Here is a 56,058-nt window from a genome sequence, read left to right on the forward strand (position 1 = left end):
AGCCCGATGGTGCCGTGGCCACACATGCCCAGGTAGCCGCTGTTGTTGAAGAAGATCACACCCGCCGCGTTGGCCGGATCTTGCGGTGCGCAGAGCAGGGCGCCCACCACCACGTCGCTGCCGCGTGGCTCCAGCACGGTGGCGGTGCGCCATTGGTCATGCTTGGCAGCCAGCAGCGCGCGGCGCTCGGCCATGTTGCCTGCACCCAGGTCGGGAAAGCCGCCGACGACAAGCCGCGTGGGCTCTCCGCCGGTGTGGGAGTCGATGATCTGGATGCGTTTCATGAGCCGGTTCTTCAAAAAGGGTCTGCGACTGCGCAGGCCGTGAGGGTCAGTAGCTGGCCAGAGGCACGGGCGCCGCGTTGCGGAAGGTGCTGACCGTGATGGGCGCTTGCTTGAGGTTGCCCTTGGCATCGTAGGCGTAGGTGCCTGCAACGCCCTTGTAGCTGTTGGCGTAGATGTATTCGCCGACCTTCTTGGGGTCGATCGAATCAGCCTTGGCCATGGCGTCTCCGATCAGCATGGTCTGGTCGTAGTACGAGGCGGCGTAGGCATCGGCATCGCGCTTGAAGCGCTCTTTGTATTTGGCCTTGAACGCGCTGCCGCCCTCGACCTTGTCGAGCATGGTGCCGCCCTGTGCGCAGAACACGACGTCGTTCACGGCCTCGCCGCCGAGCTTGCCCACTTCGGGGCTGCACAGCGTGTCGCCGCCGAGCAGCTTGCCCTTCAGGCCGAGCTGCTTCATCTGGCGGGCCATGGGCGCTGCCTGCGGGGCGTAGCCGCCAAAGAAGATGGCTTCTGGCTGCTTGGACTTGAGGTTGGTCAAGATCGCCAGGAAGTCGGTGGATTTGTCGGTGGTGAACTCCTGCCCGACGATGTTCAGGCCCAGCTTCTTGGCTTCCTTGGAGAACTCTTCCGCCACGCCCTGGCCGAACGCGGTGCGGTCGTCGATGACGGCGACGTTTTTCACCTTCATCACGTTGGCGGCATAGGTGGCCATGTTCGAGCCAATCTGCGTGTCGCTGGCGATGATGCGAAACAGGTTCTTGTGGCCGTTGTCGGTCACCTTGGGGTTGGTGCCCACGGTGGAGACCATGGTGCCGCCTTGGCTGTAAATGCGCGAGGCCGGAATGGCCACACCCGAGCAGTAGGGGCCCATGACGTACTTCACGCCGTCGTCCACGAATTTCTGGGCCAGGCTGACGCCGGAGCGTGCGTCGCACTGGTCGTCTTCGGAGGCGAGCTTGAACTCCAGAGTTTTGCCGCCGACCTTGATCTTCTTGGCGTTGAGTTCTTCAACTGCCATGCGCACGCCGTTCTCGTTGTCCTTGCCCGCGAAGGCGTTGGGGCCGGACAGCGGGCCGCTGTGGCCGATGGTGACAACCTGGTTTTGCGCTTGGGCAGAACCCGCGAAGGCGATGGCGACGAGAACCGCAGCACTGGAGAGGGAAAACTTCATGGTGACTCCTTTCGTTGAAAGCGTGCAGGATAGCCAAAACATTCAAAAAAAATGTCTTTTTAGGTTTTCATTAGAAAAGCTTCTAGTGCAGAAGCTTCGGTCTACCCACCTGCCTCAGGCAACAGACTGGTATTCCTTGGGCCGGGTCGCCAGCGCCTTGCCAACAACACGCTCCACGAAGGCGCGCTCTTCGCCCACCAGCGGCAGGCGGGGGCGGCGCATGTGTTCGGTGCCCACGCCCACCAGGGCGTCGATGAGCTTGAGGTTTTGCACCAGCTTGTTTGATACGTCCAGGTGCAGCATGGGCGTCATCCATTGGTACAGCGGCAGTGCCTCGGCAAATTTACCGGCCTTCATCAGGTCGTACAGCGCCACGGTCTCGCGCGGGAAGGCGCAGCCCACACCGGCCAGCAGGCCGTCGCAGCCTAAGGCCAGGCCTTCGTAGGCCAGGTCGTCCACGCCCAGGAAGAGCTGGTAGCGGTTGCCCACGGTGTTGCGCAGATCGGTGATGCGGCGGATGTCGCCCGTGCTTTCCTTGATGGCGGCGATCCACTGGCAGTCGGCCAACTCCAGCATGTGTTCGGGCTTCAGGTCCACACGGTAGGCCACGGGGTTGTTGTAGACCATGAGGGGACGTTGGGCCGCGTCTGCCATGGCGCGCACATTGGCCATGGCCTCGCGCGCATCGGCCACGTAGATCACCGAGGGCATGACCATGTAGCCCGTCACGCCGAGTTTGTTGGCGCCGTCGATGTAGCGCAGGGCTTCGCGGGTGCTGGTCTCCGACACGTTGGCCAGCACGGGTACGCGGCCGTCGGCGGCTTCTAGCGCGATCTGCGCAACCTGCAGTTTTTCTTCCAGGCTGAGCGTGCTGGCCTCGCCCAGCGAGCCGCAGGTGACCAGGCCGTGGATGCCGTTGCGAATCTGGAAGTCGATGTGGCGGGCGGTGCCCTCGGCGTCGATGGATTCGTCGGCGTGGAACTTGGTGGTGATGGCGGGAAAGATGCCTTGCCAGCGGGGTTGAGGGTTCACGGAGGCTCCTGGAGGGTGGAAATGGGTCGCGTCGATCGGTTGGATTTATTAATATATTAACAAGATATTTAAATTGCACAAGCAGGGAAAACTCCAGGGCTGGGGGGTAGAACTACAGGGCGCCGGGAGGGGATGGCGGATGCAAGAAGGGGCCGCGAGCGCCAAGCCATTGCTCTGCCTGCTGCACAAGGATGTTGTCAGGCCCCGGCCACGGTGGCGAAGCAGGCAAACCTATAATGAAAGGTTGGTCCCGATAGGCGGCCTGCGGGCATGTATCTGCCTGCCGGCCGACCTGCTGTGTGCAACCACTCCTACACACCATGAGCACTCCCACTTTTTCTGTCGCTGACATCCGCAAGTCTTTCCTGGACTTTTTCGCCTCCAAGGGCCACACCATCGTGCCTTCGAGCTCGCTGGTGCCGGGCAACGACCCCACGCTGATGTTCACCAACTCCGGCATGGTGCAGTTCAAGGACGTGTTCCTGGGCTCGGACAAACGTCCCTACAACCGGGCGGTGTCGGTGCAGGCCTGCCTGCGCGCGGGCGGCAAGCACAATGACTTGGAAAACGTGGGCTACACCGCGCGCCACCACACCTTTTTCGAGATGCTGGGCAACTGGAGCTTTGGCGACTATTTCAAGCGCGAATCGCTCCACTGGGCGTGGGAGCTGCTCACCACCGTGTACAAGCTGCCGCCAGAGCGCCTGCTGGCCACCGTCTATGAAGAAGACGACGAGGCCTACGACATCTGGACCAAGGAAATCGGCCTGCCACCCGAGCGCGTGATCCGTATCGGCGACAACAAGGGCGGCCGCTACAAGTCCGACAACTTCTGGATGATGGCTGACACAGGCCCTTGCGGCCCCTGCAGCGAGATCTTTTATGACCACGGCGACCACATCCCTGGCGGCCCCCCCGGCAGCCCCGATGAAGACGGTGACCGTTTCATCGAGATCTGGAACAACGTGTTCATGCAGTTCGACATGGCCGAAGACGGCTCCGTCACGCCGCTGCCCGCGCCTTGCGTGGACACCGGCATGGGCCTGGAGCGCCTGGCCGCCATCCTGCAGCACGTGCACAGCAACTACGAGATCGACCTGTTCGACGCACTGATTAAAGCGGCTTCGCGCGAGACCGGTGAGAAAGACCTGAACAACAAGAGCCTGCGCGTGATCGCAGACCACATCCGCGCCACTGCCTTCTTGGTGAGCGACGGCGTGATCCCCAGCAACGAAGGCCGTGGCTATGTGCAGCGCCGCATCGTGCGCCGCGCCATCCGCCATGGCTACAAGCTGGGCAAGAAGACGCCGTTCTTCCACAAGCTGGTGGCCGACCTGGTGCGTGTGATGGGCGACGCCTATCCCAAGCTGCGCGAGCAGGAGCAGCGCATCACCGACGTGCTCAAGACCGAGGAAGAGCGCTTCTTTGAAACGCTGGCCAACGGCATGGAGATTCTTGATGCCACCCTCGATGGCGGCGCCAAGGTGTTGCCTGGCGACGTGGCCTTCAAGCTGCACGACACCTACGGCTTTCCGCTCGATTTGACCAACGACGTGTGCCGCGAGCGTGACGTCGAGGTGGACGAGGCGGGCTTCAAGGTCGCCATGGAGAAGCAAAAGGCCCAGGCCCGCGCCGCAGGCAAGTTCAAGATGGACAAGGCGCTGGAATACACCGGCGCGGCCAACGAGTTCACTGGCTACGAGCACCTGGCAGAGACTGCAAAAATCATAGCAATCTATGTAGATGGAACAAGCGCTGTGGCCCTAAAAACAGGTCAAAACGGCGTGGTGGTGCTCGACAAGACCCCGTTCTACGCCGAAAGCGGCGGGCAGGTGGGTGACGAAGGCACCATCACCAGTGGCTCGGCACGTTTTGCGGTGGGCGATACGCTCAAGATCAAGGCGGAAGTGTTCGGCCACCACGGCACGCTCGAAGAGGGCACGCTCAACGTGGGCGACACGGTGCAGGCACAGGTCAACACGGCCGTGCGCGCAGCCACCATGCGCAACCACTCGGTCACGCACATCATGCACAAGGCGCTGCGCGAAGTGCTGGGCAGCCATGTGCAGCAAAAGGGCAGCCTGGTCAACGCCGAGCGCACGCGCTTCGACTTCACGCACAACGGTGCCGTGTCCGCTGAGGAAACCCGCGAGATCGAGCGCCGCGTCAATGAAGAGATCATGGCCAACACGCCCACGGGTGCGCGGGTGATGGACATTGAATCAGCCCAGAAGACAGGCGCGGTGATGCTGTTTGGTGAAAAATACGGCGACACCGTGCGCGTGCTGGACATCGGCACCAGCCGTGAACTGTGCGGCGGCACGCACGTGCAGCGCACGGGCGACATTGGCCTGTTCAAGGTGGTGGCCGAAGGTGGCGTGGCCGCAGGCGTGCGCCGCATCGAGGCCGTGACGGGCACCAACGCGCTGGCTTATTTACAGAACCTGGAAGAGACCGTGAACCAGGCTGCCAGCACCCTCAAGGCGCCGGTGGCAGAGCTCAACGGCCGCATCAGCCAGGCGCTGGACAATGCCCGATCACTGGAAAAGGAGGTGGCGGCCTTGAAGGGCAAGCTCGCCTCCAGCCAGGGCGACGAACTGGTGGGCCAGGCCGTGGATGTGAAGGGCCTCAAGGTGCTGGCCGCCGCGCTGCCGGGCGCCGACGCCAAGACCCTGCGCGACACCATGGACAAGCTCAAGGACAAGCTCAAGACCGCTGCCATCGTGTTGGCCGCCGTGGATGGCGACAAGGTCCAGATCGCCGCTGGCGTGACGGCAGACAGCGTGGGCAAGCTCAAGGCGGGCGAGTTGGTGAACTTCGTGGCCCAGCAAGTGGGCGGCAAGGGTGGCGGCAAGCCCGACATGGCCATGGCGGGCGGCACTGATGCCGCCAAGCTGCCTGCGGCGTTGGCCTCGGTGACCGGCTGGGTGACGCAGCAACTGGGTTGATGCCCAGCAGGCCCGGCCGCTGTGCCGGGCCGTTTTTGCCTGCCTGCCCGTCTGACTGACTGTCTGCCTGCGCCTGCAGGGCGCTTAGAACAGCTCGACGTCGTCGTTGGCGACCTTGGCCGTTAGATGGCCGTGGGCCACCAGGTCGTCGTAGAAGCAGACCTGGTTGCGGCCATGTTCCTTGGCGTAATACAGAGCCTGGTCTGCCTGGCCCAGGATTTCCACGGGCGCGCCTTTGGAGGTGCTGACAAAGCCCAGGCTCACGGTGACCCGGCCGACCTGCGGGAAATCGTATTCCTGCACCGCCAGCCGGAACCGGTTGAACACCTTATGGGCCGTGCTCAGCGTGGTGGAGCGCAGCAGCACCACGAACTCCTCGCCGCCAAAGCGGAAGACGCGGTCGTGGCTGCGAAACGAGTTGCGCAGGATGTTGGCCAGCAGGATCAGCACCTCGTCGCCATACAGGTGCCCGAAGCGGTCGTTGACCTGTTTGAAATGGTCGATGTCCACCACGGCCAACCACTGCTGAACGGGTTCCTTATCGTTGGCCGCCAGGTCCTCGTCGGCGCCAAAGGACTCGCTGCCCGCGCCGGAGCGGTTGGCCATCACGCTCATCGCGTGGCGCGAGAACTGCTCGTCAAAGGTCTTGCGGTTGAACAGCCCGGTGAGCGCGTCGCGCTCGCTGTAGTCCAGCAGGCTCTGGTAGTTTTGGTACACCTGAAAAATGCCCATGAGCACGTCCAGCTTGTGGGCCGAAAACGGGCGCGATTGGGTGATCTCCAGGCAGGTGCTGACCTTTTCGTGCATCCACACCGGCAGCCACAGCACATACCGGCCCTTGCGGGGCGATGCCAGGGCGCTTTCGCCGTGGGCGTCCACGCAGACGCGCAACTCGGGGTAGTTGGCCAGCGGCTCGCGGCGGGGGTCTGCGGCGGCTTCTGAGTCGGTAGAGATCAGCTGGCCGTTGTCCACCCAGGTGCGCGGGCGCACATGGGGCACGCCCCCGTCGGTGAACAGCTCCAGCGCCCGGACCTCGACGATGCTGCTGAGCTTTTGCAGCGTGGACAGCACCGACACCTCCAGCCGCAAGTGATCCCGGTGGCCGGTCATCTCGACCAGGTTTTGCAAAATGGGCTTCATGGGGGCGGTTTGGGTGGGGCGTGACATGGCGTCAGTCAGTCAATCAATTACGGCGTATGAACACAACGTCCCACACCCCATGTCCGAGCCGCAGGCCGCGGTTCTCGAACTTGGTCAATGGGCGGTAGTCGGGTTGGGGGGCAAAGCCGGTGGCGGTGTTTGTGAGCAAGGGCTCGGCGCCCAGCACCTGCAGCATCTGCTCTGCATAGGGTTGCCAGTCGGTGGCGCAGTGCAGGTAGCCACCGGGCTTGAGGCGGGCGGCCAGCTTGGCCACCAGCGGGGGCTGGATCAGGCGGCGCTTGTTGTGTTTGGTCTTGTGCCAGGGGTCGGGGAAGAAGATGTGCACCCCGTCCAGGCTGTCCTCGGGCAGCATGTGGTCGATGACCTCGACCGCATCGTGCTGCAGGATGCGGATATTGGTCAGGCCCTGTTCGCCAATGCGCTTGAGCAGCGCGCCCACGCCGGGTTCGTGCACTTCGCAGCACAGGAAGTTGTCGCCGGGGCGCACGTTGGCGATGTGGGCCGTGGCCTCACCCATGCCAAAGCCGATTTCCAGCACCAGCGGGGCGCTTCGGCCAAAGGCTTCGGCAGCGTTCAGCGGGGCCGGGGCATAGGGCAGTACAAAATGGGGGCCAAAATCTTCAAAGGCCTTGGCCTGGCCGGTGGTGGTGCGGCCTGCGCGGCGCACAAAACTCTTGATGGTTTTGGGATGGGTCACGCCAGCAGGCGCCATGCCCGGGGTGGATGGCGCGGACGCGGCGGCAGCGGGCGCTGCGCTGGAGGGGGCGGAAGCAAGGGTTGATTCAGTCACGGTGCGCCATTGTAGTTTCGTCGCCACGCTGTCACCCAGTGCGCCAGCACATCCGAGACACAACTGTTGCACGGAGATTTCAGTGCGGGCAAGCCCAGCACCTCGGCCGCTTGAGACAAGGCCTGTATCGGCTCGCCCAGGTCCAGTGCCTGGGCGCCGTTCTGCTTGGAGAGCTTTTCGCCGTTGGCACCGCACACCAGGGGGGTGTGCAGATAGCGCGGGGTGGGCACGCCCAGGGCGCGCTGCAGCAGGATCTGGCGTGGGGTGTTGTCGGCCAGGTCCTCGCCGCGCACCACGTCGGTGATGCCCTGGTCGGCATCGTCCACCACCACGGCGAGCTGGTAGGCCCAGAGCCCGTCGGCGCGGCGCAGCACGAAGTCGCCCACGGCTTCGGCCACGTTCTGCTGCTGCGGGCCCAGACGTCGGTCCTGCCACTGTAGCGTAGGCGAGATGTTTGCTATTAAAAAAGGAGCTGCCAGCGCTTGTTTATTAAGCGCTAGAGGCTGTTTTTGCTGATATCCCGTGGCATTGAAACGCCACGAGCGCCCGGTGCGGCCCCGCAGCCCGTGGCGGCAGGTGCCGGGGTAGGGCAGGGCCGCATGCCGCTCGCGGGCATGGCCGAGCGCGGCCTGGGCATCTTCGATGTCTTTGCGGGAGCAGGCGCAGGGGTAGGCATCGCCCTGTGCCACCAACTGGTCCAGAGCCCACTGGTAGAGCGCGTTGCGCGCTGACTGCCACTCTGGCGGCGCATCGGGCACCAGGCCGCAGGTGGCCAATTGCTGCAGGATGAACTGGTCGGCACCGGGCACGCAGCGCAGGGTGTCCACGTCCTCGATACGCACCAGCCACCGACCCCCGTGGGCCCGCGCGTCCAGCCAACTGGCCAACGCAGCCACCAGCGAGCCCGCATGCAGCGGGCCGGTGGGCGAGGGCGCAAAGCGGCCGATGTAAGGCCGTGTTTCGCGCTCCACCAGCCCTCCCGCGTCTGGTGTCATGCCACGGCGAGCGCCAGCTCCAGGCCCGAGACGAAGGCGTCTTCCACGCGGTGCCCCAGGCACCAGTCGCCACAGGCGCCCAGGCCCATGCGGGCGTCCCACAGGTGGCTTTTGCCCAGTGGGTGGGTGGTCTGGGCGTAGCGCCAGCGGCGGGTGTCGGCGTGGGCGGGCGTGGCGCGGATGCCGGTGACCTCGGCAAAGGCCTTGAGCAGCTTGGCCTGTACGCGGGCTTCGTCGTCTTCGAGGTGTTCGGCCGACCAGGCGGGGCTGGCCTGCACCGTCCAGCGCTCGACCACGTTGCGGCCGGGCTTGGACGACTCGCGCGCCAGCCAGGCGATGCGGTGGTGGGTGCTGCGCGCTGCATTCCATTGCGGGCCCAGTGTGGTCAGGCCGGGGCGCACGGCCTGAGGGTAGGCCAGCATCAGGGTCCAGCAGGGCGCGATGGCCACGGTGGAGAGGGCGTCGGACAGCGGGGTGTCCACCGCAGAGCTGGCCAGCAGCGCCTGCGCGGGCACGGCGGGCTGCGCCAGCAGCACGGCATCGAAGCCTGCATACACATGCTGGCTGCCGCCGGGCCCTTCGGTGCGCAATTGCCAGCCGGGGGTGTTCAGTGCGTCGGGTTCGATGCGTGTGACGCGGGTGTCGGTGATGAGCTGGCCGGCCTGGCGCAGCGGCTCGGCCCAGGTGCCCACCAGGGACTGCATGCCGGGGCTGGCCACCCAGTGCGCTTCGCGGTGGGGCAAACCGGCGGCGGCCACGCGGCCTGCAGCGTCGAGCACCTGCACGGAGTTGGCGCTCCAGCGCTTGCAGATGCCGGGCACGGTGTCGATGGCGCGGGCAAAACGCGGGTCGCGCACGGTGAAATACTGGGCTCCGGCATCAAAGTTGCCGAAAGGGGTGTCGATGGTGGCGGTGCGCCCGCCCGCTTGGCTGGACTTCTCGAACACCGTCACCCGGTGCCCGGCCTGCACCAGGGTGCGTGCGCAGGCGATGCCCGCCATGCCCGCGCCGATGATGGCGAAATGGCGCTGGGGCTTGCCGGAATAGGTGGTGGGCGCGGGGGCCGCGAGGGGGGCGGGTGCCGGGGCGTTGGTGCGTCGAAGCCGTTTGGCGGGGAGGGGATCAGGTTTGCTCATGGAAGGCCTTTCGGTGACGGTCGGCGGATGAAATGCAGTGCAGAACCAACGGTGACCACTCTACACGCGCTGCTGGGGGGGCGGCGCTTGATCCGCATCAGAAATGATGGTGGTTTTCCAGCAGAGCGCGGCGTGTGGCGGGGCTTTGTAGTTGGGTCAGCCACCATTGCAGCGCCCGGCCCGGCGCGGTGAAGCCGGGGCCGCCCCAGGCGTAGTGCACACGCACGTTGCGCTCGGGGCGGGCCACGCGGCGCGCTACCAGGCGGCCCGCCTCCAGATAGGGGCGCACCATGGGCTCGGGAAGAAAACCGCCGCCCAGGCCGCGCAGTTGCACTTGCAGCTTGGTTTGCATGCTGTCCACCGTGAGCACGTCTTGCCCGCCCAGCAGGCCCATGGTGGCGCCGCCGCGCAGGGCGGAGTCGGCCACGGCCACCGCGCGGTGCTCCAGCAGGGTGGCGTCGGAGATGGGCTCTGGCGCAGTGGCCAGCGGGTGGTGGGGTGCCACCACATAGATGAACAGCACGTCGCCCAGCGTGCCTTGCTGCAGGCCCGCCACATTGTTGCCCGCCACTGAGACGCCGATGGCCAGGTCGGCCCGGCCCGAGGTCAGGGCTTCCAGCGTGCCGGTCATGATGCCGTCGCGCAGCTTCAGGCGCGTGGGTGGCTGCATGGCATAAAACGCGTCCACCAGCTCCAGCAGGGTGTGGGGCGAGATGATGCCGTCGACGGAGAGCGTGAGCTGTGGTTCCCAGCCCGTGGCCACGCGGCGCACACGGTGGGCCACGGCGTCGATGTCCTGCAGCAGGCGCGTGCCTTCGCGCAGAAGCTCCACCCCCGCCTCGGTGGGGCGGGCCTGGCGCGCGCTGCGGTCGAACAGCAGCACATCGAGTGCGTCCTCGATCTGGCGCACGCGGTAGGTGAGGGCGCTGGGCACCAGCCCCAATTGCCGGGCGGCGGCGGCAAAGCTGCCCGCCTCGGCAATCACCTGCAGCATGGCCAGCGCATCGGGGGTGAGAACATCGCGGGCGTTTTGCATGGTGGCGCCATGTTAATTCAGATTATTTGAATATTGCCATCAATTCGCCTGCCCCCACAGCCTGGCCTGCAGTTCTACAGTGAAGTCTTGAAAGGAGCACTCATATGCTGACTGTTCGTAAATCGCAAGACCGGGGCCATGCAGACCATGGCTGGCTCAATTCATTCCACAGTTTCTCGTTTGCCGGGTACTACGACCCCGCCCACATGGGTTTCGGCAACCTGCGCGTCATCAATGAAGACCGCATCGCGCCGGGCACCGGGTTTGGCACCCATGGCCACCGCGACATGGAAATCATCAGCTACGTGTTGTCGGGCGAGCTCGCCCACAAGGACAGCATGGGCAACATCAAAGGCATTCCGCCCGGCGACGTGCAGCGCATGAGCGCTGGCACCGGCGTGCAGCACAGCGAGTTCAACCACGCGGCGGGCCAGACCACGCATTTTTTGCAGATCTGGATCGAGCCCAACGTGCGCGGCATCCCGCCCAGCTACGAGCAAAAGACCTTTGCCGATGCTGAAAAACGCGGCGCGCTGCGCCTGGTGGCTTCGTCCGACGGCGCCCAAGGCTCGGTGAAGATCCATGCCGATGCGGCGCTGTATGCGGGCCTGTTTGACGGTGAAGAGGCTGCCACGCTGGTTCTCGACCCGGCGCGCAAGACCTATGTGTACCTGGTGCGCGGCACGCTGCGGGTTAATGGCACTGCGCTGTCGGGCGGAGATGCCGCGTCGCTCGAACAAGAAGCCACCTTGTCGTTGACCGATGGCCACGATGCCGAGGTGCTGGTGTTTGACCTGGCCGCCTGACGTTTTTTTCCTTTTTTCAAATCAGTCTGTTCGAAAGCTATCGCCGTGTTCACCTTTATGCAAAACCCTTTGGCCCTGGCGTCGCGCCTGCTGCTGGCCGCACTGTTTCTGCCTGCGGGCATCAGCAAACTCACCGGTTTTGCCGGTACGGTGGGCTACATCAGCTCGGTGGGCCTGCCAATGCCCACGGTGGCGGCTGCCATTGCCGCCGCCGTCGAGGTACTGGGCAGCCTGGCGTTGATCTTTGGTGTGGGCACGCGTTTTGCGGCCCTGGCGCTGGCGTTTTTTACGCTGGTGGCCAGCTTCTTCTTTCACGCCTACTGGAGCCTGCCCGCCGACAAGCAAATGATGCAGCAGCTGCTGTTCTTCAAGAACGTGGGCGTGGCGGGTGGCCTGTTGGCCTTGGCGGCCTTTGGCGCGGGTGGTTGGAGCCTGGACGCGCGCCGGCCGGGTCGCTGAGCCGAGAATCCGTTCACGGCCGCCGAGACCAATGACCTGCAGGCGATAGGGCTGCTGCCGCAGTCGCCTCATTCATGCGGCCGATTCGCTTATTTTCTGAACCTCCATCACTTTCTCAAAAATCTTCGTATGGCACACATTGCAGTTGTTTACCACTCGGGCTACGGCCACACGCAGCGCCTGGCACAGGCCGTGGCTGAGGGCGCAGGCGCCCAGTTGATTGCCATTGATGCCGACGGCAATCTGCCCGACGGCGGTTGGGACACCCTGGCCGGGGCCAGCGCCATCATCTTTGGCTCGCCGACTTACATGGCGGGCCCGAGCTGGCAGTTCAAAAAGTTTGCCGATGCCTCGTCCAAGGCATGGTTCAGCCAGGCCTGGAAGAACAAGCTGTTTGCGGGCTTCACCAACAGCGCCAGCATCAATGGTGACAAGCAGATCACACTGGACTATCTGTTTCACCTTTCCATGCAGCATGGCGGGCTGTGGGTGGGCAACGGCATGATGCCCGCCAACTCCAAGGCCGCCGGGCGCAACGACGTGAACTGGATGGGATCGTTCAGCGGCGCCATGTCGCAGTCGCCCGCTGACGCATCGGCCGCCGAGATGTTCCCTGGTGATTTCGAAACCGGCAAATTGTTCGGTCAGCGTGTTGCTGAAATGGCCGCCAAGCTGGGCGGTTGAAGCAAGCGGGGCCACATGCGCGGACTGGCCCCGCAACGGTTCAGACCGGGTCGAAGGTGCCACATCCTCGCTGCAGCATGGGGATGAGTTCGGCTTCCGGTATGGGCCGGCTGAAGTGGTAGCCCTGGCCCTGGTCGCAGCCAAGGTCCTTGAGGATCTGCACGTGGCGGGCCTCTTCGACGCCCTCGGCGACGATGGCAAAGCCCAGGCTCTGGCCCAGCCTCACCACGGCCGAAACGATGGTCACGTCCTGCGCGCTGCGGTGCAGATCGCGGATGAAGGACTGGTCGATCTTGAGCGTATCGACCGGAAGGTTCTTCAGGTAGGACAGGGATGAATAGCCGGTGCCGAAGTCGTCGATGGCGATGTCGTAGCCCAGCTCTTTGATGGCAATGAATTTGCCCGTGACGTCTTCCAGCCCGCTGATCAGCGCGCTTTCTGTGACTTCGAGCTGTATCAGGCGCGGCATGTCGCGATCCTGGGCAGCGATGGCCCTGAGCGTTTGCAACAGGCGCGGGCTGCGGAACTGTGCTGCGGCCACGTTGACCGCCACGGGCATCTCCTGGTTCAGGGTGTCGCGCCAGCGCCGCGCCGCAGCCGTCGCTTCATGCAACACCCAGTCGCCGATGTCGATGATGAGACCGCTCTCCTCGGCGATGGGGATGAAGCTTGCGGGCGGTATGCGGCCGAGTTGCTGGCTCTCCCAGCGCAGCAGGGCTTCCACGCCCACCACGCGACCGCTGGCCAGGTCCACCTTGGGTTGGTAGGCCAGCCAGAACTCTTGTTGCGCCAGGGCAGTTCGCAGTCCGTTTTCCACACTCAGGCGGCGTGAGGACTCTTGCAGTTGCCGGTCGTCGAAGATGCAATAGGTGTTGCGCCCCAGCTTTTTGGCGGCATACATCCCCATGTCGGCACGGCTCACCAGCTCGGCGGGGGTGCTGCCGTGGTCGGGGAACAGGCTGATACCCACCGAGGGCGTCACATGCAATTGATAGTTGTCGAGGGTGTAGGGGCGGCGAATCTGGTCCATCAGATCCTGGGCCAGGGCGACGGCCTGTAGCTCCTCGTTCAACCGGGGCAGCACCACCAGGAACTCGTCGCCGCCGTGGCGCGTGATCCAGGCGGGCGGTAGGACGGCGGCCTGCAGGCGCAGCGCCAGTTGGCGCAGCAACTGGTCGCCCACCTGGTGGCCCAGGGTGTCGTTGATGTCCTTGAAGTTGTCGAGGTCGATGAACAGCAATGCGAGGCGGCTGCGCGTGGCGCGCGAGCGGTCCAGCTCCAGCGGCAGGTCGCGCGCGAGCTTGGAGCGGTTTCCGAGTCCCGTGAGCGGGTCGTGAAAGGCCTGAAAGACGATTTGCCGCTCTTTGCTGATCTCGTCGGAGATGTCGCGCAGGACGAGCAGGAGCACCACATCGCCAGGGTTGGGCAATGGCACGGCGTTGAGCTCGGCCACGAAAGCGCGTGCGTGGGTGGGGGCGAGCCGCAGTTCGCCGCGCAGCCGCTGGGGTTGGCCCGATGACCGGGCCTGGTCCAGCCAATCGCCACGTGGTGCGCCACTGGCCTCGTCAAGCAACTGAAAGAGCTGGCGCCACGGCTGCCCCTCCAAAGCTGGGCCCGCTACACCCAACAAATGCGCCGCAGCATCGTTGGCATAGACCACCTCGCCCGTGCCATTGAGGGCAAGAACGCCATCGCGGAGTGCGCCCAAGGTGGCCTCCATCTCGCGCATGCGGGCGCGCAGCACGGATTCGGCCTGGTTGCGCAAGCCAGCCTCGATGGCGCGCTCTGCGTGAAAGCGGTTGAGCGTGTCTACCAGCGCGTCAAGCTCGTCCGGCTGCGAGCCGCGTGTCTTGCGCTGCAGGCGAATGCGGTCCTGGCTGTCCAGGGGGTTGAGCCGCGTAACGGCCCGTGCCAGGGCCGACAAATGCCGGGTGATCATCCAGCCCACAATCACCACGAGCATCGCTGCGATGCTGGCGATCTGCAGCAACTGGGCGATGGCAATGCGCCATGCCGTTTCGGCTTGCTGCGCGCGCAGCTGGGCATAGGATTCATAGACACGGATTTCGCCCAACCTGGGCCGGTCCAGGGCTGGATCGTTCGGGGCCTCGATGGGGACCTTCCAGGTGGTGTCGATGGGCAGCACTTCGCCTGGGCGCATGACCGTCATCAGAGTGCGCTCGCCGTCCAGGATGTCGGCGCGCACGATGGCACCTTCGCCCACCATGCCGCTGAGCAGGGCCCGTATGCCTGCGTTGTTGAAGTTCCAGAGGCTCTCGCTCAGTGCTGGCAGGTTCTGCTGCACGCTGCGCTCGGCCTGTTCGTGGGCCCGCTCCAGCAGCCGGGTCCTTTCCTGCCAGACCGTGACGCTGGTGATGGCGCCAAACGCCACCAAGCTGGCCACCACCACCCAGACCAGGGTTTTTGCTGTCAGGGAGGACGGGTTGAAGAAACGCATTGAACAGGTTCTGAGAGTGCTTCAGGGGACCCGCACCATGACCGCGCGGCGGGGAAGATCGGCAATCGTCACGGCCTGCAGAGAATAAACCCATTATGGAGGCGCTCCGACATTGACACAACGCACGCAGATGGTTACGTTGCTCCCCTTAGTGGTCGGAAAAGGGAGCGCATCATGCGCCGCTATCTTTGCTTCCTGTGCTTCCTGCTTGCGACGCCTGTTTTCGGCTTTGGGGTGCATGCCGAAACCCTGCGCATCGCCACGGGAGAGCTCCCCCCCTATGCGAGCTCTGCCCGGCCTGACGACGGGATTTCATTGCACATCGTGCGCCAAGCGTTTGCCAAGGTGGGGGTGAAGGTGACCTATGTCTTCCTGCCCTGGACACGTGCACTGGTCGAGACGCGGGACGGCAAGTGGGATGCCACGGCCGCCTGGGGGCGCAGCGCCGAGCGCGATAAGGGCTTTCTCATCAGTGACAATGTGCTGACTGAGCAGTGGCAGATTCTTTATCGCAGCGACCGCAGCTTCAAGTGGAGCAACCTGCAAGACCTGAAGGGCCAGCGCATCGGCGTCGTGGCCGACTACACCTACACCCCCGAGTTCTGGCGCATGGCCAAGGATGGTCTTTTGCTAGCGGATGTGGCGCCCGATGATGTGAGCAACCTGAACAAGCTGCTTGCTGGCCGTGTGGACATTGTCCTGCTCGATCGCAATGTGGCCTGTGACTTGCTGGGCTCCAAGTTCACGGGCGAGCAAGCGCGCCGCGTCAGGGCACATCCCAAGCTTTTTGTGCCGAACTTCACGACCCACGTGATGATGAGCGAAAAGCTGCCCGAGAGTGCTCGGCGCATGAAAGCCTTCAATCAAGGGCTGGAGGCTTTGCGCCGATCGGGTGAGTACGGCGATATTTTGCAGCAGCAGCCCTGTGCGGCCGACCTCGCACAAGCCTTGCCATCAAGCTAGGGTGTTGAGTGAAATTGGCTGCCAGCGCTTATTCGGCGGCAGTTTTTAGCTATCATTTTTGCAATCGCCAGAAGAGGCAGTGCTCAGATCCGAGGCCAGCACCCGGCGTTCGTCGAACACGAAGCAGCCACCGTGGTAGTGGGCACCATCGGTGAGTTCGAAATATTTCAGAATGCCGCCCTCCAACTGATAGACATGGGAGAGCCCTTCTTCGCGCATGAGGATGGCTGCCTTCTCGCAGCGGATGCCTCCGGTGCAAAAGCTCACCACCGTTTTGTCCCGCAATTCATCCTTGTGCGCCCGCAGGGCGGGCGGAAATTCGGTGAATTTGTCGATGCGCCAGTCGATGGCGTTGTCGAAGGTGCCGCTGTCTACCTCGAAGGCGTTGCGGGTGTCCAGCGTGACCACCGCGCGGCCGTTGTCGTCATGCCCTTGCTCCAGCCAGCGGCGCAGCGTGGCGGGGTCCACCGACGGCGCGCGTCCCTGGGCGGGCTGGATGGCCGGGTGGTCCATGCGGATGATCTCGCGCTTGACCTTGACCAGTATCTTGCGAAACGGCACGGTGGCCGACCAGCTTTCCTTGGGCGCGAGGTCGGCAAACCGGGCGTCGGTGCGCAGTTGCTCGACGAAACCCCGCACCGCAGCGGCGGGGCCCGCCAAAAAGAAGTTGATGCCTTCTTCAGCCAGCAGGATGGTGCCTTTGAGCTCGGCTTCGACGGCGCGCGCATGCAGCGCATCGCGCAGCGTGGCGGCGTCGGGCAGGGGCACGAACTTGTAGCAAGAGATGTTGAGGACGGTGTGGGTGTTCACGACAGTAAAAAAGCACAAAGGCCCGGTAGCGGGCCTGTGGTGGGGTGCGCCAGGGCAATGCCTGGCACGCACCCGTTCATGCTGTGGGCGACAGCAGCGTGGTTTCTATCTTGTTGGCCAGTTGGGAAATGGCCAGGGCAGCCGGGCAGCCGGGGGTTTGCAGCAGCAGCAACTGGCGGCGCATCACGGCATCACGCACCGAGGAATCGGCGGGGATGTCGCCCATGTGGATGAGGCGCACGGGGCGGCCTGATTCGGTGCTCACAAAGCGGTCCAGCACCTGCTGCAGCTGACTGGCAATGGCGCGGCCATCGCCGGGGCGGGCCGCCTGGTTGATGACCATGCGCACGTGCTGGCGCTTTTGCTGCATGGCCAGCACCTTGATGGCAGCGTAGGCGTCGGTCAGCGAGGTGGGCTCTGGGGTCGCCACGATCAGCACCTCGGAGGCCAGGGAGATCGAGAACAACACCACGTCGGAGATCCCCGCGCCGGTGTCGAGCAGCACCACGTCATAGCGTGGGGTAAGCGCCTTGAGCACGCTCAAAAACTGGTTGCGCACCTCGGGTGTCAGGCGCGAATACTCCACCATGCCGGAGCCGGCCAGCAGTACGTCGAAACCACCGGGCGCGACGATCACGGCGTCATCGACAGCGGCTTTGCCCGTGAAGACGTCGTGCAGCGTGACCTGGGGGTGCAGGTTCAGCACCACGTCCAGGTTGGCGAGGCCCAGGTCGGCATCCAGCACCAGCACGCGTTGGCCGCGGCGGGTGAGGGCGGCTGCGAGATTCGCCGATACAAAGGTCTTGCCCACGCCGCCCTTGCCGCTGGTGACCGCAATGATGCAGGCACCGCCGCGCGAAGCCGAGGCGGTGGATGGGGCCGGGCCAGCGGGGGCTGCGGGTGTTGTGGGTTCGGGGGTCAGCGCGTCACTCATCATCTAACTTTCAGTAGGCGCTGCCTGTTGGTTTGGAGTCCAGCGGAGGCAAGTCGCCCCACCCGGAGGGAGTGTAGAGCGGGCCAAACAACAGGCTTTTCTCTTCAGCACTGACGGTGCTGTCGGGTTGCTCCTCGATGCTGACCCGGTTGCGGCCGGCCGATTTGGCTTTGTAAAGCTGGTGGTCGGCCCGATCGGTCCACAGCAGTGTGGTCGATCGGATCCACTGCATGGCAAAAGCGCCGCCGACGCTCACCGTGACATTCAACTCCACCGAAGGGGAGATCCGGATGGGGGTGCTGGCCACGGCCCGCCGGATGCGTTCGGCCACCGAATGGCCAAATGCAGCCTGGCAGGCGGGCAGGACCACGGCAAACTCCTCGCCACCGTAGCGCGCCAGGGTGTCCATGGGGCGCACACAGGCGTTGAGCGTGCGGGCCACCGACTGCAGCACCACGTCGCCCGCCAGGTGGCCGTGCGTGTCGTTCACCTTCTTGAAGTGGTCGATGTCCAGCATAAGCAGCAACGCGGCTTCACCCGAGCGCGTCACGCGGTCGATCTCGCGCTCCAGCACCGCACGGAAATGCCTGCGGTTGGCCAAACCGGTGAGGGGGTCTTTGAGGGACAGTTCGCACAGGCTGTCGATCAGGCCCTGCAGGTACTGCGAAGGGGCCTCGCGGTGCAGCAGTGCTTCGCTGCCGCCGGCCTGAGCCACCAGCGCGTGAGCGGTATCCAGGCGAAGTTCGCGCAGATCTACCAGATGAGAAGCCGCAGAATCAGACACAAATGAAGTAAGAAAGAGTTCTGTGAGTGTACCAGTGCACCAACTGAAACAGAGCGCGCCGGGAGCATAGGTCTAACCCTCAGTTTGCCTTCGCGGCAGGCTCTGAAAGTTGCTGCAACGCCAATAACGCCTCGGCGTCGGTGCGGTACATGGCCAAGCCAGCATGCGGCTCCAGCAGGCCCGCCTGCCGCAGGACCTTTTCGGCGGGCAGTTTCAGGCCGCTCAGGTGCAGCGTGCCGCCTTTGGATCGCATGGTGGATAACAATTGAGAAAATGTTTCAACCCCGGTCACGTCGATGCGGTTGATGGGCTGGGCCAGCAGGCAAAGGTGCATCACATCGGGGTTTTGTGCCAGGTGGTCTGCCACCCGCCGCTCCAGCGCGCTGGCAGAGGCAAAGTCCAGCTCGGCATCCATGCGCAGGGCCAGCAGCCGGGGCGCCAGCGGGGGCAGGTGCCACAGGTGGCGGTCGCGCAGGCTGCCGTCCGGGTGCAGGCCGACTTCGATGATGCGGGGATGCAGGCGCTGGTAGAGAAAGTGGCTCAGGTTGATGAGCAGCCCCACCAGCACCCCCCAGTACATGCGCGGTGCCGTGGCAAGTGTGAGCGCAAAGGTAATGCCGCTGATCACGGCCTCCACCCGCGACACGCGCCACAGCCGCACAATGGTGCCGGGCTTGATGAGGCTGGTCACCGCCGTGACGACCACGGCCGCCAGCACCGACTGCGGTACGTGGTACAGCGCCGGGGTGAGCCACAGCAGTACCACCAGCACCAGGCTCAAGGCAAACAGCGTGGCCCAGCCGCTTTTGGCGCCCGCATACAGATTGATGGCGGACCGCGAGAACGAGGCGCTGGTGGCAAAGCTGCCGCACAGCCCGCTGCTGATCTTGGCCAGGCCCTGGCCAATCAGGTCCTGGTTCTCGTTCCATTGTTCTTTGGAGCGCTGGCTTTCCACCTTGGCGCTGGAGGCTGTCTCCAGAAAACTCACCAGTGTGACCACCAGCACGGGCATCACCAGGGCGGTAAAGCCCGACCACGGCAGGGCACCCGGCCAGTAGGGCGCTGGCAGGCCCGAGGGCAGGGCGCCTACCACCGCGCCGCCCGCATCGGCATAGCCCAGCGCCCAGCTCAAGGCGCCTGCCGCGCCCACCACCACGATGGCTGCCGGGAAGTTGGGCCGCCAGCGGCGCGCCAGCATCAGCAATGCCAGGCTGCCCAGGCCGAAGGCTGCCGCCGTCAGGTCAAACAGCCCCGGCGAGGGGACGGACAGCAGAGTCCCCCAGTCGGCCGCCCGCAGGCCGGTAAGCGCACGCAACTGCGAGCCCAGGATCAGCAGCGCAGCAGCCTGCGTGAAGCCATTGAGCACGGGCGATGTGACCAAATTGAGCAGCCAGCCAAAACGCGCCAGCCCCATCACCAATTGCAACAGGCCCGAGAGAATGGCCATCCACGCCGCCATGGCCACCCACTGTGCGCTGCCCGGCTCGGCCAGGCCGGTGAGCGAGGCGCCAATCAACAGGCTGGTGAGCGCCGTGGGCCCCACGCCCAGGCGGGTGGAGGAACTGAACAGCACGGCAACCAGCGCCGGGATCAGCGAGGCGTAGATCCCCGTGATCAGCGGCATGCCCGCCAGTGCCGCGTAGGCCACGCCCTGGGGCACCAGCATCAGGCCCACGGTCATGCCGGCCCAAAACTCGCCTTTGAGCAGGTGGCGGTCGGGGCGGGGCCATTTCAAAAATGGGAACCAACGGGTCAGCGAGGGCGAAATCATGGCCTGATTGTCGCGTGTCACGAATAGGCTGTCCCCGCTGGCAGATAGGTTGGCGACACCGTCCGTCACCGTCCTACATGCACTTCGGCGGCGTCCGACCCACGGGCTGCCCGTTGCTGCCTACAGTAGGCCCCTGTTTCAACTGCACGGAGCCAACCTATGAACGCCTTGACAAGCATCGACCGCCCCACACACCGCGTTGCCAGCATTCTGGCTGTGAGTGCGCTCGCTTTGGGCCTGGCGGCCTGCGGCAAGACTGAAGAGCCCACTGTGGGCCAGAAGCTCGATTCCGCCATCGAAAAAACCGAGCAGACTGCCGCTGACGCCCGCGCCAAGGCCGAATCCGTGATGCAAAGCGCGGAAAAGAAGGTGGAGGACGGCGCCGCCACTGCCGAGGCCACGGCACAGCAGGCCGCCCAGCAGGCCAAGGGTGCGGTGGACGACACCGCCATCACCGCACAGATCGTTGCGGGCCTGGCCAAGGATGCCGACCTCAGCGCCATCAAAATCAGCGTGGACACCGTGGGCGGCAAGGTCACGCTGAAAGGGCCTGCGCCATCGGCTGCTGCCAAGGACCGGGCCGAAGCCCTTGTCAAGGCCATCAGCGGCGTCGTCTCGGTGGACAACCAACTGGTCGCTCCTGCGGGCTGAACGGCAATGGGCTGCGCGGGGCGGCTACCATGGCTGGCATGAACCACCACGACGCCGATCTCGCTACCCGCATCGTTCACCACGACTACCGCCCGCCCGCCGGGTTCGAGGCACCCCAGCCGGGGGTTTACAAGGCCTCGACCGTCATCTTCCCCAACGTGGCGGCGATGCGCTCGCGCGAGTGGAAGGACAAGAGCGGCTACACCTATGGCTTGCACGGCACGCCCACCACCTTCATCCTGGAAGAGCGCCTGTGCACGCTCGAAGGCGGCCTGCAGTGTGTGCTGGTACCCAGTGGCCTGGCCGCCATCGCCAACGTGGGGCTGGCCCTGCTCAAGCCAGGGGACGAGGTGCTGATCCCGGACAACGCCTATGGCCCCGGCAAGGACTTTGCCGATGGCGAACTGGCCCGCTTCGGCGTTACCCATGTGCCCTACGACCCGCTGGACCCGGCCGACCTGGCCGCCCGCATCACGCCCGCTACCCGGCTGGTGTGGCTGGAGGCGCCCGGCTCGGTGAGCATGGAGTTTCCGGACCTGTGCGAGCAGGTGCGCATCTGCCGTGCGCGCGGCGTGACCACGGCGCTGGACAACACCTGGGGCGCGGGCCTGGCGTTTGCGCCCTTCGATCTGCTGGGCGACGGTAGCCTGGGGGTGGACATCTCTGCCCAGGCGTTGACCAAGTACCCCAGCGGCGGGGGCGACGTGCTCATGGGCAGCGTCATCACGCGCGACCTGGGCCTGCACATGAAGATCAAGCTCACGCACATGCGGCTGGGCCTGGGCGTGGGGGCGAACGATGCCGAGGCGGTGCTGCGTGCGTTGCCCAGCATCGGCCTGCGCTACCGCGCCCATGACGAGGCCGCCCGCAGCCTGGCGCGGTGGCTGCAGCAGCAACCGGCCATCGCTCAGGTGCTGCACCCCGCGCTGGAGGGATCGCCTGGCCACGCGCACTGGAAGGCACTGTGCGGCGCCGCGCAAGGCGGGCAGGGCGCGGCGGCAGGCCTGTTCGGCGTGATGATCGATGCGCGTTATTCGCAGGACCGGGTGGACGCGTTTTGCGATGGCCTGCGCCTGTTCAAGCTGGGCTACAGCTGGGGCGGGCCGATGAGCCTGGTGGTGCCCTATGACATTGCCAGCATGCGCAACCGCTCCGCGCCGCACCTGAAGCCAGGCACGCTGGTGCGGTTTGCCGTGGGGCTGGAGGCGGCAGAGGACTTGCGGCAGGATCTGCAGCAGGCGATGGAGCGCGCGTTTCCGCTGGCGTAGATGGCGGCGGCTGTGCGGGGGTGGTAGTTTCCTCAGTGGCGCAGCACCGGGGGCTGGCTTAGTGTGAGGGTTTGCGGGTCTTCTCCCGCAGCCTTTTCAACACCTCGCCTGTTTGCATGACCGCTACGCCGTCCCCTTCCGCCAGCCCCGTCCCCGATGATTCCGCCAGCCCGGCGGTGCCTGCCGCGCCCGATGCGCAGGCTGCGCAACCCGTGGTTTTGCAACCGCTGGGGTTTGCAGATCCGTTTCGTTGGCTGGTGCGGGGTTTGCAGGATGTGCGCGCCGCCCCTGGCATCGCTGTGTTCTATGGAGTGTGTTTTTGGTGCATGGCGGTGGTGCTGGGCTGGGTGTTCCGCACCCGCCCCGAATACACCATGTCCCTGGCCAGCGGCTGCCTGTTGCTGGGCCCTTTTCTGGCCATGGGGCTGTACGACACCAGCCGCCGACGTGAAGCGGGTCTGAAACCCGAGCTGAGCGAGTCGCTCACCTGCTGGGACAGCCACATGGGTAGCATGGGCATGCTGGTGCTTGTGCTTGTAGTGCTGGAGCTGCTCTGGGGCCGCGCCTCGCTGGTGGTGTTTGCGGTGTTCTTCAACACCGGCATGCCGTCCACCACGGGCGTGCTGCAGGCAGTGTTTAATCCACAGAACTGGAGCTTCGTGGCGGTGTACGCCGTGGTGGGCGGCGTGTTTGCGGCGCTGGTGTTCTCCACGTCGGTGGTGTCCATCCCGATGATTCTCGACCGCGACACCGACGCTCTCACGGCGGGCATCACCAGCATGCGCGTGGTGCTGGAGAACCCCGCCGTCATGCTGCTGTGGGGCGCGCTCATCACCGCCATCGTCGCGGTCTCGCTCTGGTTTTGGGGCGTGGGGCTGCTGCTGGCGGGCCCTGTGCTGGGTTTTGCGAGCTGGCACGCCTACCGCGCATCCGTCGCGCCACTGAGGCCCGCCACGGCCTGACGGGCAGGTGCATGCTGTTACAGTGGGTCTCTACTTCAGGAAGCAATTACCTTGGCAACACCTAACTACGGATACGAAAAGCGCCAGCGCGAACTCGCAAAAAAACAGAAAAAAGAAGAGAAGCTGAGGGCCAAAGCGCACCGCAGGCCGGATGAACCGCAGGGGAGCCAATCCGCTGATGATCAGCCCGCCAGCGACGCTGCCGCCCCTGACCAGCCAGGCCCTGCAGGCGCCTGAGCTTCGCGTCAGCGCAGCAGTTTTTTGAGTTCCGGCCAGACATTGGCCAGCATCTGCGGATGCGCCTCTGCGCGCGGGTGGATGCGGTCGGGCTGGAACAGGCGGGTCGGGTCGGGCCCATCCGCCACCCCTTTCAGCAAAAAGGGCACCACCGCCGCTTTCTGGGCCTGCGCCACGGTGGTGAACAAGCCCGCGAACCTGTTGGCATAGTCAGTGCCATAGTTGGGCGGCACCTGCATCCCCACCAGCAAGACCTTGGCCCCGGCCTTCTGCGCCGTCTGTGTCATCCAGGTCAGGTTCTCCTCGGTATTCTTGAGCGGCAAGCCCCGCAAAGCGTCATTGCCGCCGAGCTCTATCACCAAGTGGCTGGGCCGGTGCTGGGCCAGCAGGGCTGTCAGGCGCGAGCGGCCGCCCGATGTCGTCTCGCCGCTCACGCTGGCGTTGACCACGCTGACGTTCATCTTGTCTTGTGCCAATTGCTTTTCCAGCAGCGCGACCCAGCCGGTGCCCCGCGCCAGGCCGTATTCGGCGCTGAGCGAGTCGCCCACCACCAGCAGCACGGGCGTGCGGGCGGTGGGGGCCGGTGCCTTGGCCTGGGCCAGGGCGGCAGGGGCAAAAAGCCCCACGCAAACCCCCACCAATGCGCCGGACGCGGCGCTCACGATAAAGTGGCGGCGTCGATACAGATTTCGAATCAAAGCAAAAGTCCTTTCATGTCCGAATCCACCGCACAACCCAAGACAGCGTCTGCAACACCCATCATCGCTGTGGAGCATGTCTTCAAGTCGGTGACCGATTCCACCGGAACCCTCGACATTCTGCGGGATATCGATTTCCGCCTGGCCGCGAGGGAAACCGCAGCCATCGTCGGCGCCTCGGGGTCGGGCAAAAGCACGCTGCTGTCCATCATCGCGGGGCTGGATACGCCCACGCGTGGCACCGTGCGGCTGGACGGCCACGACCTCTTCACCATCGACGAGGACGCGCGCGCGGCCTTGCGTGCGCAGAAGGTGGGCTTTGTGTTCCAGAGCTTCCAGCTCATGGGCAACCTCACTGCGCTCGAAAACGTGATGCTGCCGCTGGAACTGGCCGACCGCCGCGACGCCCGCAAGGCCGCCACCGAGATGCTGGCCCGCGTGGGCCTGGGGCAGCGCCTGTCGCACTACCCCAAGGTGCTGTCGGGCGGCGAGCAGCAGCGCGTGGCCCTGGCGCGGGCTTTTGTGGTGCAGCCCGCCGTGCTGCTGGCCGACGAGCCCACCGGCAGCCTGGACTTTGCGACCGGCGAAACCATCATGAAGCTGATGTTCGAGCTCAACCGCGAGCAGGGCACCACGCTGGTGCTGGTCACCCACGACCGTGCCATTGCCGCGCAGTGCGAGCGGCGCATCACCATCGACGCAGGGTGCGTGGTTTGAATTTTTAGTGTTTTTGGCCTCTAGCGCTTATTCAACAAGCGCAAGCAGCTATTAATTTGATAGTTATCCAAAGGGCTGCCTTGCCGCCAGCGGATAATCGCCCCATGTCCAGCCCCAAAGTTCTCTTCGGCTTTCACGCCGTGGGCGTGCGTCTGAAGACCGCGCCACAGTCCATCATCGAGATCTACTACGAAGCCACGCGGCGCGATGCCCGCATGCGCCAGTTTCTCGACCGCGCCCGCGAGGCCGGAGCCCGCCTCATCGAAGCCGACAGCGTGCGTATTGCCAAGCTCGCGGGCAGCCACGGCCACCAGGGCGTGGCTGCGCGGGTGGAGCCCGTGGCCCAGGTCACCTCGCTCGACGAGCTGCTGGAGAACCTCGAAGCCGCAGGCATCGAGCAGCCCCTGCTGCTGGTGCTTGACGGTGTGACCGACCCGCACAACCTGGGCGCCTGCCTGCGCGTGGCCGATGGTGCGGGCGCCCATGCCGTCATCGCCCCCAAGGACCACGCCGTGGGCATCAACGCCACCGTGGCCAAGGTGGCCAGCGGCGCGGCCGAAACCATGCCGTACTTCATGGTCACCAACCTCTCGCGCACCTTGAACGAACTCAAGGAGCGCAACATCTGGTGCATCGGCACCAGCGACGATGCGCCCAAGACCGTGTACCAGGTTGATCTGAAAGGCCCCGTGGCCCTGGTGCTGGGCGCCGAGGGTGACGGCATGCGCCAGCTCACGCGCAAAACCTGCGACGAGCTGGTCAGCATCCCCATGAAGGGCGCTGTCGAAAGCCTGAACGTATCGGTGGCCAGCGGCGTGTGCCTGTACGAAGCGCTGCGCCAGAGGACTTGATCCTCCGGCCTAATTTATCCATTGAGGAAAACGCCATGCTGGACACCGTGAGCGCCTGGGTCCAGCAGGCAGGGCACATCGCCGTGCTCACTGGCGCCGGGGTCAGCGCCAAATCGGGCGTGCCCACCTTCCGCGATGCGCAGACGGGCTACTGGGCGCAGTTTCGGCCCGAAGACATGGCGACAGAGGAGGGCTTTCGCGCCCACCCGCAGCGTGTATGGGACTGGTACCAGTATCGGCGCGAGCTGCTGGCCGGTGTGCAGCCCAACGCCGGGCACCATGCACTGGCCGCCTTTGCGCGGCAACATCCCGGCAGGCTCATGCTGATCACGCAAAACGTCGATGGCCTGCACCAGCGTGCGGGCAGCACCGGCGTGTTGTGCCTGCATGGCGACATCTTTGAAGACCGCTGGCTCGACACACCCCGGAACTGCTGCTGGGTAGAGCACGCCGTGGCAGGCCGCCCTCCGTATTGCGACCGTTGCGGCAACCTGTTGCGGCCCGGCGTGGTGTGGTTTGGCGAGCCCTTGCCATGGGCCACGCTCGACGCCGCCCAAAGCGCCGCCGCGCAGTGCGACCTGATGCTGGTGGTGGGCACAGCGGGTGCGGTGTACCCGGCGGCGGGCCTGGCGCACCAGGCCCGGGCTGCGGGCGCACGTGTGGTGGTGCTCAACCCTGCGCCCAGCGAGCTGGATAGCGTTGCGCACACGCTGCTGCGTGGCCCGGCGGCGACGCTTCTGCCGCAACTGCTGGGCGGCTGACACCGCTGGCCATGATGGGCTTGCGCGGGCCGTGGTGTGCTCCGTGGGCTCGGTGAAAACCCCAGATTTCAGGCCATTGCAGCGGCTTTTGTCGCGCAGTGGACTGCGGGGAAGTGTGTCAGCCAGTAGCCTGCGCCACCTTTGTTCTATTCGCCCTGCACACCATGAGCCGTCGTCAATTTCTCTTGCGCGCCACCCAAACTGCCGCTGCCGTTGGACTGCCCGCCTGGGCCTACAACTCCCTGGCGGCTGAAGAAGCGCTGACCTCCCGGTCCATCAACCTGGGTTGCTCGATTGCGCTGACCGGGCCGCTGGGCCAGGCCGGCATTGAACACATGGCAGGCATAAAAGCCGCGTTTGCCGAGGTGAACGCCGCAGGCGGCGTCTATGGCCGCGAGATCCGGCTGGAAGCGAAGGACGATGGCTATGTGGCCGCCCGCACGCTCAAGAACGTGACCGGAATGCTGGAAGCGCAGTCGGTGTTTGCGCTCATCTCGCCGCTGGGTACGGCCAACACCGCGTCCATCCTGCCGCTGGTCGAGTCAAAGGGCATTCCCACCGTGGGGCCGGTGACTGGCGCCACCTCGCTGCGCGCGCCCGAGAACCGCCATGTGTTCTTCCTGCGCCCCACCTACCGCGAAGAGACCGAGCGCCTGGTCCGGCAGATCGTGGACATGGGCCTCAAGCGCATTGCCGTGGTGTACCTGGACAACCCTTTCGGCAAGGAAGTGCTCAAGGACATGGTCCGTGCGCTGGATGAGATCAAGGTCGAGACGGCGGGCGAGTTTGTGCTGGCCGTGGACGGCAAGAACGGAGCCGAACTGGCCGACAAAGTGGCCGCCGAACGCCCAGGCGCCGTGCTGCTGGCCACCACCGGCACGGCCAATACGGCATTTGTGCAGGCCTTTCGCGCCAAGGCCCAGGGCGTGCCGTTGGCGGGTCTGTCGGTCACGGTGATCTCGTCCGAGATGCCCAAGCTCGCCGCATCCACGCGGGGCCTCGCGCTGGTGCAGGTGTTCCCCGATGCCAATTCGCAAAAATCGGTGGTGGTGCGCAAGTTCCAAAGCACCATGAAGGCAACGGGCGGCGACGCAGCCTACCTCCACAGCGGCAGTGCGCTGGAAGGCTGGCTCAACGCCCAGATCATGATCGAAGGCCTGAAGAACGCAGGCAAGGAGCCCACGCGCGAACGCCTGCGCGCAGGCCTGGCGGGCATCCGCTCGCTGTCATTCGGCGACTTCAGCGTGGGTTTTGGCAACAAGGCGCCCTACATCGGCTCGGACGCCATCTATCTGGCCGTGTACGCTGAAAACGGGCGCCGGATCAGTTGAGGATGGAGCCGGGGTGTTGAGGCCTCACCGGTCAGGTCGGCAGTCACCGCAAATGCGCTTGCAGCAAGGCCCGCAGGCGCAAGGGGCGTAGCGGCTTGCGCAGCACCAGGAAATCCGCCCCGGCGCTGGGCAGCATCTGCACGTCTTCGCCCGTGATGAGCAGTCCCAACTGCAACTGCGGCAGGCGGGCGCGCGCCTCGCGCAATACGGCCAGACCGTCTTGTTCGCCAGGCAGCCGCCAGTCGCTCAACACCACGTCAAATGCAGTGCCCGCCATGGCAACACTGGCCTCCTCACCTGTGCGGGCGCCCGTGGCCGTCAGCCCCCATTTCGCCAGAAGCTGCAGGAGCGCGTCGCGCACGGCGGTGTTGTCTTCGACCACCAGCACTTTGCCAGACAGTTGCGCGAGGGGCGTTGCAGATTTGTGGAGGGACGATGACCCCGCCTCGGGTTCGGCCCTGGGTAGTTCGACGGTGAATGTGGTGCCGCGTCCGACGGTGGAGCGCAGCGACAGCGGGTGCCCAAGCAATACTGTCACGCGCCGGACCGTGGAAAGCCCCAGCCCGGAGCCACGGGTCGGTTCGCGTTCAGGGTTGTTGAGTTGCACGAATTCTTCAAAGATGCTCTGGTGTGCGTGCTCCGGAATGCCGATGCCGGTGTCGATCACACAGACGCGGACGACATCCGCCTTGCACCTGCGCACCGCCAGCAGCACGCCACCAGAGGCGGTGTAGCGTATGGCATTGGCGATCAGATTGGACAGAACGCGCTCCAAAAGCGTGGCATCGCTGAGTGCCCAGGCCGATGTGGGATGCACACGCAACTGGAGTCCTTTCTGGCGTGCGCTGCCTTCATACATCCAGGCCAGCCGGGACAGGAGCGGTTGCAGGGCGAAGCTGCGCGGATGGGGCGTGATCTGGCCGCTTTCCAGCCGCGACAGGTCCATCACCACCTCCAGCAAACCATCCAATGAGGTCATGCATTCATTCAGGCGTGCCAAGGTGGTTGGGTCTGTGCGCCGTCCGCCTTCCAGCACGCTCAGATAGAGTCCCATGGCCTGCAATGGCTGGCGCAAGTCGTGGCTGGCCGCTGCAAAGAAGCGTGACTTGGCCTCGTTGGCCGCCTCGGCCTGGGCGCGCTTTTCGTCCAGTTCGCGCATCAGGTTCTCGTTGAGCAGACGGGTGGTCATGTCGTTGTGGAGCGTGCGCGCAAAGCGCAGTCCGGCCATGACGAGAGTGACCCATAACAGGCAAGCAAACACTGCACCAAACAACTGGTCACCACCGCCAAAAACAAACAACTGCAACCCCAGTCCCAACAGAATGGGCGTGAAGGAGGCCCACATAGCGGGCGGCCAGCAGCAAAACTGGGCCATGGAACTGGCCGAGACGATGGTGGCCAGCGCCAGAATCATGAAGATCAGCGTGTTGTTCCCCGTCTCGACAATGGGGTAGCCCCAGAACGCCACCACCAATGCCGACATGCCCGTGCGCCAGGTGAAGGCGCGTAGCCATTGACGGGTGTTGGCGGTTTTTTGCTGCAGCTCGCGGCTGGCACGCCGCACGACGATGAAGCGATCAATGCTGATGCAATAGAGCACCACTGCTGGCGCCAGGGCTGGCACAAGGCCAATATAGGGTGCGGAGAGCCAGGCGATCAAGGCCGGGCCGATCATGGCGGTGATCAGGGTGGTGCGCATCCCGGCGACCAGCAGGGTGAGTGCGCGCAACTCCAGTTGCCGACGTTGCGCCGCATCCGAGACCTGCACAAACATGCTGTCCGCTGTCAGCATGAGCTGCTGCGACAGCGGCGGTTTTTGCGTATCGTTTTCTTGTGCTGGGGCTTCAGAGTGCATCTTGTGGCGGCGTGGCATTGGCCATCATCACGGCTTGCAGCCGGTTGGTGGCCCCCATCTTTTCGAAGATCGCGTCCAGATGGTTTTTAACCGTGGCGGGTGATATGCCAAGGTTCTGTGCAATGACTTTGTTGGTGGCGCCCGTGGCAAGCAGTTGCAGTACTGACCACTGGCGAGCGGTCAGTCCGTATTGCTGTGTATTTGCATCCTGTAAGGCGCTGGCCTCGATGGATTCGCAAAACACAGTTTCACCAGTAGCAAGCAATTGCAGAGACTCGATAAGGGCATCTACTTCCAGCGCCTTGGGCAGATAGGCCACCAGCCCTGCATCGCGCACCCGTGCGGGCAGGCTGGCGTCGTCAATGCCTGACATCAGGCCAAAGCTCGCATTGCAATGCCGCAAGCGCAGGCTGAGCGCACAGCGCAATCCATCGGTGCCCTGCAACCGATAGTCCAGCAGCACCAGATCAAACACCTGCGATTCGTCCGAGAGCAATTGGTCAGCCTCTTCGGCGGAGGACACCGCCTGTACCCGCAGGCCCGGCGCGCGGCTTTGCAACGCCATGACGAGGCCGTCTCGAAACAGCGGGTGGTCATCGACCAGTAGCAGACCAAAGTCGTCAAGCGCATCCACGGCAGCAATCCTCTCTCTGAGTGAAGGACAGCATAGCGCAGCGAGCACTCAGGCCCCATAGGCCGGTTGGCCCATTTGACCTTGTGGGCGGATGCATGCTTTTTTTGAGCTTCATTGCGCCAACCGTGATTTACCGCACACCGTTAGCCCGAATGGCCTATGGACCCACCCGTGAGCAGGTTTGACACTTGGCGCCCACAGATCAAGCGGTTGCAGGGTGCGCCGCCGAGACCGTTGAAAGGGTTCGTGTGTATGCAGAAATTCTCAGCCGTTCCAATGCGCGTGCCGCACCGATTCCGCGCGATGAATGGGGTAGGCCTGCGTTTGGCAGCGCTCTTGGCCGCTTTGCTGGCGAGCGCACCGCAGGGTGCGTGGTCCTTTGAGAAAACGGAAACCATGCATTCGGGCGCTGAGCGCACGGCGGCGCCGGGTGCGTGGCAAGGGCGCTGGGATGTGACGCGCGACCATCCCGCCATCCGCACGCGGGCCGGTGCATTGGCATTGCAGCTTGACATCGAGCATGACCGAGGCAACCCGGTGCCGCGCGTGCAGTGGCTGGCGGACCGCGCCCTTTGCGAATCGCCCGGTGCATCGCCCTGCGAATGGGTAGGCAGCCGTGGCATTGCGGCCTCTGCGCGTGTGGTGGGCGGGCACCTGCTGGTAGTGCTGCAGGTGTCCGCCGACGACAGCGACCCCATGGTGGTTTGGTTGGAGCGCCCTCAGCAAGGTCGGTCTGCGGTTGGCACCTTGATCAGCGCCAAGGGCGATCTGGCGTATGCGCTGCAGGCGCAGCGGCCCTGAGCGGCCCTGAGCGGCCATTGCATCTCAATGCATCTCATCTTTCATTCATTCATTCATTCATTTCAGGAGGTAGTCCCGATGTACCTATCCAACGATTTTTCGACAGGAGCTTTGCGGCTTTCCGCGCCCAAGGCCACGCTGGCCTGTGCAGCAGTCCTTGCGCTGGCGGCCTGTGGCGGCGGCAGCGAACCATCGGGCTTTGCCATCAGCGGCCAGGTGTCGGGGCTGACCGCGCCCGGCCTGGTGCTGAGCAACAACGGCGCCGACGAGGTCACGCTGGCGTCCGGGGACTCCCGCTTTGTTTTCCCCACACGGGTTGCCGCCGGGGCGGCCTATGACGTGAAGGTGAAGAACCAGCCCGGCGGGCTGGCGTGTTCGGTGACCCAAGGCGTGGGCAATGCCCAGTCCGACGTGACGGATGTGGCCGTGGCTTGTGCGCCGCTACCCTCTCTTCCCGGTGGAGGAGGTGGCGGCAGTGGGGGCGGAAGCGGGGGCGCGGGTGGCGGTGGTGGCACGGGCGGACCGGGGCCTGGGGGCGGAACCCGGGTGGGCGGCGCGTCGGAGTGCTTCAACCGCGCGCTCATCACTCCTGGCACTACCTACCAATGGGACATGCAGGGATTGGTGGCCGGGAAAAGCATGGCCTGGCTGGATGCGGCAACGCTTGTTGGCGGCGCGACCTTTGAGGGAACCTCCGGGTTGGTTGAAACCCGCCGCACCCTGACCATGGAGCTGGATGGAAGCCCTCGCATGGTCCAGAACATCCGCGACTACCTGCGGCTGGACGAAACGGCGGGGCCCGTGGTGGTGACGTACGGCATCCAGTCCGAGATGACACTGCCAGGGGGCGCGGGCACCATGGGCGTGCGGTCTGTGTTTGCGCCTGCTGCCCGTCATCGCGACTTCACGCTGGGCGTAGGCGAAAGCTACACCTACACCAGCACGTCGGTAAACACCACCACGTTTGTGGGCGTCGAAACCACCGAGACGACCACGGACAGTCATAGCGTGGCCTATCTGGGGCAGACCCAGATCACGGTGCCCGCTGGCACATTCACAGCTTGCCAGTTCCGCTCGCAATTTGCAGAGGGCCCCATGGACAGCTACGTGGCCAAGGGCAGCGGCTTGCCGCTGGTGATCGTGGGCAATGACGGCGATGGAAACCGCGTGCGCTTTGAGATGCGTGCCAGCTCACGCATCAACGGTGTGCCCGTGGCCCAGTACCACGGCGGGTTCTGAGCCATGGTGATCGCTGTGCGCCCATCGCTTTGGCTGGTTGGCATGCTGGCTGGCAGCCTGTGGATGCCGCTTGCCGCCAGGGCCGACTCGCTCAACGAGCTGGCTTGCGCGGCAGGCGTGCACTGCGCTGGCCGCATCACGCCGCAAGACGCGCAAATCGTTCTGAACATCACCCAGGAAGAGGCCCAGTCGCGGTTCATCGACGCCAGCCAGGATTGGGATGCCGCCGTGTGGCGCTGCGCGGCAGGGGGGCGCACCTGCGGTGCCATCAGCCAGACCGAAGCGCAGATACTGATCGGTCTGCCCGAGGCCGCCTACGGCCCAGCCGAGCAGCTGCGCGATCGCGGGCCTGTGGCATCGATCTCGCAACCGGCTACGCCATCACGTACACAGGTACAACGCGCTCCTGCTGAGGCGCGCAAGCCCGGCATCGTGGTGGAAACCTCGCCAGAGCCTGGCACTGGTGGCTACCGCGAGGTGCCTGTGTCCGAAGGCGGCAATGGCGCCAGCACGGGTGACATCCAGCCCCTGGACGGTGTCTGGACCTTGACCACCGGGACGCCGAAAGCCGTGGGCTGCATGGCTGGGGTGGCCCAGTCGGTGGCGCGCGGCATGCCGGGGCCGCAGAGCGGGCCGGTCAGCTTCGAGAAGCCGTTCAACGCCAGGCAACTGATCAAGAACGACAAGATCGTCTGGAAACGCCTGGGCCCCAACCACTACAGCGCGCAGCTTGCAGCCACCAGCACCGCCATGGCGATGGCCTACGACATGCGCGTAGCCAGCCCGTCGCGGATCGATTGGCAGTCCATCGTCACGGTGCGTATTCCGGGCCAGCCGGTTTGCACCATCACAACGCCGCTGACCTATGCGCGCCAAGGTTCTTGAGCGTTCACACATTCACCCACTATTTCAACAGGAGGATCGTCCATGAAAACAATGTCTTTATTGGCCGCAGCCGTGCTCGGCTTCGCAAGCACCTTGGCACCCGCGCAGGCGCAGAACGCCCCCGCGGTACCCACCGGCCCTGGCACCACCATGCTGGTGCTGGACGCCTCGGGCTCCATGTGGGGCCAGATCCAGGGGCGCGCCAAGATCGAGATCGCCCGCGAAGCGGTGGGCGCGATGCTGCAAAACTGGCCGCGCAACCAGCAACTGGGGCTGATGGCCTATGGGCACCGTAGCAAGGGCAATTGTGCGGACATCGAGCTGCTCAAGCCCCCTGCAGTGCTGGATGCCGCCTCCATGCAGCAGGCGGTGAACGCATTGCAACCCAAGGGCATGACGCCCATTTCCGCCTCGGTGCGGATGGCGGCGGAGCAGCTCAAGTTCACCGAGCGAAAGGCCACGGTGATTTTGGTGAGCGACGGCGAGGAGACCTGCCATGCCGACCCCTGCGCCCTGGGCGCCGAGCTGGAGAAGTTGGGCGTGGATTTCACCGCGCATGTGGTGGGCTTCGACCTGCCGCAGGGCAAGGCCCGCGCCCAGTTGCAGTGCCTGGCCAAATCAACGGGCGGCCGCTATGTAGAGGCCCGCGATGCCGCCGAACTCAACAAGGCCCTGGGTCAAATGGCGCAAACAGCCCCTGTGGCCCCCGCAAAGCCCAAGGTGGTTGGAAATCTCAAGCCTGCGAAGGGCTGCATGCTCTACGACCAGGACAACTTCAAGGGCGAAAGCGTGCTGCTTGGCGAGAGCGGCTACGACAACGAGATGCCCGCAGGCTGGGAAAACCGCGTGCGTTCGCTCCGGTGCAGTGTGCGGTCCGGGCTCTACCTCTACATCGATCCGAACCGCGAAGGGGAGTACCTGATGATCGAAGACGGTGGAGAGCGGAACAACCTGGGCGCGGTGGCCAGCTCGTACATCTACTTCGGCACCTTTGCCGAAGAAGAGGATGTGATGCCGGAAAAGAAGTGATACCTGAGTGGCGCCTGCGTGAGGGCTGTACGCCCTTGTCGATGTTTATCTCCGTCAGTTTCTACTGACTGGAAATCACCTGGAGGATACCTTGATGACCACAACCCTTAACCGTCCCAATCACCTGCGGACTCTGGCAGGCCTGACCGCCCTGGCTGCCGCGCTGGCTGGCTGCGGCAAAAACAACGACATGGTGGGCGCTGCGATGGCGCAGCCCGCAGCGGCCCAAAAAGGCGGCACCAGTCAGACGCCCGATGGCAACACCCTGCGCCTGCAAGGCACCATGCAGGTGGATGCCGGGCAGGGCGAACAGGCGCTGCAGTCGCATGCCACCGTGGTGGATGCCAAGCTGGGCGAGAAGACGGCGGCCCGCCTGGGAACCGCCGAGGGCCAGAAGTCCGTGGCGGACGCCAATGCCCGCGTGGGCGGCAAGGGCGGGCCTACGGCCACATCCAAGGACGTGCAGGACATGGCCAACGCCATGGCGGGCCGCACCGTGTACACCAGCCAGGCCATGCACCTTGAGATCATCAAGAGCTACGCCATCACGCTCGACGCCAAATCTCCCGCTCAGCCTGGGGTGAGGATGCAGCTGAGCTTGACGTTCTCGGACAAGGACATGAAGCCCACGGGCGGCAAGGTCCAGTTCTACCCCGACAGCGCCAAGTCCAGGGAAAGCTATATGAAGAAGATCCAGCCCTCGGACGTGACCATCGGCAAACTCGAACGTAAGGATGACAACACCTTTGTGATCTCGGGCAGCTTCAAGGCTACCGACCTGAAGGCGGGTGTGCTGGCCAAGGCGCTCAAAGGTAAGACGCTGGCCTCGGTGTCTGGCCGCTTCGACTTTCAAGAAGTGCCAATCCGTGGTCAGTAGCAGCGTTGCCCGGTTCCTTTCGCACCCACACGCCATCCAACCCGGAGACCCCCATGACCCATCCCCATGACAACGCCACCTCCGCTGATCCCTCGGTAGCACCTGCTGCGGGCGGCAGCACCGCATCTGGCCAGACCACCGCACAGGGCCTGCTGGAGCGCGTGCTGGCCATTTTGCTCAAGCCCGGCGAGACCTGGCAGGCCATCGACCGCGAACCCGGCTCCATCGGCGGCATCTACCTGGGTTACCTTGTGTTCTTGGCCGCCATTCCCGCCGTGGCGGGGTTCATCGGCTACAGCCTGGTGGGGGTGGGCGCGTTTGGCATCTCGATGCGCGTGCCCATCGTGCAGGGGCTGGTGAGCATGGTGGTGGGCTATGCACTGTCGCTGGCCATGGTGTTCGTGATGGCGCTGGTGGCCAACGCGCTGGCGCCGCGCTTTGGCGGCCAGGCGCAGATGCCCAAGGCGTTCCAGCTCATTGCCTATGGCGCCACGGCTGGGTGGCTGGGCGGCGTGTTCAGCATCTTGCCGTCGCTGTCTATGCTGGGCGTGTTGGCCGCGCTGTACTCGGTGTACCTGATCTACCGGGGCGTTCCTGTGCTGATGCGCGTGCCGCAGGCGCGGGCCGTGGGCTACACGGCGGCGCTGATTGTCTGCGGCGTGGTGGCCGCCCTGGTGGTGGGGCTGGTGACTTCGCTGATCACACCGCGCCCTGGTGGCCTGGGCGGCAGCATCGGAGGGCTGGGCAGCGGCTCGGACACATCGGGCGCCAGCATCAGCCTGCCGGGCACCGGCATCAGCATTGACACGGCCAAGGTCGAGCAGGCCACCCGCCGCATGGAGGAAGCCCAGGCGCGCGGCGACACCCAGGCGGCAGGCCAGGCCATGGGCGACGTGATGAGCGCCGCGCTGGGCGGTAAGGGTGGCAAGGCCCTGCCGCCCGAAACCCTGCGCGCGCTGCTGCCCGAAACACTGGGCGGCATGCCCCGTACGGCGGTGGAAGCGCGCAGCGAAGCGGCCATGGGCCTGCAGTTCACCAACGTCAGCGCCGAATATTCGCAAGGCGAGCGCCAGATCGAGGTGCGCATGCAGGATATTGGCGCAGTGCCCGCGCTGGCCATGGGCATGGCGGGCTGGTCGCAAAGCACGGTGGACAGCGAAACCGCCGAAGAGGTCGAGCGTGTGTACCGCCGCGACAACGTGGCCTACAAAGAAAGCTACCGCAAGGACGGCACCAGCGCCAGCCTGCTCATGCTGCTGCCCAACGGCGTGCTGCTGGAGACCAATGGCAACCTGCCCATGGCGGATTTGCAGACTGCGCTGCGGGCGGTGCCGGTGAGCCAGTTGGCTGCGCTCAAGCGCCCGTCTTGAGGTGCATCTTCACTACACCCAGCCCAGCGCCCCCAGCACCGCGCCCGCGCCCAACATCCACAGCAGGTGCAGCTTGGTGCGCCACACCAACACCACAGTGGCGGCGCTCAGCAGCCACAGGGGCCAGGCCGTGGCCGGGCTGCCGTGGGCGCGGGCCAGCACCCATGCGGTGGCCAGCAGCAGGCCGATCACCACTGGCGCCATGCCTTGCTTGAAGGCGCGCACGCCCCTGCGCTCGCGGTTGCGGTGGCCCCAGCGCGTGGCCAGCCAGGTGAGCAGGCTGCTGGGCAGCATCACGCCCACCATACACACCGCCATGCCCAGGGCGCCCAGCAGCCAGCCGCCCATGCCGGCGCCGCCTGCGTTGATGCCCACGTTCCAGCCCAAGAGGGCGATGAACAGCACATTGGGGCCGGGTGCGGCCTGGGCGATGGCAATCGAGGCGTTGAACTGCGGGTCGGTCAGCCAGGCCTGGCGCTCGACCAAAAAGCGGTGCATGTCGGGCGCGGTGGCAATGGCGCCGCCCACGGCCAGCAGCGACAGCGACATGTAGTAGAGGAAGAGGTTCAGCCAGTCGGCGGGGCTGAGCGCCAGCACGGCATTGGTCGCAGTGGCGGTCATGGCGCGAGCTTTCTCCAGGTGAGCAGGCAGGCCGCGCCGCCCACCACCGGCAGGGTCCACAGCAGCGGCCAGCGCAGCACCACCATGGCCACGATGGTCAGCGCGACGAAAACCACGCACAGCGGGCGCCCCAGCGGGTGCTTCTTGATCGAGGCGAAGAGCTTGATGCCCACCCCCGCGATCAGCCCCGCCGCCACCGCGCCCATGCCGCGAAGCGCTCCGGCCACGGCCGGGTGGCTCGCGAATTCGGCATAGATCACGGCCAGCGCCAGCACCAGCACCAGCGGAAACGTCAGCATGCCCGCCAGCGCCGCAAACGCGCCGCGCAGCCCGAAGTAGCGGTCGCCGATCATGATGCTGAGGTTGACCACGTTGGGGCCGGGCATGATCTGCGCCACCGCCCAGTCCTCCACGAACTCCTCGTTGGTCATCCAGCGTTTTTTCTCGACCAGCTCGCGCTGCACCACGGCCAGCACGCCGCCAAAGCCTTGAAGGGCCAGCCAGGTGAAAGACCAGAACAGATCGGCCGGGCTGCGGGGCCGGGGGGCAGGGTTGGTGGATGGGGTGGGCAGATCGGCTGCGGCGGCCATGGTGAATTTTGGTCAAATTGGCCGCTACCGCTTGTATATCAAGCGCAAGCAGCTATCAAATCAGGAGTATTTGGTAGGCCGCCGCAGTGCACTGGCCATGCGCGGCGCCTGCACGCTATGTTACGCGTGCCGGGCGCGGCGGCCCCGCTGGGGAGCTTCACACTTTTACCCCAGCTTGCCGCGCAGCAGATGGTCCTTGGTGCGCCACCCGGCTTCCTCGGGGGTGTCCACCTTGAAAAGCGTCAGGTCCGCCTGGCTGGCGTGTTTGACGCGATAGACCTTGAAGCTGGCCTGCTTTGCATAGGCCACCATGAACCACACAGCATCCCCGCTGGCCTGCGTGGGGTAGGCCACCTCATGCCAGCACAGGTCGGCCAGGCTTTTCTGGGCCACCTCACACACGCGGGCGTCGGCCTGGTGCTCGTATTTCACTTCCAGTATCTTGGCCATGGCGTCCTTTGAAAACGGGTTGAAGGGCGTCAACGATCAGAGTGGAGGGGCGGTTGCGCAGCGAACAACCCCCTTCCGGGCACGCATGTCCCTGTCCCGAGTATCTCGGTCATCGGGGCGAATGCCTCCATTTTTTTGAGCACCTGGCCTTGATATTTCTTTGCTAACGCCTGCTATGGGCTGTGGTAGCCGCTATGGCTAGGTACGCATAAGCAGAACTTCGCGGTATCCCGTGGGCCAGAACGGCCGTGTTGTCAGGCCCTGGAGGATGCTTCGATGCCTGCCCAACCTGCCTCTGTATAACGGGCTCCTGCCACCTGGCCTGGCGCAAACAGCACATCGAGCGCCTCCATGGTTTCGGTGGATAGCTGGGCCTGGGCTGCTGCCAGATTCTGCTGAAGGTGGCTGCTGCGCCGGGTGCCGGGGATGGGCAACACATGGGGATGCCGGTTGAGCAGCCAGGCCAGCGCCAGTGTGGTGACCGGCAGGTCGGCTGACCGTGCCAATGCGGCCAGGCCCTGCTGCAGGCTGCGGTTGGCCAGGCCTTCCGCGCCGTTGAAGCGCGGCAGCGCCCGCCGAAAATCGTTATCGGCCAGCGACTCCACCACGGGTGGGTGGTCCGTCAAAAAAGCCCGGCCCAAGGGGCTATAGGCCACAAAGGCAATGCCCAGTGCCTGTGCGGTGGGCAGCACGGACTGCTCGGCCCCGCGCTCCCAGAGCGAATATTCGCTTTGCACGGCCGCCACCGGGTGTTGCGCGTGGGCGGCGCGCAGGCTTTCGGCGCTGACCTCGGACAGGCCCACCGCTGCAATCTTGCCCGTGCGCACCAAGTCCCCCAGCGTGCCCATGAGGTCCTCCAGGGGCACGCCGGTGTCTCGGCGGTGGCAGTAGTACAGGTCGATGCACTCCACCCCCAGGCGCCGGAGCGAGGCATCGCATGCCTGGCGGATGTAGGCGGGCGAGTTGTCGATGCGCCGTTCGTAGCGACCGGGTTCGCGCACGATGCCGAATTTGGTGGCCACCGTGATCTGCGCGCGCTGGCTGGGGGACAGTTCGCTCAGAAAGTGGCCCAGCAGGGACTCGTTGTGGCCAAAACCATAGGCATCGGCCGTGTCGAAGTGGTTCACACCCAGGCCATGGGCCGCATGCAGCGTGGCGATCGATTGCGCATCGTCCGTCTGTCCATAAAACTCGCTCATGCCCATGCAACCCAGCCCCAGGGGATGGACCTGCCGGTGTGCGAGCGGGCGTGATAATTTTTGGGCATTGTTTGGCTGGGGCATATGGTTTCTCCTGAGAGGGCGGTGGTTTTGGGCAGGGCACCAATCTTCTTTCGAGGGGCATTGGCCCACAAGCGTCTGAAGTACGAATGCACTGTACGGTTGGGCCGCACAATGGGGTGCTGAACAGGCCGGTGGGTGTGGAACAATCCGCTCCATGCCTGCCCCTCCTGATCTCCAGCATCTGCGTGCCTTCATGGCCGTGGCCGAGTGGCGCAGTTTTCGGCGGGCAGCCCGGGCGCTGAACCTCGCGCCGTCTTCGGTCAGCCAGGCGGTGCGCACGCTGGAAGAGCGGCTGGGCGTGCCGCTGCTGCAGCGCAGCACACGCAGTGTTTCCATGACCCAGGCGGGCACACAGTTGCTGGCCCAACTGGGCCCTGTCATGCAGGGGCTGGACGGAGCGTTGGCGGATGTGACCCAGTGGGGCCAGGAGGTCCGGGGCCACCTCCGGCTCAACGTGCCGCGCAGCGCCGCCGACCTATTTTTGGGCCCGTTGCTGGGCGGTTTCTTGAAAGCCTACCCTGGCGTGGCGCTGGAGGTATGCACCCAGGATGGGCTGGTGGACATCGTGCGTGATGGTTTTGACGCGGGCATCCGTTTCCCTGAATCCCTGCCACAGGACATGGTGGCCGTCCCCGTGGGGCCGCAGCAGCGGTTTGCCGTGGTGGCCGCCCCTGCGCTGGCCACGGCCTGGGGTGTGCCGCAGACCCCGCACGATCTGCTGAAGTTGCCCTGTGTGCGGCAGCGTTTCCCCAGCGGGGCGCTGTACCGCTGGCAATTTGTGACGGCGGGCGAAGGCGCACAGGCCTTTGACCTGGCCGTGGAAGGCCCGCTCACGGTGGACGACCAGCGCCTGGCCCTGCGCGCCGCGCTGGGGGGCGCAGGCTGGGCCTATGTGTACGAGGCCATGGCCCAGCCCCACCTGCGCGCAGGCCAGCTGGTGCAGGCCTTGGCGGATTGGTGCCCGGCCGAGCCCGGTTTTGCGTTGTATTACCCAGGGCGCAACCAGGTCAGCCCGGCCCTGCGCGCCTTGATCGACTGGCTGCGGGGGCAGCCGGTGTGAGCGGGCATTGACCCCTCAGAACTTCCAGGTCACATCCACCCGCACATTGCGCCCCGGCTCGGCAAAGCCCCGCCCACTTTGGGCGCCGGTGGCGTCCACGTAATAGGCGTAGCTGCCTTGTTCGTAGTAGGCCTTGTTGAACAGGTTGCGCACGCCCAGGGTCACGCGCAGGCGGTCGTCGCCGTGGGGGCGCCAGTTGATGTACAGGTCGTGCACACCAAAGCCTGCCTTGCGTTTGGTGGCGGTGCGGCGTTCGGAGATGAGGTATTCGGTGGCTGTTTTGGATTCGACAAAACGCGCGGCCCATTCCACGTCGAGGTTCCAGGCGGCCAGGCGGTGGCCCAGGGCCAGGTTCCAGCTGCGGCCGGTGGAGACGCCCAGCCCGTAGGCCTCGTCGCCCAGGTCGTAGCCGTTGAGCTTGGGGTTGGCGCTGGCCACGGCCAGGCTGGTGCGCCAGGGGCCTTGCGCCCAGGCCATGCCCAGCTCGTAGCCTTGCGATTTCATGGTGCCCACGTTGGCGACGGCCCAGGTGGCGCCCGTGGTGGTGGTGATGAAATTGCCGATGCGCTGGCTGAACACCGTGCCCTTGGCGCTCCAGGGGCCGTCGGTGTAGTTGAAGCCCAACTCGAAGTTGTTGGCTTTTTCGGGCTGCAGGTTCGCATCGTTCTTCCAGCGGGTGTTGTCCACGTAGAAGGCTTCCTTCAGGCCCGCGCCGCGCAGCGCGCGCCCGGCCGAGGCCCGCAGGCTGAGCGCGTCGGTGGCCATGAAGGTCAGCGATGCATTGGGGCTCAGGCCGTTGCTGTCGATGTTTTGCCTGTGGTTGTCGGTGTAGCCATACCAGTCGTAGCGCGCCCCGGCGCCCAGCAGCCACTGGTCGGACAGCGGCACGCTGGCCTCGGCAAACAGGCCCTTCACGTCGCTGTGCTCATGGCCGTTGCTGGTGGATGTGGCGGGCGGGCGTGCGTTGACCGCATCCATCGCAAAGCGGTGGTAATTGGCCCCGTAGCGCACGGTGGAGCCGCCCACGCGGGTGGCGGCTTTCAGGTTCAAGCCGTCAGACGTGATCTTCTCGCCAAACCGGTAGCCCAGCGGCTTGTTGAACTGAGGCTGCGCGGCGGTGGTGGTGCGCTGCACCTTCATGGTGTCGGAGAACAGGCCCAGCTCCAGGGCGGGCAGATGCTCGGAGCCATCGAACAGGTAGGTGGCGGTGAGGGTGTCGCGTGTGGTTTTCTGCGGCATGAGCGAGTTGCCCTGGGCCTGCCAGAAGTTGGGGCGCAGATAGCGCGTGCCTTCGTCCTGCACCGCCTGGTAGCCCAGCGTGAGCTTGTGGCCTGGGGCGATGCGCCAGTTGATCTTGCCCAGGCCGCTGCTTTGCGTGGAGCCACTGTGGGTTTGCCGCGTGCCGTTGCCCGCCTTGTAGTCATCGTTGTTGTCGCGGTTGGCTGACAGCAAAAAGTCCACCCGCTCACCGGCCAGGCCGTAGAACGTTGCCCCGCCGCGCTGCCCGTCGTTGGACGCCACGCCGCCGCGCAGGGTGCCGCCCAGCGTCTGCCCGGGGCGCAGCAAATCCTTGGCGTCCTTGGTGGTCATGCGGATGGAGCCTGCGAGGGCGCCCGGCCCGGCGCTGGCGGGGGCGGCGCCCCGGTCGATCTCCACGCGCTGGATCAGCTCGGGGTCGATCAGCAGGCGCGACTGATGATGAAAGGCGCGGCCGTTTTGCGAGGCGCCATCCAGCGTGGTGTTGAGCATGGAGTCTTCCATGCCCCGGATGTAGAGTTTTTGCGCAATCGGGGCGCCGCCGCCCACGGACACAGCGGTTTCATCGCGCAGCATTTCACCCAGGCTGCGGGCGGCGGTGGCTTGCACGGCCTGGCTGGTGACGGCAGTGGTGATGTCGGAGACGAGTTTGTCGCGCACGTCCACCGTGTCCAGGGCGGGTGTCTGGGAGAGGGCGAGTGTGGTGGCGAAAAGCCCAGGCAGTGCCACAAGCAGAGGGCGAAGGCGCGAGATGGGGGTGGTGTGGTGCATAAAACGGTGTCGATGATCCGGGCGCGGCGGGCACGCGCTCTCATGTTTCAATTGAGAATAATTATCAATATCGCTTAGTATCGACACCCCGGCGCACCCGTTTTTTTGCGCACACAAGGAATATGTTTGCAGCCACAAAAACCTTTGCCACCATCCTGAACCGGCGCGACCCGGCCACGGCAGCGCCCGCATTGAGCGCGAACCTGCTGGAGCGGCTGGGCGACGGCTCCACGCTGGACGCGTCGGAGCAGGCGGCGGGCGGCAAGGCGCTGCATGGCACGCTGTCGCTGGTGCAGGTGCAGGACGGCTTTTTCCTGCACCGCACGGACGTCGTGCACCTGCGGGACATGACCAGCCGCTTTTTGTTGTCCAAAGAGGGCATCAAAATCTTGCTCAAGTTGCAGGGCAGCGGCAGCCTGCGCATCGGCCAGAAAACTCTGCCGCTGGCGGTGGGGCCCGACGCCGCCCCACGGGCCGCTGCCATCACGCTGCGCGAGCCCGCAATGTACGAGCACCGTTGCCGTGCCACGTCGCACGAGCGCATGCTGGTGCTGACGTTGATGCCACACTGGCTGCAGCGCGCTGGCCTGGCCCACCTGGGCCGGGGCGCACACTTGTCGATGGCCACCTGGACGCCTTCGCCCCGCGCGGTCTGCATGGCCGAGCAACTGCTGCGCGGCCCAGGCACGCAGGCCGACCCGCTGCACGGCCTGCGCCAGGAGCAGCAGGCGTTGGAACTGGCCATCGAGGCCCTCGCGCATTGGCAGCAGCGGGTGCCCGGCAGCACCCCAGAGGCCACCAGCGCGGCGGCAGAACCGGCGCCCGGCACCGCGCTGCGCCCGCTGGAGCACCAGCGCGCAGCCCGCCTGCGCGACTGGCTGGACAGCGGCGGCGCCGACGGCTTGGCGATGGACGCCATTGCCCAGCACATGGGCTGCAACACCAGCACCCTGCAAACCCAGTTCCGCCAGGCGTTTGGCCAACCCATCTTTGACTACCTGCGCGAAAGCCGCCTGCGCCGCGCGGCAGACGCCATCACCGCCCAGGGCTTCACCATTGCCCAGGCCGCAGAGTTGGCGGGCTACCGCAGCCAGGCCAACTTTGCGACGGCTTTTCGCAAGCTGTTCGGCTTTGCGCCGCGCAACCTGCGGGCCAAGCGCTGATAGTCAAAAATGATAGCTGCTAGCGATTTGTGGATAAGCGCTAGAGGTCATTTTTGTTCATATTCTTTGAGAGGGAATATGCATGAAGTGGTTAATAGGGCTTCTGTTAGCCTGTGCATAGTTTTTTGGCGCACTTTGTTTGCTGTCTCGCCGCTAACACCGCCATAGGAAGGGCTACTCCGTGAATCCGTCTGCTGCCACCAACCTCCTGGTTGTGATTGTCGGCCTCGTTGTTGTGGTGTCATTGATGCTCGCAGGGCGATGGTTTTTGCCTCAACAACATCCATTGAGGACGTGGGCAGCGGGTTTTTTCAATCGCCGTGGACCATTGGAAATGGTGCGATTGGTGGGGGCTGTCCTGTTGGTGGCGACCTGGGGTGTTCTCACCCTTTTGTATTCGTGAGCGCTCGTGGGTTGTTGTAAACCGAATGCAGGCGTTTTGGCGAATTGAGTGCAAGGAGAGCAAGAATGGAATCAGCAGCGGACTACATCGTGATCGGCGCGGGCATTGCCGGTGCCTCGGTGGCGTGGCAGCTGGCCGATGGCGCGCTGGGCACTCGTGTGTTGCTGCTGGAGCGCGAATCGCAGCCCGGCTACCACACCACGGGCCGATCGGCGGCGCTGTACATGGCGACCTATGGCACGCCCAACATCCAGGCGCTGACCCGTGCGAGCCGCAGGTTCTACGACGCGCCGCCGCCCGAGTTCGGGGCGGACCCCATCCTCTCGCCGCGCGGTGCGGTCTATGTGGCCGGGCCCGACCAGCTTGGCATGTTGAAGCAGGCTTATGACGAAGCCCGCGCTGCCGCTTCCAATGTGGAATGGGTGGAGCAGGCTGCGTTGCTGGCCCGGCTGCCCTTTCTGAAACCCGAGGCCGTGGCGGCAGGCATGAGCGAGCCCGAGGCGGCCGATATCGACGTGAACACGCTGCACCAGGGCTACCTGCGCGGGCTGCGCCAGCGCGGCGGCCAGGTGTTGGTGAATGCCGAAGTCATGGCCCTGCAGCGCCAGGGAGACGGCTGGCAGGTGACGCTGGCCGATGGCCGCGCGTTGCAGGCAAAGGCTGTTGTGAATGCGGCGGGCGCCTGGGCCGATGTGGTGGCGGGCCTGGCGGGCGTGCCGCCCGTCGGGCTGGAACCGCGCAGGCGCACGGCCTTCACCTTTGCCGTGCCCGAGGGCATGGACGCCACCCACTGGCCTGCGGTGATCAGCATCGACGAGAGCTTTTACTTCAAGCCCGACGCGGGCCAACTGCTGGGCTCACCCGCCAATGCCGACCCCACGCACCCGCACGACGTGGTGCCCGAGGAGTTGGACGTGGCCACCGGGATCTATCACATCGAGGAAATGACCCGGTTCCAGATTCGCCGCCCATCCCACACTTGGGCCGGGCTGCGTTCGTTCGTGCCCGATGGCGACATGGTGATTGGCTGGGACAACCATGTGCCCGGCTTTTTCTGGTTGGCCGGGCAGGGCGGCTATGGGATTCAGAGTGCGGCGGGTGCGTCGCTGCTGGCGCGCAACCTGCTGCGGGGCGAGCCGCTGGCTGATGGATTGGTGCGCGAGGGCGTGGTGCCGGAGGGGCTGTCGCCTGCGCGTTTTCGCTGACGGAATGGTTTGCGCTGGGGGCGAATCAGGCGAAGGTGTTGACCTGGGTGCCCAAGGTGCCGCTGGTAGCCAGCGCAGGCTGGGGCATGGATTGCTGCATGGCGTCGAGCATGGTGGCGGCCGATGCGGCCTGCATGTCGAGCGCCTTTTTCAGCACCACCATGTTCAGCGCGTCCGACGTTTTGGCGCTGGCCAGGTGGGTGGCGGTGCTGACGATGCTGTTGGCGAGGGCGACGTCCATGGCGATTCCTTCGGGTAGTGCCCTGTTATCGGCATTCGGGCGGCGGGCTTGAGGGGTGTTACATCTGCCTGATGACTCGTGTGCCTTCCCAAAACCCGTTCGGGCTGAGCCCGTCGAAGCCAGGGCGCTTTTTGCCAACAGCCCTTCGATCAGCCCAGGGCGAATGGGGCGGCCTGATCGCGGGCTGCGTCAGTCCTTGTGCTTCATCCACCCCACGCGGCCCTGCCCGCTGTCGTTCAGGCGCTGCACAAAAGCGGCGGCCTGCGCCTCGGGCAGCCGCATTTGTAGGTGCACCAGGGAGCCGTGTTGCACGTCCAGCAGCTCTGCGCCAACCAGTTCAACCTCACGCCGCACCAGTCCTTCCAGTGCGTAGGGCACCTGGCATTGCAGCGTGGCCATGCGCTGCAGGGTTACCTTGGGCGCGGTGAGCAGGGCCTGGGCAATGGTGTCGGTGTAGGCGCGCACCAGGCCGCCCGCGCCTAGTTTGACGCCGCCGAAGTAGCGCACCACGGTGGCGAGCACGCCTTCCAGGTCCTGGTGGCGCAGCACGTCGAGCATGGGGCGCCCGGCGGTGCCGCCGGGTTCGCCGTCGTCCACCGCGGCTGATTGGCCGCCCGCCAGCAGCGCCCAGCAGATGTGGGCGGCGCCGGGGTGCTCCTTCCAGAGTGCGTCCACATGGGCCTGGGCGCTGGCGCGGTCGGGCATGGGCTGCACGCAGCCGATGAAGCGGCTTTTTTTGATGAAGAGTTCGCTGTGCGCGGGGGCGGCCAGAGTGTGGGGCATGGGCCCCCAAGCTTACCGCGCGCTGCCCGCCAGAATGCCCCGCACCATGTTGCGGCCGTGCGCGCCGTAGTTGCGCATCAGCGCGGCGATGTCGGCCTCCAGCGCGGTGCGGGGCGCGTCGCCCTGGCGAGCGATTTCGGCCATGAGGTCGATGGTGCCCGCCTGGACGCCGAAGTCAAAGCGGGGGTCGTTGACGTAGCCCGTGGGCACGGTGGCCAGCATGCGGTCGGTGACGGCGGTGCCCAGGCCGTGGGCCTGGCGCGCCACGGTGTCGCGTGCGTACTCGGCGTTCCAGCGGGGGTAGCCCGCGTCGGTGCTGGTGTCGCGCAGGGCCTGGTCCACAGCGCCGTCCTGGCGGGCCTGGGCAGCGGCCTTGATCATCTGGCTCTCGTAGCGCTCCAGCACGAAGTGGCGGTTGGACAGCAGGACCACCATGTCGTCCTTGGCACCCGGCATGCCCAGCATGGACAACAGGTTGATGCCAATAAGCCGTGCCGCCGAGAAGTCGGGCGCCAGGCTGGCGTGGTAGGGCTGGGTCAGGTCCTGCAGGTAGTGCAGCGCCAGCCCGGCAAAGCGCCAGCCCCAGTAGGCGTGGCCCGTGCGGAAGGCCAGCTCGGACAGGCTGGCGTATTGGTGGATGCGCAGCAGCGGGTAGGTGCGCTTGAGAAAGCCCGCCGCCATGTAGATGACGGGCTGCTCGTGGTAGTAGCCCATGTGGAAGGGCGCCTGGGTCGAGAAGCTCAGGCTGGGGTTGCCGAATGGCAGTTTGCCAAAGCCGTAGGTGGTGCCCCAGTCCGAGGGGCTGTCCTCCCAGAGGTTGAGGTCCATCCCGTAGTCGGGCTCGTCGCTGGCCGAGGCGAGCACGGCCAGCGGCGCCACCTTGTCGCCTGCTTTAAGGCGCACATAGACATGACCGCCGCCGTCCTTATTGCGCGCGGGCAGGGCGTTGACCACATCGTGCTCCAGCAGTGACGCGGGGGCAGGGGCTGGCGCCCTGGGGTCGGGCTGGACATAGAGCGCCAGGCGGCTTTCGGGCGAGACGCGCAGCGCCGCCAGGAAGGCCTTGCGCAGTGCCTCGGGGCTTTGTTGCGCCACCTGCGCCCGAAAACGCAGGGCAGCGGGCAGCGGCGGGTAGTGCGCGATGTGGGCCTGGGCCCAGGCTTCCTCGCTGGCGAGCAATGCCTCGATGGGGGCGGCCTGCGCGCGCAGAAAGTCTTCCAACGGTTCGGCGGCTACCGGTGTGGCCTGGGCCACCTCGGGCATGGCCTCGAAGGCGCGGTACGTGGCCATGGCATGGTTGCTCCAGGCCCATGCGGGGCTGGTGGCGCACAGGGTGAGCAGGGCGGCAAGAAGAAGGCGTTTCATGGGGGAGATTGTGCTTTGCGGATCAATCGTGCGAAGGGTAGCCGGTGATGGCGCGGATGTCGCGGTACAGCGGCTGCAGGCGCTCGTACATGCGGCAGTACACGCGCCGGTAGAGCTGCTCGTAGGTGCGGGCGTGCTCGGGCTCGGGCTCGAACACCTGACCGATGCGTGCCATGGCGCGCACGGCGGTGGCGAAGTCGGGGTGTAGCCCCAGGCCCACGCTGGCGATGATGGCCGCGCCCAGGCCGCTGGTCTCGTACAGGTGCGGCCGCTCGCAGGGCAGGTTGAAGATGTTGGCGGTGATCTGCATGGCCGCGTCGCTTTGTGAGCCGCCGCCCGACACACGCACGCGCTCTATGGGCGCGCCGCCGCGTTTTTCGATGCGCTCCTTGGCTTCGCGCAGCGCGTAGGCCAGGCCTTCGAGGATGGCGCGGTAGAGGTGGGCGCGGGTGTGCACGTCGCCAAAGCCGATCACGGCGCCCTTGGCCTCGGGGCCGGGCACCTTGATGCCGGGGTTCCAGAAGGGCTGCAGCATCAGGCCCTGCGCGCCGGGCGGCACGGCGTTGACCAGTGCATCGAACAAACTTTCGGGCGACACGCCACGCTCCAGCGCCAGCAATTGCTCGTGCTGGCCGAACTGTTCCTTGAACCAGCTCACCATCCAGAAGCCGCGCGTGATCTGCACCTCGGTGTTGTAGTGCCCCGGCACGGCCGCCTGGTAGGGCGGGATGAAGGGCGTGGCCTCCAGGTAACGCGGCGTGGTGGTGTTGATGGTGGCGGCCGTGCCGTAGGAGAGGCAGGCGATTTCGGGCGTGAGGCAGCCCGCGCCGATCACCTCACAGGCCTTGTCGGCCGCGCCCGCCACCACTTTCAGCCCGGCGGGAATGCCCGTCTCGCGCGCGGCCTGCGCGCTCACCTCGCCGATCACGGTGCCCGCTGGCACCAGCTCGGGCAGCATGGCGGGGCGGATGGGCAGGGCGTGCCACTTCCAGTCGTGCGGTGGCGCCCAGCGGCCCTTTTTGTAGTCGAACGGCACATAGCCCACCTGCGAGGCCACCGAATCGACAAAGCGCCCCGTGAGCCGGTGGTGCAGGTAGCCCGAGAGCAACAAAAACTTGTCGGTGCGCGCCCACAGTTCGGGCTGGTGCTGGGCGATCCAGTTGGCCTCGGCCTCGCGCTGGAAGTGGCGCACGGTATCGCGCATGCCGATGGCGGCAAACGCTGCCTCCCACCACCAAGGCAGGCGCGGGGCATGCTCGGCGCGGCGCTGGTCCAGCCAGATCATCGAGGGGCGCAGCGGCTGCCCGTCGGCATCAAGCGACACCGTGGTGCCACGCTGCGTGGTGACCACGACCCCGGCGATGGACTCCTTGGGCACCGAGGTGCTGGCCCACAGGCGCTGGCAGGCCTGGCACAGGGTCTGCCAGAAGGCCTCGGGGTCGTTCTCCATCCAGCCCGGCTCGGGCGAGCGGTAGGTGTCAATGGCAACCTGCGCCTTGTCCACCAGGTTGCCGTGCAGGTCGAACAACAGTGCGCGCACGCTCTGCGTGCCGTTGTCGATGGCGAGCAGGTAGGGTGGGGTCATGGGGTCTCCGTTGCTATTATTGTTATAGCTGTTAGCGCTTGATGGATAAGCGCTAGGTGCCTTAATTCCTGATGGGTGACTGCCCTCGGGCGGCACACCCACAACCCCGTTCGGGCTGAGCCTGTCGAAGCCTTGCACGCACGCGGCAGGCCCTGGCTTCGACAAGCTCAGCCCGAACGGATGGAGGAGTGTGTGTCTGAGGTATGGGCATAGTCAGGCTTTTTTATGCATATTCGGTAGCTGGTAGTGTGTGGCGACCAGGTTGCGGTAGCGGGCGGTTTCCTCGTCCCAGCGGGTGTCGCTCCAGCCCAGGTGTGGTGCGCACAGCGGGCGGATGCGCGGCAGCAGTGCCAGCGCGCCGTGTGGCAGCAAAATGCCCAGCCGCGTGCGGCGCAGCAGCAGGTCGTCCAGGTGTTCCACAGCCTCGTGGCGGGCGGCCAGGGCCAATTCGATCCACAGCGTTTGTGTGCGGGGAATGCTCTCCAGGTCTTCAGCACGCGCACCGGCGCACAGGTCGGCGGCCAGGCTGCCGTAGCGCGCCTGCAGGCGCTGGCGCACGGCGGGGCTCCAGCGCGGGTTCGGGGCGGTGGCGGGGGTGAACAGGGGCGCATCGTTGCGCGCAAACGGTTGGCCCACATGCGGCGCGGCCAGGGCCAGCGCATCCTGCGCCATCAGGCGAAAGGTGGTGAGCTTGCCGCCGGTCAGCGTGATGAGGCCCGACTCGTCGCGCACCACATGGTCGCGCGTGGCCTTGGAGGCATCTTTCTGGCCGTCGGCCAGCACCGGGCGCACACCGGCGTAGCAGGCGGTGGCGTCCGCCGGGGTCAGGTGGGCGCCGGGGAACTGGTCGTTCACGGCCTCTACCAGGTAGCCCACCTCTGCAGCGGTGATGCTGGCTTCGGTGTCGAGTGGGGCGCAGTGGTCGAGGTCGGTGGTGCCGACCAGCGTGGCGCCCTCCCACGGGTAGAGGAAGACCGGGCGGCCGTCGCGCGGGTGCATGAAGCTGATGCTCTGCGCCACCGGCAGGCGCCAGAACGGCACGACGAGGTGGCTGCCGCGCAGCGGGCGCAGCAGGGGTGCACCGCCCACACCAGCGCGCAGCCGGTCGGCCCAGGCGCCGGTGGCGTTGACCACGCAGCGCGCGCGCACCGCGTAGCTGCGCCCGTCCAGGGCGTCTTGCAGGCCCAGGCCCACAACGCAGCCGTTTTCTAGCTGCAATTCGCGTACCGCCAGGTAGTTGAGCGTGAGGGCGCCGTCAAGCCGCGCCTCCTGCAGCACGCGCCAGACCAGGCGGGCGTCGTCGGTCTTGGCGTCCTGGAACACCAGCGCGCCGCGCAGGCCGAGCGGCGCCAGGCCGGGTGCGAGCATGTGTGTGGCGGTCAGGTCGGCATGGAAGTGGCGGCCCCGCAAACGATGGTTTCCGGCCATGAGGTCGTACACCATGAGGCCGGTCTGCATCAGCCAGCGCCCGGGCTTGCGGCCGGGGCAGTCGGCAAACAGAAAGCTCTGCGGCTCCACCAGGCCCGGGGCCTCGCGCAACAGGCGGTTGCGCTCGCGCACCGAGTGCAGTGTGGTCTTGAGGTCGCCTTCCTTCAGGTAACGCAGGCCGCCGTGCACCAGCTTGGACGAGCGGCTGGACGTGCCCCAGGCAAAGTCGCGCTGCTCCACCAGCAGCACGCTCCAGCCCTGGCGCGCTGCCTGCTGCGCCACACCCGCGCCGGTGATGCCCCCGCCGATGACGACAAGATCCCACTCCTGCGCTTGCAGCCGCGCCAGTGCTTCGGTGCGGGGGGTCATGCATCCGCCCACGGGCCGCCGTCCTGCAGCAGCTTGCCGGGGTTCATGATCCCGTGCGGGTCGAAATGGCGGCACAGCCCGGCCAGCGTGGCCATGCCCAGCGGGCCTTTTTCGTCCACCAGGTGCGTGGCGTGGTCGCGCCCCACGCCGTGCTGGTGGCTCACGGTGCCGCCGTGCGCGGCAATCTGCGCGGCCACGGCGCGTTTCAGTTGTTGCCAGCGCTCGAAGTTGGGCGCAAAGCCGCCCGGCGCGGTGGGCCAGACGTATTGCGCGTAAATGCTGCTGCCCTGTGGGTACACATGCGAGAGGTGCGTGAAGGCGTGCACCGGCTCGCCATACGGCGCGAACACGTCGCGCGCGGCCTGCTCCATGGCGTGCATCAGCGGCTTCACCTGGGGCCAGTCCACCGCCGTCTCGATGGTGTCCACGCTGTAGCCCAGCTCCCACAGCGTGTTGCGCAGGTAAGGGCCTTTGAAGCGGTTGGCCGCCCATTTGCTGCCCATGGCGGGGCCGATGTAGACGGCGCCGTGGCGCGCCAGCGTGCGCCGGGCCTCGCGCAGCGCATGGCGCGCGGTGGCCGGGTCGGCGGTCACGCCCAGCATCAAGAGGCATTTGCCTTCGGCGCAGCCGCGCCAGGCGAGGTAGCGCTCCATCAGGCCGATCAGCCGCTCGTGCCCAGTCAGCGCGAGGTTGGTTTCGGTCTCCACGGCGTTGGACAGCCGCAGCATCGACAGCGGCAGCCGCTGCTGCACCAGCGTGCGCACGGCGGCCTCGGCGCTGTCCCAGTCGGGCAGGAAGAGGGCGTGAAAGCTCTCGTGCCCGGGCAGCGGAGAGACGCGCACCGTGGCCTCGGTGAGGATGCCAAAGCGCCCCTCCGAGCCGAGCACCAGTTCGCGCAAATCAGGCCCCGCGCTGGAGGCGGGCAGGGTGGGCAGCACCAGCGGGCCCACGGGTGTTTCCATGCGGCCACCCGCAAAGAGCTGTTCGATACGCCCGTAGCGCAGCGACTGCTGGCCGCTGGAGCGCGTGACCACCCAGCCGCCCACGGTGGAATATTCAAACGACTGCGGAAAATGCCCCAGCGTGTAGCCCTGGGCGCGTAGTTGCGACTCGACCAGCGGCCCTGGCGTGCCTGCGCCGAAGGTGGCGAGCTGGCTGGTTTTGTCCAAGTGCAGCAGCCGGTTCATGCGCGTGAGGTTGACCGAGAGGATGGGCCGCTCGCCCAGTGGGCAGTCGAGGTGGCCCGCCACGCTGGTGCCGCCTGCGAACGGGATCACCACCCAGTGCTCTGTGTGCGCCAGGTCCAGCAGCGCGCGCACCTGCTCGGCCGATTCGGGGTAGGCCACGCCATCGGGCACCGGGGGCAGCGCGCCGAAGCGCTTCTTGATCCAGTCGGCATAGCTCTCGCCCAGCGCCATGGCCAGGCGCGCCGAGGCATCGCGCTCAATCAGCGGATGCTCAGGCAGGCGCGAAGCCGGAATGCGCGCCAGCAGGTCTTCGCGCCGGGCATCCTGCCCTGGCCGCCCCGGTCCCAGGCGCCGGGCCAGCATGGCGCGGGCGCCGTCGCCCAGGTTCATCGAAGTGGAGTCGTCGCCCCAGCCGTTCCATCGCCGCATGAATGCATACTCCCTATCGGTTTTCGCGCCACTGTAGGTGCGGGCCGCCCGTTTGCCATTCCGCAATGCCGCCAACCGATTGTTCGATCACGCCAAACACGCCGCCACCCCGCGTCGTGGCGCCCTATGCGCGCACGCTGTGGGACGCCGCGCGCGCCGAGGGCGTGCCGCAGGCCGCGCTGGCGCAGGCGCTGGGCCGGGACGCACCGGGCGAGGAGGACGTGCCCGTGCCCGCCTACCTGGCGCTGCTGCAGCAGGCGCTGGCCCATGCGGGGCCGGGCTTTGGCTGGCGCCTGGGCGGCTGCGTCAAGCCCACCACCTACGGCGTCAACGGCATCCTGCTGTTGGCCTGCCCCACGCTGGGCGAGGCGCTGGCCCAGGTGCTGTGCTTCGAATCGCTGGTGCACGACCTGGGGCGCTCGGCCTTCATGCGCCATGGCGACACGGTGGAATACACCTGGCGCAACGACTGGCCGGGCCACCCGGCGGCCGATGCGCTGGTCGAGTCGGTGTTCGCGGGCATCCTGACCTGTGCGCAGTGGTTGGTGGGCCAGCCGATCGCGGGGTTCGAGTTGGAGTTCATGCACCGCAGGGACGCTGCCACGGCGCGGGCCATCGGCCAGGCCAGTGGCGCCCAGGTGCGCTGGGGTTGTGCGGCGCACCGCGCCATCTTCCCGGCGGTGTTGCTCGACCTGCCGATACCGCAGGCCAACAAGGCCCTTCTGCCGCTGTTGCAGCGCCATGCCAATGAATTGCTGCAGGCACGTTATCCGCGTGAGAGCGGCACCGTGGCCCAGGTGCGCCAGAGCATCTCGGGCCGTCTGGGGCGCGGCGCCGTCAAGCTGGCCGACGTGGCGCGAGATCTGAATCTGTCAGCCCGCACCCTGCAACGCCGCCTGGCCGAGGCGGGTGTGGCCTACCAGGCGCTGCTGGACGCCACACGGCACGAGCTGGCCTGCCACTACCTTTCCACCTCGGCCATGCCCATTGCCGAGGTGGGTTATCTGCTGGGCTACCAGGAGCCCACCGCGTTCCACCACGCCTTCAAACAGTGGCAGGGCCAGGGGCCAGGGCAATACCGGGTGCAGGCGCGGGCTGTGGGCTGAGCGCGTGTATTGCGCGCGGGCCGTGATTTTTGCCATGGCCGGGCGCCGAATCTGTGTCTGCGAAGAGACAGTGCTGACAAATGTGCGTTCTGTCACACGCTGGTATGCGCTGCTTTCCTACATTAGGGTTCTGTGCAGGCCCCTACGCTGTCAGACACGCCCACGGAAGGAATTGCCATGTTTGCCACACCGTTTTCTGCCCTGTCGCCCACAAGCCCTGAACGCCATTTTTTTGGCCGGTTCATGCCCCGGTCGGATTCGCTGGACGCTGGCGAAGCGATGGATGCGCCAGCACTGGCGCCACCTGCCATGGACGACGACGCCATGCCCGACCTGGCCCAGCGTGTGCGCGAAGTGGGCGAGTGGTAGGTGGGCGCGCAAGGCGCAAAACTACAGCTTGAGCTCCCAGGTTTCACTCACCAGGTTCTGGCCAAACCCATCGTAGGGCTCTGATTGGGTGAGCCGAAAGCCGCGTTGGGCGTAGATGCCACGGGCTGTGGTGAGGCAGTTGTTGGTCCACAGCACCATCTTCTTGTAGCCCTTGGCGCGGGCAAAGGCCAGGCACTCATCGGTCAGCCGCGCGCCCAGGCCCAGTCCGCGTGCCTTGGGGGCGAGGATCAGCATACGCAACTGCGCCGTGGTGGCAGATTTGCGCACCACAAAAACGGCACCCACCCGCTCGCCGTCCAGCTCGGCGATCCAGGCCTTCTCCCAGTCGGGCTGGAACTTGCGCAAGAACTGCGCGGCAATGTCGGCCACCAGGGCCTCGAAACGGCGGTCCCAGCCGTACTCGCGCCAATAAATCTCACCATGCTGCTGCACCACCCAGCCTATGTCGCCGGGCAAGGGGTCGCGCAGCACGGCCATGCGGGGGGCGGTGCCTGCGCCAGGGGCCGTGTCTAGTAAGGTTTCGATGCGTTCCATGGCGTCCACCACTTCCTGGCGGCGTGCCGGGGGCAGGGGGGCGAGCAGGGCGGCGGCTTCATCGCGCGAGCGCTGCTGCAGCGGCTCGAATGCCTCACGCCCCGCTGGCGTGAGGGCCAGCACGCTTTGCCGGGCGTCATGCACGCTGGCGCTGCGGCTGATCCACCCCGCCAGCTCAAACCGGCGCAGGATGCGGCTCACGTAGCCACCGTCCAGGCCCAGCTCACGCGCCAGTTCGCTGGCCACGGGGGCCTCGCGGTGGGCCAGTTCATAAAGCACGCGCACGTCGGTCAGCGACAGCTTGCTGCCCAGGTACGGGTCGAGCACGCCCACGCGGCGGGTAAAAAAGCGGTTGAAGCGGCGCACCGCCTTCACGGCGCTGGCAGGGACGGGTGTTGCGGCTGGGGATTCCAAAGTGGCGGTGTTCATGGATGCCTTTGTCAGTTAGTTAATTGACAAAGGCAAGTATATGCTTGACCTTGATCAAACCTGCAATGTTGAGGGGCAAGTGTCCGAATGCGACAAAAAACGCTTGCCAACGTAAAATCGAGGGTTAATCACCACTCGCGCCCCACGAGGCCCCCATCGCACAGGGGCCGGCTGCGACCCCCATTGCATGAACGCCCCCGTTGACGTCTCCTTTTTTGCGCGCGCCGCAAAGCCATTGACCAGCTACCGCCCGTACTGGGCCAAGCGCTTTGGCACGGCCCCGTTTTTGCCGATGAGCCGCGCCGAGATGGAAAAACTGGGCTGGGACAGCTGCGACATCGTGCTGGTCACGGGCGACGCCTACATTGACCACCCGAGCTTCGGCATGGCCGTGATCGGCCGCACGCTGGAGGCCCAGGGCTTTCGCGTGGGCATCATCGCCCAGCCCGACTGGCAAAGCGCCGAGCCCTTCAAGGCGCTGGGCAAGCCCAACCTGTTCTGGGGCGTGACGGCGGGCAACATGGATTCGATGATCAACCGATACACCGCCGACCGCAAGATCCGCAGCGACGATGCCTACACCCCCGGCGACATCGGCGGCAAGCGCCCCGACCGCGCCGCCATCGTCTACAGCCAGCGCTGCCGCGAAGCGTTCAAGGACGTGCCGATCGTGCTGGGCGGCATCGAAGGCAGCCTGCGCCGCATTGCGCACTACGACTACTGGAGCGACAAGGTGCGCCGCTCCATCGTGGTGGACGCCAAGTGCGACCTGCTGCTGTACGGCAACGCCGAGCGCGCGCTGGTCGAGGTGGCCCACCGCATCGCAGCGCGCGAGCCGATCGAAAAGATCACCGACGTGCGCGGCACGGCCTTTGTGCGCCGGCCCGACGACGAAAGCGGCAAGGGCTGGTTCGAGATCGACTCCACCAGCGTGGACGAGCCGGGTCGTGTCGAGGCCCACATCAACCCCTACATGACGACCAGCGAGCAGGCCGCCGCGCAAGGCAGCACCTGCAGC

General features: G+C 65.8%; 53 protein-coding genes (1 of these 53 only partly in view). 25 read left to right on the plus strand and 28 right to left on the minus strand.

Annotated features, from left to right (window positions below):
* The 3 genes from Q0105_RS15315 to Q0105_RS15325 all read right to left on the minus strand — a co-directional run.
* A partial coding sequence (locus Q0105_RS15315) for a proline racemase family protein (RefSeq protein WP_298212996.1) occupies positions 1-284 on the minus strand: 284 nt, incomplete at its 3' end.
* Positions 285-330: 46 nt separating this feature from the next.
* Positions 331-1,458, minus strand: a complete 1,128-nt coding sequence (locus Q0105_RS15320; RefSeq protein ID WP_298212997.1) for a branched-chain amino acid ABC transporter substrate-binding protein — start codon at positions 1,456-1,458, stop codon at positions 331-333.
* Between the two features lie 114 nt (positions 1,459-1,572).
* Positions 1,573-2,490 (minus strand): dihydrodipicolinate synthase family protein, encoded by a 918-nt coding sequence (locus Q0105_RS15325; RefSeq protein ID WP_298212998.1) that lies wholly within the window; start codon positions 2,488-2,490, stop codon positions 1,573-1,575.
* A gap of 320 nt (positions 2,491-2,810) precedes the next feature.
* Between Q0105_RS15325 and alaS the strand changes: the two genes are divergently transcribed.
* A complete protein-coding gene (gene alaS / locus Q0105_RS15330; RefSeq protein WP_298212999.1) occupies positions 2,811-5,438 on the plus strand; it encodes an alanine--tRNA ligase in 2,628 nt (875 codons plus the stop codon).
* Positions 5,439-5,522: 84 nt separating this feature from the next.
* Here the strand turns inward: alaS and Q0105_RS15335 are convergent, their stop codons facing one another.
* From Q0105_RS15335 to Q0105_RS15355, 5 genes are all read right to left on the minus strand, one after another.
* On the minus strand, positions 5,523-6,578 hold the full coding sequence (locus Q0105_RS15335) for a GGDEF domain-containing protein (RefSeq protein WP_298213047.1): 1,056 nt from the start codon (positions 6,576-6,578) through the stop codon (positions 5,523-5,525).
* Positions 6,579-6,621: 43 nt separating this feature from the next.
* Positions 6,622-7,389, minus strand: coding sequence for a tRNA (guanosine(46)-N7)-methyltransferase TrmB (gene trmB / locus Q0105_RS15340; protein WP_298213000.1), 768 nt, complete (start codon positions 7,387-7,389; stop codon positions 6,622-6,624).
* Positions 7,386-8,384, minus strand: coding sequence for a tRNA glutamyl-Q(34) synthetase GluQRS (gene gluQRS, locus Q0105_RS15345; protein ID WP_298213001.1), 999 nt, complete (start codon positions 8,382-8,384; stop codon positions 7,386-7,388). The genes trmB and gluQRS overlap by 4 nt, the downstream gene beginning before the upstream one ends.
* Entirely contained in the window at positions 8,381-9,520 is a 1,140-nt protein-coding gene (locus Q0105_RS15350; protein ID WP_298213002.1) for an FAD-dependent oxidoreductase, read from the minus strand. The genes gluQRS and Q0105_RS15350 overlap by 4 nt, the downstream gene beginning before the upstream one ends.
* Positions 9,521-9,617: 97 nt before the next feature.
* Positions 9,618-10,556, minus strand: coding sequence for a LysR family transcriptional regulator (locus Q0105_RS15355; protein WP_298213003.1), 939 nt, complete (start codon positions 10,554-10,556; stop codon positions 9,618-9,620).
* A gap of 104 nt (positions 10,557-10,660) precedes the next feature.
* Here Q0105_RS15355 and Q0105_RS15360 point away from each other — a divergent pair, with 104 nt between their 5' ends.
* The 3 genes from Q0105_RS15360 to Q0105_RS15370 all read left to right on the plus strand — a co-directional run bounded on the left by Q0105_RS15360 (position 10,661) and on the right by Q0105_RS15370 (position 12,505).
* Positions 10,661-11,362 carry a pirin family protein gene (locus tag Q0105_RS15360; protein ID WP_298213004.1) on the plus strand — a complete coding sequence of 234 codons (702 nt, stop codon included), beginning with the start codon at positions 10,661-10,663 and terminating at the stop codon, positions 11,360-11,362.
* A gap of 45 nt (positions 11,363-11,407) precedes the next feature.
* Positions 11,408-11,821 carry a DoxX family protein gene (locus Q0105_RS15365; RefSeq protein WP_298213005.1) on the plus strand — a complete coding sequence of 138 codons (414 nt, stop codon included), beginning with the start codon at positions 11,408-11,410 and terminating at the stop codon, positions 11,819-11,821.
* 129 nt (positions 11,822-11,950) lie between these two features.
* Positions 11,951-12,505: a flavodoxin family protein gene (locus tag Q0105_RS15370; RefSeq protein ID WP_298213006.1), complete on the plus strand. Its 555-nt coding sequence runs from the start codon at positions 11,951-11,953 to the stop codon at positions 12,503-12,505.
* Between the two features lie 40 nt (positions 12,506-12,545).
* On the opposite strand, the gene Q0105_RS15375 is transcribed toward Q0105_RS15370, so the two are convergent.
* Positions 12,546-14,963: an EAL domain-containing protein gene (locus tag Q0105_RS15375; RefSeq protein WP_298213007.1), complete on the minus strand. Its 2,418-nt coding sequence runs from the start codon at positions 14,961-14,963 to the stop codon at positions 12,546-12,548.
* Positions 14,964-15,137: 174 nt separating this feature from the next.
* Here Q0105_RS15375 and Q0105_RS15380 point away from each other — a divergent pair, with 174 nt between their 5' ends.
* Positions 15,138-15,926, plus strand: a complete 789-nt coding sequence (locus tag Q0105_RS15380; RefSeq protein WP_298213008.1) for a transporter substrate-binding domain-containing protein — start codon at positions 15,138-15,140, stop codon at positions 15,924-15,926.
* 45 nt (positions 15,927-15,971) lie between these two features.
* Here the strand turns inward: Q0105_RS15380 and Q0105_RS15385 are convergent, their stop codons facing one another.
* The 4 genes from Q0105_RS15385 to Q0105_RS15400 form a co-directional block, all read right to left on the minus strand.
* Positions 15,972-16,736, minus strand: coding sequence for a sulfurtransferase (locus Q0105_RS15385; protein WP_298213009.1), 765 nt, complete (start codon positions 16,734-16,736; stop codon positions 15,972-15,974).
* 76 nt (positions 16,737-16,812) lie between these two features.
* Positions 16,813-17,670, minus strand: coding sequence for a MinD/ParA family protein (locus Q0105_RS15390; protein WP_298213010.1), 858 nt, complete (start codon positions 17,668-17,670; stop codon positions 16,813-16,815).
* A gap of 10 nt (positions 17,671-17,680) precedes the next feature.
* Positions 17,681-18,454: a GGDEF domain-containing protein gene (locus Q0105_RS15395; protein ID WP_298213011.1), complete on the minus strand. Its 774-nt coding sequence runs from the start codon at positions 18,452-18,454 to the stop codon at positions 17,681-17,683.
* A gap of 79 nt (positions 18,455-18,533) precedes the next feature.
* Positions 18,534-20,225, minus strand: a complete 1,692-nt coding sequence (locus Q0105_RS15400; RefSeq protein ID WP_298213012.1) for a SulP family inorganic anion transporter — start codon at positions 20,223-20,225, stop codon at positions 18,534-18,536.
* Positions 20,226-20,384: 159 nt separating this feature from the next.
* Between Q0105_RS15400 and Q0105_RS15405 the strand changes: the two genes are divergently transcribed.
* The 4 genes from Q0105_RS15405 (at position 20,385) to Q0105_RS15420 (ending at position 23,343) form a co-directional block, all read left to right on the plus strand.
* Complete coding sequence (locus tag Q0105_RS15405; protein WP_298213013.1) at positions 20,385-20,876, plus strand: BON domain-containing protein; 492 nt, start codon at positions 20,385-20,387, stop codon at positions 20,874-20,876.
* 29 nt (positions 20,877-20,905) lie between these two features.
* Positions 20,906-22,144, plus strand: a complete 1,239-nt coding sequence (locus Q0105_RS15410; protein WP_298213014.1) for a PLP-dependent transferase — start codon at positions 20,906-20,908, stop codon at positions 22,142-22,144.
* 116 nt (positions 22,145-22,260) lie between these two features.
* Complete coding sequence (locus tag Q0105_RS15415; RefSeq protein ID WP_298213015.1) at positions 22,261-23,106, plus strand: DUF2189 domain-containing protein; 846 nt, start codon at positions 22,261-22,263, stop codon at positions 23,104-23,106.
* A gap of 51 nt (positions 23,107-23,157) precedes the next feature.
* Positions 23,158-23,343 (plus strand): hypothetical protein, encoded by a 186-nt coding sequence (locus Q0105_RS15420; protein WP_298213016.1) that lies wholly within the window; start codon positions 23,158-23,160, stop codon positions 23,341-23,343.
* A gap of 8 nt (positions 23,344-23,351) precedes the next feature.
* Here Q0105_RS15420 and Q0105_RS15425 read toward each other — a convergent pair whose 3' ends face one another.
* The gene (locus tag Q0105_RS15425; RefSeq protein WP_298213017.1) at positions 23,352-24,041 is read right to left on the minus strand and encodes an arylesterase; all 690 of its coding nucleotides are present in this window, start codon (positions 24,039-24,041) and stop codon (positions 23,352-23,354) included.
* Positions 24,042-24,056: 15 nt separating this feature from the next.
* Between Q0105_RS15425 and Q0105_RS15430 the strand changes: the two genes are divergently transcribed.
* The 4 genes from Q0105_RS15430 to Q0105_RS15445 all read left to right on the plus strand — a co-directional run bounded on the left by Q0105_RS15430 (position 24,057) and on the right by Q0105_RS15445 (position 27,701).
* Positions 24,057-24,758: an ABC transporter ATP-binding protein gene (locus Q0105_RS15430; RefSeq protein WP_298213018.1), complete on the plus strand. Its 702-nt coding sequence runs from the start codon at positions 24,057-24,059 to the stop codon at positions 24,756-24,758.
* 104 nt (positions 24,759-24,862) lie between these two features.
* Positions 24,863-25,609: a 23S rRNA (guanosine(2251)-2'-O)-methyltransferase RlmB gene (gene rlmB, locus Q0105_RS15435; RefSeq protein WP_274109219.1), complete on the plus strand. Its 747-nt coding sequence runs from the start codon at positions 24,863-24,865 to the stop codon at positions 25,607-25,609.
* A gap of 35 nt (positions 25,610-25,644) precedes the next feature.
* A complete protein-coding gene (locus tag Q0105_RS15440) occupies positions 25,645-26,370 on the plus strand; it encodes an NAD-dependent deacylase (RefSeq protein WP_298213019.1) in 726 nt (241 codons plus the stop codon).
* 164 nt (positions 26,371-26,534) lie between these two features.
* A complete protein-coding gene (locus Q0105_RS15445) occupies positions 26,535-27,701 on the plus strand; it encodes an ABC transporter substrate-binding protein (protein ID WP_298213020.1) in 1,167 nt (388 codons plus the stop codon).
* Positions 27,702-27,744: 43 nt separating this feature from the next.
* Here Q0105_RS15445 and Q0105_RS15450 read toward each other — a convergent pair whose 3' ends face one another.
* Together Q0105_RS15450 and Q0105_RS15455 are read right to left on the minus strand one after the other, a co-directional pair.
* The gene (locus Q0105_RS15450; protein WP_298213021.1) at positions 27,745-29,556 is read right to left on the minus strand and encodes a hybrid sensor histidine kinase/response regulator; all 1,812 of its coding nucleotides are present in this window, start codon (positions 29,554-29,556) and stop codon (positions 27,745-27,747) included.
* Entirely contained in the window at positions 29,546-30,190 is a 645-nt protein-coding gene (locus Q0105_RS15455; protein WP_298213022.1) for a response regulator transcription factor, read from the minus strand. Before Q0105_RS15455 ends, Q0105_RS15450 begins: the two co-directional genes overlap by 11 nt.
* A 396-nt stretch (positions 30,191-30,586) precedes the next feature.
* Here Q0105_RS15455 and Q0105_RS15460 point away from each other — a divergent pair, with 396 nt between their 5' ends.
* From Q0105_RS15460 to Q0105_RS15485, 6 genes are all read left to right on the plus strand, one after another.
* Complete coding sequence (locus tag Q0105_RS15460) at positions 30,587-30,991, plus strand: hypothetical protein (protein WP_298213023.1); 405 nt, start codon at positions 30,587-30,589, stop codon at positions 30,989-30,991.
* 78 nt (positions 30,992-31,069) lie between these two features.
* Positions 31,070-32,230, plus strand: a complete 1,161-nt coding sequence (locus Q0105_RS15465) for a hypothetical protein (RefSeq protein ID WP_298213024.1) — start codon at positions 31,070-31,072, stop codon at positions 32,228-32,230.
* 3 nt (positions 32,231-32,233) lie between these two features.
* The gene (locus Q0105_RS15470) at positions 32,234-33,115 is read left to right on the plus strand and encodes a hypothetical protein (protein WP_298213025.1); all 882 of its coding nucleotides are present in this window, start codon (positions 32,234-32,236) and stop codon (positions 33,113-33,115) included.
* Positions 33,116-33,157: 42 nt separating this feature from the next.
* Positions 33,158-34,144 (plus strand): VWA domain-containing protein, encoded by a 987-nt coding sequence (locus Q0105_RS15475; protein WP_298213026.1) that lies wholly within the window; start codon positions 33,158-33,160, stop codon positions 34,142-34,144.
* A 94-nt stretch (positions 34,145-34,238) separates the two neighbouring features.
* Positions 34,239-35,021, plus strand: coding sequence for a hypothetical protein (locus tag Q0105_RS15480; protein ID WP_298213027.1), 783 nt, complete (start codon positions 34,239-34,241; stop codon positions 35,019-35,021).
* A gap of 53 nt (positions 35,022-35,074) precedes the next feature.
* The gene (locus Q0105_RS15485) at positions 35,075-36,391 is read left to right on the plus strand and encodes a Yip1 family protein (protein WP_298213028.1); all 1,317 of its coding nucleotides are present in this window, start codon (positions 35,075-35,077) and stop codon (positions 36,389-36,391) included.
* A gap of 12 nt (positions 36,392-36,403) precedes the next feature.
* Here Q0105_RS15485 and Q0105_RS15490 read toward each other — a convergent pair whose 3' ends face one another.
* From Q0105_RS15490 to Q0105_RS15505, 4 genes are all read right to left on the minus strand, one after another.
* Positions 36,404-37,012 carry a chromate transporter gene (locus Q0105_RS15490; protein ID WP_298213029.1) on the minus strand — a complete coding sequence of 203 codons (609 nt, stop codon included), beginning with the start codon at positions 37,010-37,012 and terminating at the stop codon, positions 36,404-36,406.
* Positions 37,009-37,602, minus strand: a complete 594-nt coding sequence (locus tag Q0105_RS15495; RefSeq protein ID WP_298213030.1) for a chromate transporter — start codon at positions 37,600-37,602, stop codon at positions 37,009-37,011. The genes Q0105_RS15490 and Q0105_RS15495 overlap by 4 nt, the downstream gene beginning before the upstream one ends.
* A 165-nt stretch (positions 37,603-37,767) precedes the next feature.
* A complete protein-coding gene (locus Q0105_RS15500; protein WP_298213031.1) occupies positions 37,768-38,052 on the minus strand; it encodes a DUF6150 family protein in 285 nt (94 codons plus the stop codon).
* Between the two features lie 254 nt (positions 38,053-38,306).
* Positions 38,307-39,335: an aldo/keto reductase gene (locus tag Q0105_RS15505; protein ID WP_298213032.1), complete on the minus strand. Its 1,029-nt coding sequence runs from the start codon at positions 39,333-39,335 to the stop codon at positions 38,307-38,309.
* Between the two features lie 154 nt (positions 39,336-39,489).
* On the opposite strand from Q0105_RS15505, the gene Q0105_RS15510 reads away from it, so the two are divergent.
* The gene (locus Q0105_RS15510; protein ID WP_298213033.1) at positions 39,490-40,395 is read left to right on the plus strand and encodes a LysR family transcriptional regulator; all 906 of its coding nucleotides are present in this window, start codon (positions 39,490-39,492) and stop codon (positions 40,393-40,395) included.
* A 15-nt stretch (positions 40,396-40,410) separates the two neighbouring features.
* On the opposite strand, the gene Q0105_RS15515 is transcribed toward Q0105_RS15510, so the two are convergent.
* Positions 40,411-42,423, minus strand: a complete 2,013-nt coding sequence (locus Q0105_RS15515; protein ID WP_298213034.1) for a TonB-dependent receptor — start codon at positions 42,421-42,423, stop codon at positions 40,411-40,413.
* A 122-nt stretch (positions 42,424-42,545) separates the two neighbouring features.
* Between Q0105_RS15515 and Q0105_RS15520 the strand changes: the two genes are divergently transcribed.
* Together Q0105_RS15520 and Q0105_RS15525 are read left to right on the plus strand one after the other, a co-directional pair.
* Positions 42,546-43,586, plus strand: a complete 1,041-nt coding sequence (locus Q0105_RS15520; protein ID WP_298213035.1) for an AraC family transcriptional regulator — start codon at positions 42,546-42,548, stop codon at positions 43,584-43,586.
* Between the two features lie 468 nt (positions 43,587-44,054).
* Positions 44,055-45,194: an FAD-dependent oxidoreductase gene (locus tag Q0105_RS15525; RefSeq protein WP_298213036.1), complete on the plus strand. Its 1,140-nt coding sequence runs from the start codon at positions 44,055-44,057 to the stop codon at positions 45,192-45,194.
* Between the two features lie 25 nt (positions 45,195-45,219).
* Here Q0105_RS15525 and Q0105_RS15530 read toward each other — a convergent pair whose 3' ends face one another.
* The 6 genes from Q0105_RS15530 to Q0105_RS15555 form a co-directional block, all read right to left on the minus strand.
* Complete coding sequence (locus Q0105_RS15530; protein ID WP_298213037.1) at positions 45,220-45,435, minus strand: YjfB family protein; 216 nt, start codon at positions 45,433-45,435, stop codon at positions 45,220-45,222.
* A gap of 189 nt (positions 45,436-45,624) precedes the next feature.
* Entirely contained in the window at positions 45,625-46,218 is a 594-nt protein-coding gene (locus Q0105_RS15535) for a YigZ family protein (RefSeq protein ID WP_298213038.1), read from the minus strand.
* A gap of 12 nt (positions 46,219-46,230) precedes the next feature.
* A complete protein-coding gene (locus Q0105_RS15540) occupies positions 46,231-47,583 on the minus strand; it encodes a hypothetical protein (protein WP_298213039.1) in 1,353 nt (450 codons plus the stop codon).
* Positions 47,584-47,605: 22 nt separating this feature from the next.
* Entirely contained in the window at positions 47,606-49,168 is a 1,563-nt protein-coding gene (locus Q0105_RS15545; RefSeq protein ID WP_298213040.1) for an FGGY-family carbohydrate kinase, read from the minus strand.
* Positions 49,169-49,381: 213 nt separating this feature from the next.
* Positions 49,382-50,965, minus strand: coding sequence for a glycerol-3-phosphate dehydrogenase/oxidase (locus Q0105_RS15550; RefSeq protein WP_298213041.1), 1,584 nt, complete (start codon positions 50,963-50,965; stop codon positions 49,382-49,384).
* On the minus strand, positions 50,962-52,581 hold the full coding sequence (locus tag Q0105_RS15555) for an FAD-binding oxidoreductase (protein ID WP_298213042.1): 1,620 nt from the start codon (positions 52,579-52,581) through the stop codon (positions 50,962-50,964). The genes Q0105_RS15550 and Q0105_RS15555 overlap by 4 nt, the downstream gene beginning before the upstream one ends.
* A 65-nt stretch (positions 52,582-52,646) precedes the next feature.
* On the opposite strand from Q0105_RS15555, the gene Q0105_RS15560 reads away from it, so the two are divergent.
* Complete coding sequence (locus Q0105_RS15560; RefSeq protein ID WP_298213043.1) at positions 52,647-53,687, plus strand: AraC family transcriptional regulator; 1,041 nt, start codon at positions 52,647-52,649, stop codon at positions 53,685-53,687.
* A gap of 177 nt (positions 53,688-53,864) precedes the next feature.
* Positions 53,865-54,056: a hypothetical protein gene (locus Q0105_RS15565; RefSeq protein ID WP_298213044.1), complete on the plus strand. Its 192-nt coding sequence runs from the start codon at positions 53,865-53,867 to the stop codon at positions 54,054-54,056.
* Positions 54,057-54,077: 21 nt separating this feature from the next.
* On the opposite strand, the gene Q0105_RS15570 is transcribed toward Q0105_RS15565, so the two are convergent.
* Positions 54,078-55,040: a helix-turn-helix domain-containing GNAT family N-acetyltransferase gene (locus Q0105_RS15570; protein ID WP_298213045.1), complete on the minus strand. Its 963-nt coding sequence runs from the start codon at positions 55,038-55,040 to the stop codon at positions 54,078-54,080.
* Positions 55,041-55,227: 187 nt separating this feature from the next.
* Here Q0105_RS15570 and Q0105_RS15575 point away from each other — a divergent pair.
* On the plus strand, positions 55,228-56,058 hold part of the coding region annotated (locus Q0105_RS15575) for a YgiQ family radical SAM protein (protein WP_298213046.1) (this coding region is incomplete at its 3' end). The annotated region continues 1,025 nt past the right edge of the window; 831 of 1,856 annotated nt are visible.

It is taken from the genome of Acidovorax sp. (assembly GCF_027492855.1).
GTDB lineage: Bacteria > Pseudomonadota > Gammaproteobacteria > Burkholderiales > Burkholderiaceae_C > Acidovorax.

What these genes read in the sequence shown, in the direction of transcription:
- Q0105_RS15320 (WP_298212997.1), bottom strand. Translation starts at nt 1,458, where the DNA reads ATGAAGTTTTCCCTCTCCAGTGCTGCGGTTCTCGTCGCCATCGCCTTC.
- alaS (WP_298212999.1), top strand. Translation starts at nt 2,811, where the DNA reads ATGAGCACTCCCACTTTTTCTGTCGCTGACATCCGCAAGTCTTTCCTG.
- Q0105_RS15335 (WP_298213047.1), bottom strand. Translation starts at nt 6,578, where the DNA reads ATGAAGCCCATTTTGCAAAACCTGGTCGAGATGACCGGCCACCGGGAT.
- gluQRS (WP_298213001.1), bottom strand. Translation starts at nt 8,384, where the DNA reads ATGACACCAGACGCGGGAGGGCTGGTGGAGCGCGAAACACGGCCTTAC.
- Q0105_RS15350 (WP_298213002.1), bottom strand. Translation starts at nt 9,520, where the DNA reads ATGAGCAAACCTGATCCCCTCCCCGCCAAACGGCTTCGACGCACCAAC.
- Q0105_RS15355 (WP_298213003.1), bottom strand. Translation starts at nt 10,556, where the DNA reads ATGCAAAACGCCCGCGATGTTCTCACCCCCGATGCGCTGGCCATGCTG.
- Q0105_RS15360 (WP_298213004.1), top strand. Translation starts at nt 10,661, where the DNA reads ATGCTGACTGTTCGTAAATCGCAAGACCGGGGCCATGCAGACCATGGC.
- Q0105_RS15370 (WP_298213006.1), top strand. Translation starts at nt 11,951, where the DNA reads ATGGCACACATTGCAGTTGTTTACCACTCGGGCTACGGCCACACGCAG.
- Q0105_RS15375 (WP_298213007.1), bottom strand. Translation starts at nt 14,963, where the DNA reads ATGCGTTTCTTCAACCCGTCCTCCCTGACAGCAAAAACCCTGGTCTGG.
- Q0105_RS15380 (WP_298213008.1), top strand. Translation starts at nt 15,138, where the DNA reads ATGCGCCGCTATCTTTGCTTCCTGTGCTTCCTGCTTGCGACGCCTGTT.
- Q0105_RS15390 (WP_298213010.1), bottom strand. Translation starts at nt 17,670, where the DNA reads ATGAGTGACGCGCTGACCCCCGAACCCACAACACCCGCAGCCCCCGCT.
- Q0105_RS15400 (WP_298213012.1), bottom strand. Translation starts at nt 20,225, where the DNA reads ATGATTTCGCCCTCGCTGACCCGTTGGTTCCCATTTTTGAAATGGCCC.
- Q0105_RS15405 (WP_298213013.1), top strand. Translation starts at nt 20,385, where the DNA reads ATGAACGCCTTGACAAGCATCGACCGCCCCACACACCGCGTTGCCAGC.
- Q0105_RS15410 (WP_298213014.1), top strand. Translation starts at nt 20,906, where the DNA reads ATGGCTGGCATGAACCACCACGACGCCGATCTCGCTACCCGCATCGTT.
- Q0105_RS15415 (WP_298213015.1), top strand. Translation starts at nt 22,261, where the DNA reads ATGACCGCTACGCCGTCCCCTTCCGCCAGCCCCGTCCCCGATGATTCC.
- Q0105_RS15430 (WP_298213018.1), top strand. Translation starts at nt 24,057, where the DNA reads ATGTCCGAATCCACCGCACAACCCAAGACAGCGTCTGCAACACCCATC.
- rlmB (WP_274109219.1), top strand. Translation starts at nt 24,863, where the DNA reads ATGTCCAGCCCCAAAGTTCTCTTCGGCTTTCACGCCGTGGGCGTGCGT.
- Q0105_RS15440 (WP_298213019.1), top strand. Translation starts at nt 25,645, where the DNA reads ATGCTGGACACCGTGAGCGCCTGGGTCCAGCAGGCAGGGCACATCGCC.
- Q0105_RS15445 (WP_298213020.1), top strand. Translation starts at nt 26,535, where the DNA reads ATGAGCCGTCGTCAATTTCTCTTGCGCGCCACCCAAACTGCCGCTGCC.
- Q0105_RS15450 (WP_298213021.1), bottom strand. Translation starts at nt 29,556, where the DNA reads ATGCACTCTGAAGCCCCAGCACAAGAAAACGATACGCAAAAACCGCCG.
- Q0105_RS15460 (WP_298213023.1), top strand. Translation starts at nt 30,587, where the DNA reads ATGCATTCGGGCGCTGAGCGCACGGCGGCGCCGGGTGCGTGGCAAGGG.
- Q0105_RS15465 (WP_298213024.1), top strand. Translation starts at nt 31,070, where the DNA reads ATGTACCTATCCAACGATTTTTCGACAGGAGCTTTGCGGCTTTCCGCG.
- Q0105_RS15470 (WP_298213025.1), top strand. Translation starts at nt 32,234, where the DNA reads ATGGTGATCGCTGTGCGCCCATCGCTTTGGCTGGTTGGCATGCTGGCT.
- Q0105_RS15475 (WP_298213026.1), top strand. Translation starts at nt 33,158, where the DNA reads ATGAAAACAATGTCTTTATTGGCCGCAGCCGTGCTCGGCTTCGCAAGC.
- Q0105_RS15480 (WP_298213027.1), top strand. Translation starts at nt 34,239, where the DNA reads ATGACCACAACCCTTAACCGTCCCAATCACCTGCGGACTCTGGCAGGC.
- Q0105_RS15485 (WP_298213028.1), top strand. Translation starts at nt 35,075, where the DNA reads ATGACCCATCCCCATGACAACGCCACCTCCGCTGATCCCTCGGTAGCA.
- Q0105_RS15490 (WP_298213029.1), bottom strand. Translation starts at nt 37,012, where the DNA reads ATGACCGCCACTGCGACCAATGCCGTGCTGGCGCTCAGCCCCGCCGAC.
- Q0105_RS15495 (WP_298213030.1), bottom strand. Translation starts at nt 37,602, where the DNA reads ATGGCCGCCGCAGCCGATCTGCCCACCCCATCCACCAACCCTGCCCCC.
- Q0105_RS15500 (WP_298213031.1), bottom strand. Translation starts at nt 38,052, where the DNA reads ATGGCCAAGATACTGGAAGTGAAATACGAGCACCAGGCCGACGCCCGC.
- Q0105_RS15505 (WP_298213032.1), bottom strand. Translation starts at nt 39,335, where the DNA reads ATGCCCCAGCCAAACAATGCCCAAAAATTATCACGCCCGCTCGCACAC.
- Q0105_RS15510 (WP_298213033.1), top strand. Translation starts at nt 39,490, where the DNA reads ATGCCTGCCCCTCCTGATCTCCAGCATCTGCGTGCCTTCATGGCCGTG.
- Q0105_RS15515 (WP_298213034.1), bottom strand. Translation starts at nt 42,423, where the DNA reads ATGCACCACACCACCCCCATCTCGCGCCTTCGCCCTCTGCTTGTGGCA.
- Q0105_RS15520 (WP_298213035.1), top strand. Translation starts at nt 42,546, where the DNA reads ATGTTTGCAGCCACAAAAACCTTTGCCACCATCCTGAACCGGCGCGAC.
- Q0105_RS15525 (WP_298213036.1), top strand. Translation starts at nt 44,055, where the DNA reads ATGGAATCAGCAGCGGACTACATCGTGATCGGCGCGGGCATTGCCGGT.
- Q0105_RS15530 (WP_298213037.1), bottom strand. Translation starts at nt 45,435, where the DNA reads ATGGACGTCGCCCTCGCCAACAGCATCGTCAGCACCGCCACCCACCTG.
- Q0105_RS15535 (WP_298213038.1), bottom strand. Translation starts at nt 46,218, where the DNA reads ATGCCCCACACTCTGGCCGCCCCCGCGCACAGCGAACTCTTCATCAAA.
- Q0105_RS15540 (WP_298213039.1), bottom strand. Translation starts at nt 47,583, where the DNA reads ATGAAACGCCTTCTTCTTGCCGCCCTGCTCACCCTGTGCGCCACCAGC.
- Q0105_RS15545 (WP_298213040.1), bottom strand. Translation starts at nt 49,168, where the DNA reads ATGACCCCACCCTACCTGCTCGCCATCGACAACGGCACGCAGAGCGTG.
- Q0105_RS15550 (WP_298213041.1), bottom strand. Translation starts at nt 50,965, where the DNA reads ATGACCCCCCGCACCGAAGCACTGGCGCGGCTGCAAGCGCAGGAGTGG.
- Q0105_RS15555 (WP_298213042.1), bottom strand. Translation starts at nt 52,581, where the DNA reads ATGCGGCGATGGAACGGCTGGGGCGACGACTCCACTTCGATGAACCTG.
- Q0105_RS15560 (WP_298213043.1), top strand. Translation starts at nt 52,647, where the DNA reads ATGCCGCCAACCGATTGTTCGATCACGCCAAACACGCCGCCACCCCGC.
- Q0105_RS15565 (WP_298213044.1), top strand. Translation starts at nt 53,865, where the DNA reads ATGTTTGCCACACCGTTTTCTGCCCTGTCGCCCACAAGCCCTGAACGC.
- Q0105_RS15570 (WP_298213045.1), bottom strand. Translation starts at nt 55,040, where the DNA reads ATGAACACCGCCACTTTGGAATCCCCAGCCGCAACACCCGTCCCTGCC.